Origin of the sequence: Pseudomonas sp. B3(2017) (genome assembly GCF_002113595.1) — a bacterium.
Taxonomy (GTDB): Bacteria; Pseudomonadota; Gammaproteobacteria; order Pseudomonadales; family Pseudomonadaceae; genus Aquipseudomonas; species Aquipseudomonas ekonensis.
In genome coordinates this window covers 1-57671 of record NZ_NEIU01000001.1, presented here as the reverse complement: position 1 = coordinate 57671, position 57671 = coordinate 1, and the positions used below count along the sequence as shown (strand labels likewise).

The following is a 57671-nucleotide window of genomic DNA, read 5'->3' as shown; positions in this document are numbered from 1 at the left end:
ATTTGTGTTGTGGTTGACCCAAGGCATCTGTGATGAAATGCGACCCCAATCTCTATCGCGCAGCGCCGCCGTCACTTGCCGTGAAACCCCGTCTGATCCGCCATCTGTTCCTGCCGCCGCTGGTCATCGCCCTGATGGTCGGCCTGGGCTGCCTGGGCTTTTGGACCAGCGAGCACTTCGGCATCCGCAGCCTCGGCGAGAACGGCCAGCGCCAGCTGGAACTGCACGCCCGGGCGGTCGAAAGCGAGATCAGCAAATACACCTACCTGCCGAGCCTGCTGGAGCTTGAGACCAGCGTCTCGCAGCTGCTCGACGACCCGACCCCGGAACACCGGCAGACGGTCAACGATTACCTTGAAGGCCTGAACCGGCGCAGCCGCAGCCGGGCCATCTACGTGATGGACACCACCGGCCGGGTCATGGCCACCAGCAACTGGCGCGACGTCGACAGTTACCTGGGCGAAGACCTGTCCTTCCGCGCCTACTTCCAGAACGCCGTGCGCGGCCAGCCCGGCCGTTTCTACGGCATCGGCAGCACCAACGGCGAACCCGGCTACTACCTGGCCCACGGCCTGGAGGAGCACGGCAAGATCATCGGCGTGGCCGTGGTCAAAGTGCGCCTGGAAGCCATGGAGGAACGCTGGCAACGGGCGCGGCTGGAGGCGTTCGTCAGCGACGAGAACGGCATCATCATTCTCTCCAGCGACCCGGCCCGGCGCCTCAAGTCCGTGGTGCCGCTGAGCGACGAGACCAAGGAAAAGCTCGCCCGCAGCCTGCAGTACTACTGGTTCCCGCTCAACGAACTGCAACCGCTGGCCCGCGAGACCCTGGCCGAAGGCGTGGAGAAGCTCACCTTCCCGGCCAACAGCGAACTGGGCAGCGACGAAGAGAGCATCAGCTACCTGGCGCAGACCCGGCCGCTGAGCGACACCCCGTGGAACTTCACCCTGCTCACGCCGTTGCAGGACCTGCGCCGCGAAGCCATCAACCAAGGCATCCTGGTGGCCGTCGCGTTTGCGCTGGTGGCGTTCCTGCTGATCGCCTGGAACGAACGGCGCAAGGTGATCGCCACCCGCCTCGCCGCCCGCGAAGCCTTGCAGGAAGCCAACAATCAGCTGGAGCGACGGATCGCCGAACGCACCGCCGACCTGCGCGCCAGCAACGACCGGCTCAAGGGCCAGATCCGCGAACGGCGCCAGGCCGAGGAAACCCTGCGCCGGGCCCAGGACGAACTGGTGCAGGCCGGCAAACTGGCGGCCATCGGCCAGATGTCCACCAGCATCGCCCACGAACTGAACCAGCCGCTGGCGGCGATGCGCACGCTGTCGGGCAACACCGTGCGTTTCCTTGAGCGCGGCCAGCTCGACGTGGCCAGCACCAACCTCAAGACCATCAACGACCTGATCGACCGCATGGGCCGGATCACCGCCAGCCTGCGCTCGTTCGCCCGCCGCGGCGACGACAAGGGCCGCGCCAGCCTGGGCAAGGCCGTGGACGCGGCGCTGCAGGTGCTCGGCGCCCGCCTGGAGAACACCGCCCTGCAACTGCACCGCCGGTTCGACGACGTGCAGGTGCAGATCGACCAGACCCGCCTGGAGCAGATCCTGGTCAACCTGATCGGCAACGCGCTGGACGCCATGCAGGCGCAGCCGCTGCCGGCGCTGTGGCTGGAAGGCGAAACGTTCGACGGCAAGTACCGCCTGCGGGTGCGCGACAACGGCCACGGCATCGACGCCGAGGCGCGCAAGCACCTGTTCGAGCCGTTCTTCACCACCAAACCCGGCGAACAGGGCCTGGGCCTGGGCCTGACCCTGTCCGCCAGCCTGGCCGCCGCCACCGGCGGGCACCTGGGCGTCGAACACCCGGCCGACGGCGGCACCGCCTTCGTCCTCAGCTTGCCGTTGGCAGGCACTCCACCTGACGAGCCGATATGAACAACGACCTTAGTGTGCTGATCGTCGAAGACGACCCCCATGTGCTGCTCGGCTGCCAGCAGGCCCTGGCCCTGGAGGACATTCCCTGCATCGGCGTGGGCAGCGCCGAAGAGGCGCTGGCGCGGGTCGGCGACGACTTCGCCGGGATCGTCATCAGCGACATCCGCCTGCCGGGCATCGACGGCCTGGAGCTGCTGACCCGGCTCAAGGCCCGCGACCGCAGCCTGCCGGTGGTGCTGATCACCGGCCACGGCGACATCTCCATGGCGGTGGGCGCGATGCAGAAGGGCGCCTACGACTTCATGGAGAAACCGTTCTCCCCGGAACGCCTGGTGGACGTCGCCCGCCGCGCCCTGGAGCAGCGCAGCCTGGCGCGGGAGGTCTCGTCGCTGCGCCGGCAACTGGCCGAGCGCGATTCCCTTGAGGGCCGGATCATCGGCCGCTCGCCGGCCATGCAGAACCTGCGCGAACTGATCGCCAACGTGGCCGACACCTCGGCCAACGTGCTGATCGAAGGCGAGACCGGCACCGGCAAGGAACTGGTCGCCCGCTGCCTGCACGACTTCAGCCGGCGCCACGGCAAGGCCTTCGTCGCCCTCAACTGCGGCGGCCTGCCGGAAAACCTGTTCGAAAGCGAAATCTTCGGCCACGAGGCCAACGCCTTCACCGGCGCCGGCAAGCGCCGCATCGGCAAGATCGAGCACGCCGACGGCGGCACGCTGTTCCTCGACGAAGTGGAGAGCATGCCGCTGCCGCTGCAGATCAAACTGCTGCGGGTGCTGCAGGAACGCACCCTGGAGCGGCTGGGCTCGAACCAGAGCGTGGCGGTGGATTGCCGGGTGATCGCCGCCACCAAATCGGACCTCGACGAATCGAGCAAGGCCGGGGAATTCCGCAGCGACCTGTACTACCGGCTCAACGTGGTGACCCTGGAACTGCCGCCTTTGCGCGAGCGCCGCGAAGACATCCTGCAGCTGTTCGAGCACTTCCTGCAGCAGTCGTCGCTGCGCTTCGACCGCACGGCGCCGGAGCTGGACAACCAGACGCTATCGAGCCTGATGAGCCACGACTGGCCGGGCAACGTGCGCGAACTGCGCAACGTCGCCGAACGCTTCGCCCTGGGCCTGCCGGCCTTCAAGAAGTCCGGCGCCGGCAGCGCCGGCCAGGGCTTGGCGTTCGCCGAAGCGGTGGAAGCCTTCGAGCGCAACCTGCTGGGCGATGCGCTGCAGCGCAGCGGCGGCAACCTGACCCAGGCAAGCCAGGAACTGGGCATGGCCAAGACCACGCTGTTCGACAAAGTGAAAAAGTACGGCCTGAGCCATTAAGCGAGATCACAGTGGACCTGATTCTGAAAGCGGCAATCGGCGCGGCGGTGGTGGTGATCCTCGCCGCGCTGTCCAAGACCAAGAACTATTACATCGCCGGGCTGGTGCCGCTGTTTCCCACCTTCGCCCTGATCGCCCACTACATCGTCGGCAAGGGCCGCTCGATCGACGACCTGAAGACCACCATCGTGTTCGGCATGTGGTCGATCATTCCGTACTTCGTCTACCTGGCGACGCTGTACGTGATGGTCGACCGGATGCGCCTGGAGGCCTCCCTGGCCGTGGCGGCGGTGGCGTGGCTGATGGCCGCGACAGTGCTGGTCAGCGTCTGGGTGCGCCTGCACAGCTGACCCCGGCCCAGGAGCCGGCCGGTGCGTCTCAGCGGCCGTAGGCCTGATCGAGCTGCGCCGGCGTCAGCGCATCCTCGAACGGCACCGGCACCGACTTCACCGCACCGTAGAGGTTGCGGTAGCGCCAGTAGTCGCCGCTGCGCTGCAACTGGTAACCGCGCTCCACCACCCGCTGGCCGTCGAGCACGTAGCGCAGGGTTTCCTGGGCGGCGGCCGGCGCCGGCGGCAGCGCAAGGTCGGTGGCCAGCACGCGCATGGCCTCGTCGATGCACGCGTCGAGGGCGGCGGTGACCCGGGCCAGCTCAAGGCTGCCGTCGTCGATGCACTGCTGCCCGCAGCGGCGGAACGGCTGGCTGGCCACTTCGATGCTCATGCGGTACAGCGCCGAGCCGGCGATGTCCTGGATCTGCACCTGGTTGACCAACAGAAAGCTGCCGCGGTCGGCGGTCAGCATCAGCCGGGGTTCGATCAACAGGCGCGCCGTGACCTGGCCCTCGCCCTGCTTGAGCCCCGCCGCCTGCGAAGCCTGTGTGAAGCGGCGTTGCAGGCGCTCCTGCACCGGGATGCCGGCCAGCAGGTCGGCCATCGGCCGGGACTCGTTGAACGCCGCCTTCTGCGCATCGCGCTGCAAGGTGCCGCTGCCCATCTGGGTATTGATCAGGCTGGCGACCATGATGCCGGCCAACCCCGCGCTGTTGCCGGAGCTGGCGACCAGGTTGTGGCTGGAGGACTGGGCCTTCAACGCGGCCTTGGCATCGATCACCGTGCTGGCGCCGACGAACTCCGGCGGCACCTGCACCTCGACCTTCAGCCCGTGGGCCTGCACGTAGGGCAACGCGGTCGGGTCATTGAAGCCTGCCGGCGGCAGCGGCTTCTGCGCGCATCCGGCCAGCGTCAACAGGGCCAGCGCAAGGCCCGCCGCCATGCGGTGCCTCATTGCGCGAACGGGCTGATCATTTGCTGACGGCTGTCGTCCATGGCCTGGTAGAAGGCGTTGGACAGGTTGGCGTAGTTCGGCTCGTCCCACTCGCCCTGGGCGGCCTGGGTCACGGTGAACGGCTTGAACCACAGCAGCCGGTTGTCCGAAAGGTCCACCACCATGCCCTCCCCGCTCACATGGGCCATCGGCGCGCTGGTCGGCACGATGCTGTAGTAGCTGCGGACGGCGCCGGTGGCGTACACGTTCACCAGCACCAGACGGTCGACACCGTAGGCGGCCTTGAGCGACGTCAGGTCGCGGGTCATGTAGCCCTCGCGGAACGACATTTCCTTGTAGGACGCGATGTTCAGCGGCTCTTCGATGCGCTTGGCCTTGTAGCCCTTGGCCTGCAGCTTGGCGACGATCGCCTCCGGCAGGGTGTTGAAGTCGCGCACCTGCCAGGTCTCGACGTTGTCGCTGAGCTTGCTGTTGACGCCCTTGTTGATGGCCAGGTCCAGCAGGCCCTGATTGCCGGTCAAGGCCAGCACCGGTACGGGCACGGCGTTGATCGCCACGCCGATGGTTGGCTCCTTGGCGTCCCAGAACTGGTTGTCCAGCGCCACGGGCGGTTGCACGTGGGCGCAGCCGGTGAGCGTCAGGCAGGCGAGCAGCGTCAACGCAGCCCAGGTGCGGAAAGTGCGGTACGTCATGAATCAAGTCCCTATGCGTGAAATCATCGCGGCCCTTGCGGCAGCGGACAGACGGCAATAGTGGCACATTGATACTTTTTTGACGACCGAAAATTGGCGCGCCCGCCCGATTCACGCCCTGCCGCCCGGTCAAAGCAGGTTGCTGCCCGCCGCCGGTTCGATCTGCGCCCAGTGCGAGGCGTCCTCGCGGTGCGCCTGCAGGTACGGCAGCACCGCCGCCAGCAACGGCGCCTTGAACGCCTCCTGGAAACGGTGGGCCAGGCCCGGAATCAGCCGCAATTGGCTGCCCTGGATATGCGCCGCCAGGTGCACGCCGTGCATCACCGGCAGCAGCGGGTCGGCGGTGCCGTGCACCACCAGGGTCGGCACGCGCAACCGGTTGAGCAGCGCCACCCGGCTCGGCTCCGCGAGGATCGCCATGATCTGGCGCTTGACGCCTTCGGGGTTGAACGCCCGGTCATAGGCCACCGCCGCCTGTTGCAGCAACACCTGCCGGTCGTCTTTCACCGTCGGGCTGCCGAGGGCCGCCAGCAGGTCGGCCTGCTGCTCCAGCGCCACCTCGCGGCTCGGCGCCCCGCGCCGCGACAGCAACTGCACCAGCGCCGCGCTCGGCGCCGGCAAGCCTTCGGCGCCGGAGCTGGTCATGATCAGGGTCAGGCTCTCGACCCGCTGCGGCGCCATGTCCGCCAGGTGCTGGGCGATCATCCCGCCCATGCTCGCCCCCAGCACATGGAACCGCTCGACGTGCAGCGCATCCATCAGGCCCAGCGCGTCGTCGGCCATGTCGGTCAGGCTGTAGGGCGCCGACACCGGCAGACCGAGCTTGTAGCGCAGCACCTCGAACGTCAGGTTGGCCTCGGCCGGCGCCTGCCGCCAAGCGGACAGCCCCACGTCGCGGTTGTCGTAGCGGATCACCCGAAAGCCCTGCTGACACAGGGCGACCACCACCTCGTCGGGCCAATGGATCAACTGCCCGCCCAGGCCCATCACCAGCAGCAGCGCCGGATCCGACGCCCGGCCGATGCTCTGGTAGGCCAGGCTCACCTGCGCCAGGTCGACCCGCTCGGTCGCAACGTTCACATCGCAACGCGAGGCGGCCCATGAAGGCAGGCCGAACACCAGCGCGGCCAGCAATAAAAATACACGCATGAAAAACACCGAAACGCAGAACCCCAGTAGAGCGCGAGTCTGATGAAGTTTGTTCAAGCGCGCTGCCACAGTTGCGTGACAGTTTGATGAAGGGCGCCGAACGGTCTTCCGGGCGTTATCCAGACGAGCCCCTCCACAAAGCGCCCGCGATAACCCGATACCGCCAAGGCCTCGCCGCAGGGCTTTCTAATGACGTGAAGACGGCTTGCCTGCCGCCCACCCTTCACGGAGCCCCCTCATCATGCTCGACCTGCCCGTTCCCGACCTGACCGGTTTCGATCCGTTTCATCCGCTGCCGCCGAACACCGATCAGCGCCGTTGCCTCCAGGCCACGGCACGCTGCAACGATTGCCGCCGGCAGTGGCTCGCGCTGATGGCGCAGTGTCCTGCGGCTCCTGAACCCGGCTGGTGGACCGCCCGCGCCCTCGGTACGCCGCTGTCGCGCCGGGATCACGCCTTGAGCCTGTATCGCCAGCATTTCGAGGGCGCCTGCGACCTGGCCCGTGCCGAGGGACTGATCGACACCGCGCAATGGCAGCAACTGCTGAAACGGTCGGATCCGACGGCCACCGATGATCACGCGGCATCAATCACGCAACCGCTGCTCACCGTCCGAGAAGGCGAAAGCCGGCGCCTGTTCGGCGTGATGACGATTGCGCTCCAGGCGGCGGATGCGCCGGCGCTGCTGTACTCGCCCGCCCGCTCGCCGGCGCTGAGACGCTTCGCAAACGGGCAGGCGCTGGAGCGTTGGCTGGTCGGGCAACATCCGGTGCCTGCGCAAACCACCGGGGTCGAGCTCATCGGGCTCGGACACGATCCCCTGCGGCTCAGCCTCCTGCCGCTGCTGACCGGCGCATCGCCCGCTGCCGACCACCCGGATCGGGCCACGCTTGAGGCACTGTTCGCCGAAACGCCGGATCCGGTGGCGCAGGCGACCCCGGACGACACGCAAGCCTCCCCTTTCGGCCTGATGACGCCGGACATTCCCTGGGACATGTGTCGTCAGGCGCTGGCTCGGGAACAGGCCGCCCTCGATGCGCTGCTGGGCAGCGATCCGGAGGGCGCGCAGTACGGTGAGCGCCTCACAGCACTCAAGCGCCTGTCCGATGCCCTGGCGAGCGCAGGGCAAGCCAGCCATCAGGCCGCTTCGGCGTTGCTCGGCGCACCGCAGCGACTGGACATTCCACAATGGAACCAACCCTCGAACACGCATTACCGGGCCCTGCACCTGGCCCGGCTCGAGGGGCTGCGGACAGAAGCGCAACTGCAACGGCTGCTCGGCCACCTCGATGACGACGATGTCCACCGCCTCTCGTCCGTGCTCGACACCGCTCCCGAGGACTGGCCTGCGCAGGTGACCGTCGCGCGCATCACCCTCGTCGCGCCGCAAGACGGCGTCCGACACGCGGCGGACCTTGAGGGCGTGCTGGTCATCGCGGCGCCCTCGGCCCTTGAGACCGGATCGCAAGAGCCCCTGCTGCTTCACTGGCCCGGCCGCGACGGCGGCCTGCAGCGCTTCGGCTCGCGCCAGGCGATGGAGCGGAACCTGTTCAGGCAATCGGCCGACGATCCCGAGGCGACGCTGCACCTGACGCCGCTGAGCCGCGATCCGTTCACCTGGGCCTTGCAGGAGCAGCTCTATGCCTGCGAGCAGCAAGCCTTGAAGATCCTGCGCGACTGTCCACTGCCCGGCCGTGCCGCCGAACGGGCCCAGGCGTTGGCCAAGCTGCGCGAAGAGAGCCTGGCGAAACTGACGGTGGCGATGCCGGCCGCCCGCGAGTTGGCCCTCTCGCAGCGGCTGGAACAGGAGCGCAGCGCGGCGCTGGCCGAGAAGCTGCCGCCCTGGCTCGGTCACTTGACCCAGGCGCAACGCGTACGGTTCAGGGGACTGATCCACCAGTGGCTCGATGCCGCGCACCGTTGCCAGGCGCTTATCGACCGCGAACTGCCGCCCAGGGACGTGTTCTTCCAGACCCGGATCGACGCCCGCCTGCGCAAGGACTTTGCGCTCCGGCAGCGCTTTGCGGTCACGCTGGATCTGCCGGTCGCCACGGCCTACCAAAAAAGTACGGTGGCGGCCCCCGGGCCCGGCACCCCGCATGAACTGGTCCTGGTGGCCGGCCGGGAGCGCACGCGCCTGACGCTCGTCGAACTCGCCCGCCTCAACATCGACCAGGCCATGCAGCAGCGGCTGGCGTTCCTGAACGTCATCATCGACGCCGATGACGACCAGGACCGCAGCACCCTGGAGCGCGGCATCACGTCTGCCTACCTGCGCACGCTGGTGCCGGATCTCGACCTGCCCGGACACTATGAACGCCAGTTGGTCGCCACCTTCCTCGGCCCCTCAGAAGAACCTGCGTTCAGCAGCGCCTGGCGCCGCGAATGCCTGGGCGAACCCTGGAGGCTGATGCTGCGCCTGCAAGGCGAACGTGCCCTGCTGCAAGGCCGGATCGACCACATCGGCCGAAAGGTGCTGGAGATCGCCACCGACGCGTCGGATCCTGCGGCCTACGCCGTAGACGGCAAGCGCATCGAACTGCGGCCGGCGCACTTGACCGTGGGCGGCAAGGATACGCCGGCCCAGGGGCCGAGCACGCTGACCGGCGTGACCTTTATCGTCGAGCGCGTCAGCGGGCTGACGCTGCAATACTTGCCTGACGCCCCTGACGGCGACTGCCTGCGCCAGTTCGGCTCGCTGGAGGATGCCCGCCTGGACCTGTTCAACCGCTGCGTGCCCGGCACGATGGTCGACTACCTGGCCGGGCGTGCCTTGGCGGGCGAGCCTGCACGCCATGCCGGCCGGATCAAAGAGGCGGTGCGGCGCAACTTCGACGGTCTGATCGGTGTCGGGCCGAAGTGGCCGGCCACCACCTCAATGGCCGGCCACCTGATCCACGTGCACATGGGCCGCCTGCTCGAAGCCCATCGCTGCAGCGCCCGCTCCAACGATGCCCTCGCCGCGGAGCGCCATGCGCTGGCCGACGGCTCCGTGTTCAATTACCTGAAGATGGCCCTCGGCGTGGTGCCGTTCGTGGGGACGGCCATTGCGCTTCACGAGGCGTGGGGCAACGCCAACCGGGCAACGGCGGCCTTTCTGCAAGGCAATGTCCCGGAGGGCCTTGATGGGGTCGAATCCGTGCTGCTGTCATTGATCGATGCGGCCATGGATATCCTGCCGGCCGCTGCGGCCGCCCCCTCCGCCGCCCGCTCGGCCACGCGCCTGCGTCATCAGGCCCGCGCACCGCGCTCAGCCCACCGCGCCAGGGGCCGAGGCCTGCCTGACCCGTTCAAGGGCTATGAGTACGAACACGACATCTCCCTGGCAGGCCTGCAGCCGCTCAACCACGGCGTCTACCGGAACGTGTACCGGCACGCCGACGGGGACTTCATCCTCCGCGCAGGCCGCCCGTACCGCGTCTTTTTGAGCGATGACGCCCGCCACTGGCGACTGTCCGGCACCCAGGCGCGGAGCTACAGAATGCCCGTCGCGCTGAACGAAAACGGCCACTGGGACACCCACTACGCGGTCCACGGCACCCTGATGGACGGCGGCGGCCTGGGCGGCGGCGCGGTTCTCGGGCACCTGGCCGACGGCCTCGATCCGCTGTGGCCGCAAGCGATCCGGCAATGGCTGCCGCGCTGGTGGACCGACCGGCACCTGCGCCGCCAACTGACCCTGACCCACACCGCCGACGCGCTCACCCGGCAGCTCAACAGCCAGACCCGCAGCACCAACGTCCAGCTGCAGCGCTTCTATGACAGCACGCCCGAGCAGCGCAAGACCCTGCGGCCGGCGCTGGAGAACGCCTTCATCCGCGACATCGAAACCGCCCGCGACAGCCACCAGACCCTGACCGAACTGCACCCCCTGAGCCATGGGCGAAAACGCGCGCACATCGAGGACACCCGAAGCCGCAACGCCTGGGTGGTGGTCGAACGCACCGTGCACCGGATCCGGTTCGCCCAGGACAGGCTGGTGGAGCACCTGGACAGCATCGACACGTTGTTCAGGCAGTCCGAAACCACGCCCGCCTCCGACACTCCCCGGCATCTGGCGCTGATGGATCGGCGCAAGACCGTGCGCATGGCCTTTCTCAAGGAGTACGAACAGGCCCATGCCCTCACGGAGGAGCTCAATCGCTGGCAGGCCCGCATCACCAGCCGCGAGCACCGGGCCAGGACGGCCGCCGACGTGGCCACCGTCAACAAGAAGTTCAGCCGGGCCAACCATGACTACCTCAAGACCGCCCACCTGCTGGAGCTGATCACCCGCGCCGATGCCGTCGACGACCCCGCCTGGATGTACTTTCACGTGCAGTTGAAGCGGGCCCGCACCGAAGTCGGCCGCACCCTGTACGTCCAGCACAACCTGCCGCAGGTGCAGGCCAGCCAGGCGCAGCGCCGGCAAATCCTTGAAGCGGCCCTGACGGCGTACACCGAGTTCCGCCGCCGCCTCAACGCCTGGCGCTTGGGCTACCCGCAGCACCTGGATCTGGAGCACCTCTCGGCGTTTCTCGAACAACTGACGCAGATCGAGCACAGCACCCGCAACGCGCTGCGCAACGTGACGCCCGTCGTGCCGGCGGAACGGGCGCCGGGCAAGAGACTGTTCAGGGCCGAGGACGACCGGCTGCTCATCGGCAGCGAACTGACGGATCCCGATACCCGCAGCACCCGCTTCACCATCGAAGGGATCAATGGGCACAACGAAACCTGGATCCCGCAGGCCAACGGCAAGTACCGGCTGCACGAAACGCTTGCCCCGACGCAGCCGGCGCACGAACCGCCGCTGCAACCGTTGCTGAACGAAGCCCGAAGGCGGCTCGATGCGTTGCCTGCCCATCAAGACAGGGTTCACGGCTACGCCCGCCAGGACATGCTGCCGGCGGATCTTGAGGACATGCTGCTGCGCGAGGCGCAGGAGCTGACGATCCGCGCGCAGATCATCGAGCGGCGCTCACCCCACGAACCGATGGTCCGGCGCCTCACCGACCAGGCCCGGCAACTCACCCTGGACGCCCGCTCGCTGCGCATCCGGCAATCGATGGGCAGCAAGACCCCGACCGAGGGTTACCTGGATTACCTGCTGGAGCAAAACGTGGCGGACCTCGTCAAGGAAGGCGGTCTGCGCGACCTGGGGAAACGCCCGGGCGGCACCCGGGACTTCCTGCAGGAGTACGCCGTGCGCGACCTGATCCGCCAGCCAGCGCAGACCCTGTGGTATGTGCACATCCACTTTCCTTCGGCGAAAGCGCCGTTGACCGGTTTCAGCAAGGCCCACCTGAAACTGCCGGAGCAACGCAACCTGGGCCTGCAATGGCAGCAGGCCCAGGCCAAAGGCGGCGGCAAGGTCGAACCGATCTGGCGCGGCGATCTCAGTCGAGCGACGGTGCTCAAGCACTTTTCCGCGTTGTGACCGTCGCGCTGTGCAGTCCCGGCATCAGGCCAGTTGACGGCGCAACTGCCGCGCCGCCGCCACCATGTTGACCAGCGCCGCTTCCGTCTCCGGCCAGGCGCGGGTCTTGAGGCCGCAGTCGGGGTTGACCCACAGCCGTTCGGCCGGAATACGCTTCACCGCCTTGTGCATCAGCTTGACCATCTCGGCGGTTTCCGGCACCCGCGGCGAGTGGATGTCGTAGACGCCCGGGCCGATGTCGTTGGGGTAGTCGAACGCTTCGAAGGCCTCCAGCAGTTCCATGTCCGAGCGCGAGGTCTCGATGGTGATCACGTCGGCGTCCATGGCGGCGATCGCCTGGATCACGTCGTTGAACTCGCTGTAGCACATGTGGGTGTGGATCTGCGTCTCGTCGCGCACGCCGCCGGCGCACAGGCGGAACGCCTCCACCGCCCAGTCCAGGTAGTCCTGCCACTGGGCCCGGCGCAGCGGCAGGCCTTCACGGAATGCGGCCTCGTCGATCTGCACGATGCGGATGCCGGCCTTCTCCAGATCCGCCACTTCGTCACGCAGGGCCAGGGCCAATTGCTGCGCCTGCACCTTGCGCGGCACGTCTTCGCGGGGGAACGACCACATCAGCATGGTCACCGGACCGGTCAGCATGCCTTTCATGACCTTGTCGGTGAGGCTCTGGGCGTAGGTGATCCAGTCCACGGTCATGGCGTCGGGGCGGCTCAGGTCGCCGTAGATCACCGCCGGCTTCACGCAGCGCGAACCGTAGCTCTGCACCCAGCCGAAACGGGTGAACAGGTAGCCGTCCAGTTGCTCGGCGAAGTACTCGACCATGTCGTTGCGTTCGGCCTCGCCGTGCACCAGCACGTCCAGCCCCAGGCGCTCCTGGACCTGCACCGCGTGGCGGATTTCGCTGTGCATGGCATCGGTGTAGTCGTTGGCCGACAGCTTGCCTTGCCTGAAGGCCTGCCGGGCCAGGCGGATCGAACCGGTCTGCGGGAACGAGCCGATGGTGGTGGTGGGAAACGCCGGCAATTGCAGGTGCGCCTGTTGCGCAGCGATGCGTTGGGCAAACGGCGAACGGCGCTGGCTGTCCTTGGCGCCGATCGCCTTGATCCGGGCCTGCACCTGCGGCTTGTGGATGCGCGGCGACTGCGCACGGCTTTGCGCCACCGCGCGGCTGTCGGCCAGGGCGGCCTGCACGCCGGCCGCCTGCGGATCGTTCAGCGCATCGCGCAGCACGGCGATCTCGCTGCACTTCTGCACGGCGAACGCCAGCCAGCGCTTGAGCTCAGGGTCGAGTTCGTCTTCCCGTCCGACATCCACCGGGCTGTGCAACAACGAGCAGGAACTGCTGACCCACAAGTTGTCGCCGAAACGCTCCTGGGCCGTCTGCAACTGCGCCAGCGCCTGTTCCAGCTCGCAGCGCCACACGTTGCGGCCGTTGACCAGGCCCACGGACAGGATCTTGTAGGTGGGCAGACGGTCCAGCACCTGGCCCAACTGCTCCGGCGCCCGCACCGCATCGATGTGCAGCCCCTGCACCGGCAGGCTCACGGCCAGGCCGAGGTTGTCCTCAAGCCCGCTGAAGTAGGTGGCCAGCAGCTTTTTCAGCGGCGAGTACTGAAGAATGTTGTAGGCGCGTTCGAAGGCGTTCTTCCACGCTTGCGGCAGGTCGAGGGTCAGGATCGGCTCGTCGATCTGCACCCACTCCACGCCTTGGGCGGCGAGGCGGCCGAGGATCTCGCCGTACACCGGCAACAGGCGCTCCAGCAGATCCAGCTTGTCGAAGCCCTCGCCCTTGGCCTTGCCCAGCCACAGGTAGGTCAACGGGCCGATGATCACCGGCTTGACGTTGTGACCCAGCGCCCGGGCCTCGTCGACTTCTTCGAACAGCTGTTCCCAGCTGAGCCTGAACGCCTGGTCAGCGGTGAATTCCGGGACGAGATAGTGGTAGTTGGTGTCGAACCACTTGGTCAGCTCCTGGGCATACTGCGTCTGGCCGTGCCCGCCGCCGCAGCAGCTGGCGGAAGCGCCGCGGGCCATGGCGAACAGGGTGTCGAGGGTCGGCAGGCCGCGGGCGTCCAGCGCACCGGCGAAACGCTCGGGGATCGCGCCGAAGGTCAGCGAGTGGGTCAGCACCTGGTCGTACCAGGCGAAGTCGCCCACCGGCAGCAGGTCGATGCCGGCGTCCTTCTGCAATTGCCAGTGGGCGGCGCGCAAGCTGCGCCCGACCCGTTCCAGGCTCGCCCGGTCGAGATCGCCTTTCCAGTAGGCCTCCAGGGCCTTTTTCAGTTCGCGGTCGGCGCCGATGCGCGGGAAACCAAGGATGTGGGCCACGGCCATGTCGAAGTTGCTCCATCGGTAAAAGATGGCGCCATTGTCGACAGCCCGGGCAACATGAGACAAACTCAACCTTTTCGTGTTGATTACAAATTTTACTCATGGAGCCTGCGGTGCTAGAGATCCGTCACCTGAAAACCCTGCACGCCCTGCGCGAAGCCGACAGCCTGGTCGATGCCGCCGACCGCCTGCACCTGACCCAATCGGCGCTGTCCCACCAGTTCAAGGAGCTGGAGGAACGCATGGGCATGCCGCTGTTCGTGCGCAAGACCAAACCGGTGCGCTTCACCAGCGCAGGCCTGCGCCTGCTGCAACTGGCCGACGCCACCCTGCCGCTGCTGCGCGCCGCCGAGCGCGACATCGGCCGCCTGGCCGGCGGCACCGCCGGGCGCCTGCACATGGCCATCGAATGCCACAGTTGCTTTCAATGGCTGATGCCGACCATCGACCAGTTCCGCGACGCCTGGCCGGAAGTGGAGCTCGACCTGGCCTCGGGGTTCTCCTTCGCGCCGCTGCCGGCCCTGGCCCGCGGCGACCTGGACCTGGTGGTCACCTCCGACCCGCTGGAAATCGCCGGGCTCACCTACGTGCCGCTGTTCACCTACGAAGCCATGCTCGCGGTGGCCAACCAGCATCCGCTGGCCGGCAAACCGTACATCGTCCCCGAAGACCTGCGCAGCGAAACCCTGATCACCTATCCGGTGGAGCGTGACCGGCTGGACATCTTCACCCGCTTCCTGGAACCGGCCGACATCGAGCCGGCGCAGGTGCGCACCTCTGAACTGACGGTGATGATGATGCAACTGGTGGCCAGCGGCCGGGGGGTGTGCGGCATGCCGCACTGGGCGCTGCACGAGTACAGCTCGCGGGGTTACGTGAAGGCCAAGCGGCTGGGGGAGAAAGGCCTGTTTGCCACCCTCTACGCGGCGATCCGCGCCGACATGCTGGATGCGCCGTACATGCGCGACTTCCTGCTGACGGCCAAGGACACCTCGTTCTCGACCCTGGACGGCGTCAGCGCCGTGCGCTGAAGGCGCTGCGGGCGAACTCGGCCCTGCCCTGCGGCGCCCTCACTGACGCCATCGCCAGCAGGCCGGCTCCCACAGGTTCCGGGTCGTTCCCGGAGGCAGGGTTGAGCCCAAGGGGCTTCAGAGCTCGCGCCACAGGTGGAGCTTGTCGAAGTAGTCCTCGCCCACCCGCACAGCCATGGGTTCCTGGCCGAACTGGATGAAGCCGCAGCGCCGGTAGAGGTTCAGCGCCGCGTCGTTGCCGGCGGTGACCGTCAGTTGGATGAGTTTCAGTTCCGGGCGGCTCTGCGCTTCGGCCAGGGCGGCCTGCAGCAACCCGTGGCCCGTGCCCCGGCGGCAATACGGCGCCGACACGTACAGGCCGAACAGCGTGACCTTGTGCCGGGCCTTTTCCCGGGACTCGAACGCCAGCCCGACGATGCCGGCCAGCCTTCCGGCCTCGAACGCGCCGAGCACCACATCGAACTTGCCGCTGAGCCGCGACTCCCACCAGCTCAGAGGCATCGCCGCCCGTTCGCGCACGCTGGAGGTGAAGGCCTGCGGGTGGCAGTCGTAGGCTTCAAGCATCAGTCCCCGGTAGGCCAGGGCGTGACTGGCATCGAGCCGCTCGATCCACATGCTCACGCCGTCCTGCGCTGCTCAAGCATCAGGCGCAGCGCCAGCCCGCCGAGCACGAACCCCATGAAGTAACGCTGGGCCGCCAGCCAGGTCGGGTTGTGGGCGAACCACGAGGCGATGCCCGCCGCCGACAGCGCGATCATCAGGTTGACGCTGAAACTGACGCTGATCTGGGTCAGGCCCAGCACGATGCTCTGGCTGAACACCGAGCCGTGCTCCGGGGTGATGAACTGCGGAAACACCGAGAGGTAGAACACCGCGATCTTCGGGTTCAGGGCGCTGGTGAGAAAACCCATCGTGATCAGCCTGCGCGGGGAGTCGGCCGGCAGCGCCTGCACTTCGAACGGCGAACGGGCGCCGGGCTTGACCGCCTGCCAGGCCAGCCACAGCAGGTACAGCGCACCGGCCCACTTCAGCGCCTCATAGGCCATCGGCACCGCGAGGAACACCGCCGTGAGGCCGGCCGCCGCCGCGAACAGGTGCACGAAGAACCCCGCCACCACGCCCAGCAACGACGTCACCCCGGCCCGGCGCCCCTGACAGATCGAACGGGAAATCAGGTAGATCATGTTCGGCCCCGGCGTCAGCACCATCAGCAGCGCGGCGGCGGCGAAAATCAGCAGATCGTGCAACGGGATCATGGCGGGCTCCTTGCGTGGGCGGTCAGACGGTCAGCGAGGCCCGATAGAACGGCAGGATCAGGTCCCGTGTCAATGGCGCCAGCGCCAGCCCGCCGTCAGTCTGCGGATCGATCCAGCTCACCTCTTCGATCTCCGCCGCCGGGGACACCTGGGCGGCGATGTCCAGCCGGAAGATGTCCGCCTGCACGGTGAACCCCGGCTCATTGGCGGCAGGGGCGTCGAACCGACCCAGAAAGCCGGCCTGCGCCGGATCGATGACCAGGCCCAGCTCTTCTTCCAGCTCGCGGGCCAGGGCCTGCACCGGCAACTCATGGGGCTCGATCTTGCCGCCGGGCTGCATGAACGCGATGGTGCCGCGCTTGCGCACCAGCAAGGTACGGCCGTCGGGGCCGATCAGCAGGGCGGCGGCGATGCGGATGATGCGGGACGGGACAGCAGAAGCAGAAGTCATGGGTCAGCCGGGGCCTTGGCGAAAACCGCAAGGATCCCATGCCGGCGGAACGCCGTCATCCACCCTGGGCCTCCAGCGCGGCCCCGGTTTCCTCCGGCACCTTGACGAACACCTTGTACTGCCCGCCCTCCATGGCCTCGAAAGCGATCAGCTTGTCCACCAGCGGCCCGCTCAGCACCTTGCCGGCGTTGAGCAGCAGCATGCCGTTGTCGGCATTGAGGTTGCGCGCCAGCACCATGCCCGCCGCCAGTTCGCGGGTGCTCAGCACCTTGACCGCCGGATCCGCCAGCACGACGTCGTTCATCACCTGCGCGCAGACCAGGATGAAGTCCTCGATCAGCCCCGGGTCGTACAGCCGCCCCGCGTACTGACGCAGGTACAGCAGCGCCTCGTCGCTGTTCATCTGCCGTTCGAGGATCAGGCCCCGTTGCAGCTCGACGAAGTCCACCGCCAGCTTCAGCAGGCGCGAGCCGAACGGGATCGCCTCGCCCCGGAGCCGGTCGGGAAAGCCGCCGCCGTCCCAGTGTTCCTGGTGATGCAGGATCAGGCGGGCGGCATCCTTCATCGGGTCGAGGGCCATCAGCACCGATTCGCTCTGCTTGGGGTAGGCCCGGTAACGTTCGCGCTCGACATGGTGCAGCAGGTCCGAGGGGGTCACCATCATGCTGTCCGTCCAGCTCAGCTTGCCGACGTTGTAGAGCGCCGCGGCCATGGTCAGGTCGCGGCTTGCGGCCTCGTCCAGGCCGAAGTGCCGGCAGCAGGCGCGCATCAGCTCGATGATCTGCCGGTTGGTCTGCTTGGCGGGCGGCAGGCGCAGGTTGGCCAGCAGCGAAAACACTTCCGTGCCGGTCACATAGCTGCGCTTGAGCTCCTCGTAGGCCAGGTCGAGCATGTCGGCGGTCTGCTGCAGTTCGGCGGTGCGGGCGGCGACACGCTTCTCAAGGTTGCCGTTGAGCGTCTTGAGCTTCTCGTTCTGCAGCCGGATCAACTGCTCCAGGCGCTGGCGCTCGCGCTCCAGGTGCTGATGCTCGAGGGCCTGGCGCAGGGTCAGGAGCATCTCTTCGTCGTTCCAGGGCTTGCTGATGTAGCGGTGGATCCGGCCTTCGTTGATGGCCTTGATGATCGCCGAAGGGTCGGCGTAGCCGGTCAGCATGATCCGCACCGTCGACGGATGGGCCTCGTGGATGCGGGCCAGCAGCGTGGCGCCGTCCATGTTGGGCATGCGCGCATCGCTCATCACCAGGTCCACCGGCTGCTGCGCCAGGATCTCCAGCGCCCGGGCGCCGCTGTCGGCCAGCAGCACATCGTAAGGCTGGCCGCGCAGCAGGCGGCGCAGGCTGTTGAGGATCGGTTCCTCGTCATCCACCAGCAGCACCTGGGGACGGTTCGCGGGCGTGGGGACGGTTTGCTCTTCCATGGCTGGGCCTCGAACGCAACGGCTGTCGTGGGGGGCATGCCCAGACCGCGTCGCTTGTCCATGCCTGCCCCAAAGGCTAGATGATTTTCTCCAAGGCGGCGCAAATGATCGCCCGACGGCGTCCGGGCGAATTCGCGCGGGGCAACTATGCTTGGTTCATTGATCCGCGACCGGCCCCTGCGCCGCTCTGAGACGAGGGAATAAGGATGATCCCGACAACGGCCGTGCATTCATCGGGCCTTGCGGCATGAACCGGCCGCCTGCGCAGGTCAACCGCCGCGTGCTCATCGTCGACGATACGCCGTCGATCCACGACGATTTCGCGAAGATCCTCGGCGTTCCCCCAGCCGATGACGAAGGTTTGGAGCAGGCCGAGAACCTGCTGTTCGGCACGCCTGCCCCCAGCTCTGCCCCCCGTTTCGAGCTGGATTTCGCCTTCCAGGGTCGCGAAGCCCTGGACAGGGTCGAGGCCGCGCAGGCCGGCGCCGTGCCTTATGCCGTGGCCTTCATCGACATGCGCATGCCGCCGGGCTGGGACGGCCTGGAAACCATCGAACGGCTCTGGCAGGCCGATCCCAGGCTGCAAGTGGCGCTGTGCACCGCCTACTCCGACTACTCCTGGGAAGACCTGGACCGGCGCCTGGATCTGGGCGACCGTCTGCTGATCCTGAAAAAACCCTTCGACGCGATCGAGATCCGCCAGATGGCCAGCGCCCTGACGGTCAAATGGCAAATGACCGAAGACGCCGCGCTGAAGCTCAACCAACTGGAGCAAGCGGTGCAGGCACGCACCCGGGAGCTGTCCGACGCCAACATCATCGTGCAGAACAGCCCGACCGTGCTCTACCGGCTGCGCGGCGAGCCGTCGTTCCCGTTGATGTACATCTCCCACAACATCACCCGCTACGGCCACGCCGCGGCCGACCTGGTGGAGGGCGGCGAGTGGATCGAGAAACTGATCCACCCTGACGACCGGGCCAAGGTCGATGCCGCCATGGCGCGGGTGCTGGACCGGGACGCCTCGGGCGCGTCCATCGAGTTCCGCCTGCGCACCGGGCAAGGCGACTGGCGCTGGGTGGAAAACCGCTACATCCCGGTGCGCGACGCGGCCGGGCGCCTGCTGGAAGTCGAAGGGATCATCCTCGACATCACCGAACGCCGCCAGGCCGAGGAAAAGATGGCCCTGCTGGCCCGCACGGACGGGCTCACCGGCCTGGCCAACCGGGCCACGCTGATCGAGCGCCTGCACCAGGCCTTCGCCGCCGCCCGCCGCGGCGCGATGCCGTTCGCCGTGTTCTACCTGGACCTGGATCACTTCAAGCGGATCAATGACACCCTGGGCCATCCGGTCGGCGACCTGCTGCTGCAGGAAGTCGCGCAACGCATCAAGGCTTCGGTGCGGGAGAACGACGTCATCGCCCGCCTGGGCGGGGACGAGTTCGCGATCCTGCAGCTGGAGGTCAGCGACCCCACCCAGGCCGCCGCCCTCGCCGCCAAGATCCGCGACGTCCTGCTGTTGCCCTATGACCTGGCCGGCAATGTCCTGCGCATTTCGGTCAGCATCGGCGTGTGCCTCTACAGCGCCGCCAGCACCCACGCCGACAACCTGCTGGGGCAGGCCGACATGGCGCTGTACCGCGCCAAGGAAACCGGCCGCAACCAGTTCCACTTCCATTCCGAGGAGATCAACCAGGAAGTGGCCGAGCGGCTGGCCATCGCCAACGAGCTGCAGACCGCCATCCACAAAGGCGAACTGGAGCTGCACTACACGCCGGAAACGGACCTTTCCACCGGCAAGGTCCTCGGCATGCAGGCCCAGGTCCGCTGGCACCATCCCCAGCGCGGCCTGCTGCCGGCGTCGGCCTTTCTGCCGGCGGCGGAAAAGACCGGCGCGATCATCGCCCTCGGGCGCTGGATGCTGGACCACGCCTGCTGGCAGATGCACCGCTGGCGCGACGAAGGCACCGCACCGCCGGTGATGGCGATCAAGCTGTCCCTGGCCCAGCTCAAGAGCGGCCCGGACCTGATCTACGAGGTGCTGCGCACCACCGCCCGCTGGGAGCTGTGCCCGTGGGACCTGCGCTTCGACGTGACCGAAGCGACGCTGGCCCAGACCAAATGGACCCACAACGACGTGCTGCCGCGCCTGCGGGAATTGGGGGTGCGGATCGCCATCGACGATTTCGGCACCGAATACTCGTCGTTCGAGTACCTCAAGACCTATCAGGTCAACCACCTCAAGCTCGCCCAGGCATTCATCGACAACGCCGCCCGGGATCCGGCCGGCGCCATGGCGTTGCGGGCGATCGTCAATTTCGCCCGCGACCTGGGCATCGGCATCATCGCCGAAGGCCTCGGCGAGCCCGGGCCGCAGCGGCTCGCCGCGCTGCCCGTGGAGGTCTCGTCCGGCGTGCCGGCGGTGCCGTCGAGCCTGGAACAGATCTCGCGCCTGCTCAGAGAGGCCGACCTGCTGCCGCCGGGGCCCGCCACGGAGGATGAGTGATGAAGACGCTTGTCGCCCAGACCAACCGGCGCATTCTCATCGTCGATGACACACCGGCCATCCATCAGGACTTTCGCAAGATCCTCGCCCCGGACGACACCTTCGAGCCCAGCCTGGACCAACTGGAGCACACGCTGTTCGGCACCCGGCAGCCCCCCCACGTCACCTTCGAGCTCGATTCCGCCTACCAGGGCCAGGAAGCGCTGAAACTGGTGCAGCAGGCGCTGGTCGACGGCCGCCCCTATGCGCTTGCCTTCACCGACATGCGCATGCCGCCGGGCTGGGACGGCCTGGAGACCGTCGAAAGGCTCTGGCAGGCCGACCCCAACCTGCAGATCGCCCTGTGCACCGCCTATTCGGACTACAGCTGGGAAGCCATGACCGAACGGCTGGAGTTCGGCGATCGCCTGCTGGTGCTGAAGAAGCCCTTCGACGCCCTGGAGATCCGCCAGATGGCCAACGCCCTGACCTGGAAATGGCAACTGGCCCAGGACGCGGCGATGAAGCTGCAGAGCCTGGAGAAGACCGTCGAGGCCCGGGTCCATGAACTGCTCAAGGTCTCGCACCTGCTGCAGTACGATGTGCTCACCCAGTTGCCCAACAGCACGCTGCTGGGGGATCGCCTGAGCCAGGCCCTGGCCCGCGCGCGCCGCCACGACCGGCAACTGGCCGTGCTGTTCCTGGGGCTCGACCGGTTCAAGCGGATCAACAATGCCCTGGGCCATCCGGTCGGCGACGAAATGCTCAAGCGCACGGGCCGCCAACTGGTGGCCAGCGTGCGCGAATCCGACTCGGTGTTCCGCTACGGCTCCGACGAATTCGTGGTCATCCTCAGCGACATCAACCATCCCCAGCAGACCCGCGGCATCGCCGAAAAGCTGCTGGCCGCCATCCGCAGCCCGCACACCCTGGCCGGACACGACCTGACCGTCACCGCCTGCCTGGGCATCAGCATCTACCCGGACGACGGCGGCGAAGCGATCGAACTGATCAAGAAGGCCGAGACGGCCATGCGCAACGTCAAGGACAACGGCCCGGACAGCATCGGCTTCTTCATCGAGGCCATGAACCAGAGTGCCCGCGAACGGCAGAGCATCGAGTCGGGCATCCGCCAGGCCCTGGCGCGGCAGGAATTCGAGCTGCACTACCAGCCCAAGGTCGAACTGGACAGCGGCAAGGTCATCGGCGCCGAAGCGCTGATCCGTTGGTACCGGCCGGGGCATGGCTGGGTCTTTCCCTCCGACTTCATTCCCGTGGCCGAAGACAGCGGCCTGATCGTGCCGCTGACCCGCTGGGTGCTGACCCAGGCTTGCCTTCAGGCCCAGGCCTGGCGGCAGGCGGGGCTGCCGGACGTGCGCATGTCGGTCAACGTGTCGGCCATCGACTTTCGCCAGGGCGACTTCGTCGAGACCGTCGAACAGGTGCTGCAGGCCAGCGCCCTGCCGGCCTCGCTGCTGGAGCTGGAAATCACCGAAGGGGTGATGATGCAGAGCGTCGAGGCCACCATGACCGCCCTCGACCGGATCAAGGCGTTGGGCGTGCGGCTGGCCATCGACGACTTCGGCACCGGCTATTCCAGCCTGAGTTACCTGCACCGCTTCCCGGTCGACGTGCTGAAGATCGATCAGTCGTTCACCCGCACCCTCGACAGCGAAGGCGGCGACGACGCGCTGGTCGGCGCGATCATCAGCCTGGGCAAGAGCCTGCGCCTGAACGTGATCGCCGAAGGGGTCGAGACGCAGCGGCAACTGGACGTCCTCAAGGCCCACGGCTGCGAGGAAGGCCAGGGGTATCACTTCAGCAAAGCCGTGCCGGCGGACGACTTCGCCCGGCTGCTGGCCGCCGGCCCCTTGGGCGGCAGGGCAAAGCCATGAGCCGCCGGCGGACGCTTCCCCTTCTGCTGGCCGCCCTGCTGTGCGGGCTGTGTGCAGGCGCCGGCGCGGAGCCGCTGGACGAACCGCTCAAGCCCCTGCCGGACGCGCCGCCGCTGGATCCGGCGCGGGTGGAACTGGGCCGCAGGCTGTTCAACGATCCGCGGCTGTCAGCCAACGACACGCTGTCATGCGCCAGTTGCCATCACCTGGACAAGGGCGGCGCCGACGTCCGGGCCCTCTCCATCGGGTTCGACGGCAAGCCGGTCAGCGTCAATACGCCGAGCGTGCTCAACGCCAGCCTCAACTTCCGCCAGTTCTGGGACGGCCGGGCCAAGACGCTGGAGGAACAGGTCCACGGCGTGGTCTCCAGTCCTGTCGAAATGGGCAGCGACTGGGACACCGTCGTGCGCAAGATCGGCGCGGATCCCGACTACCGCCGGGCCTTTGCCGCCGCCTACCCGGATGCGGTGACCCCGGCCAACATCCAGGGCGCCCTGGCCGACTACGAGCGCACACTGTTGAGCCCGCGCTCGCGCTTTGACCGCTACCTCTCGGGGGACACGGACATCCTGACCCTGGAAGAGAAGTACGGCTACCAGCGCTTCAAGGACTACGGCTGCATCGCCTGCCATCAGGGGGTGAACATCGGCGGCAACATGTACCAGAAGTTCGGCGTGTTCGGCGATTACGTGGCCGACCGCGGCAACCCGACCGAGGCGGACCTGGGGCGTTTCAACGTCACCGGCGACGAAAGCGACCGCGCCGTGTTCAAGGTGCCGAGCCTGCGCAACGTCGCGCTGACCGCACCGTACTTTCACGACGGTTCGGCGGCCACGCTCGAACAGGCCGTCGATGTGATGTTCCGCTATCAGCTGGGGCGCCAGCCCAGCGGCGAGGACAAGGATCTGATCATCCGCTTCCTCAAGACCCTGAGCGGACAATGGGAGGGCCAGCCATGACCGACATTTCGCGCCGCACCAGCCTGCTGCTGCTGGCCGTCATGGCGCTGGTGCTGGCGTCGATCCTGATCTTTCTGTACCTGAAGTCGAGCTCCGAGAAGACGGCGGCCTACACCGAGTCCCGGGACCTGATCCGTCAGATCAAGCAGCAGGACGCCCAATGGGAAACCGAGGTGCTCAAGGCGCGGGTGGCGATTGCCCACAACTACGACCCGCTGGTGGCGCCGATGAACGAGATGAACCGCCTGTGGGAGCGCTTCGACAGCATGGAGTCGGGCCATGGCCGCAACGACTCCGGGCTGTGGAACGATGCCCACGAGGGCTTCCTCGGGGCGATGCAGGAAAAGACCCGGCTGGTGGAGCGGTTCAAGTCGCACAATGCCCTGTTGCGCAATTCCCTGGCGTTTCTGCCCACCGCCGACGACGACATCCAGGCGCAACTGGCCAACGTGCCCCAAACCGACCCGTCGCGCCTGCTCAACATCGCCAGCGACACCTACGACCTGCTGCTCAGCAGCCTGGAGTTCGCCCAGGTCGCCTCCGACGACAAGGCCGTCGACATCCAGCTGGGGCTGAACAAGCTGGCGGTGAATGCGCAGCGGCTGCCGCAAGCGTTCCAGGATCCGATCCGGATCCTGAGCAACCATGTGGCGCTGATCCTGCGCGAGCAGCCGATCGTCAACAGCCTGCTGCAAGACATCGAAGCGGTGCCGGTGGCCGAACGGCTGGACACCATCACCGGCCTGCTCGACAGCGATCAGCAACGGGTCGAGCGGATCGATCAGCGCTACCACTTCTACCTGCTGGTGTTTTCCGGCCTGCTGGTCTTGACCCTGGTGTGGCTGACCATCCGCCTGATCCGCAGCTTCAGCGAGATCAACCGGGTCAACAAGGCCCTGCAGACCGCCAACGAAGAACTGGAGCGCCGGGTCGAGGAACGCACCCGCGAGCTCAAGGGCGCCCAGAGCGAACTGGTCGACGCCGCACGCCATGCGGGCATGGCCGAGATCGCCACCAACGTGCTGCACAACGTCGGCAACGTCCTCAACAGCGTGAACATCTCCTCCGACCTGATCTCGCGCAGGCTGCGCAGCAGCAAGGCCCAAGGCCTGGGCAAGGCGATGCAACTGATCAACGCCCACCCCGAGGATCTGGGCGAGTTCCTGACCCGGGACGAAAAGGGCAAGCTGCTGCCCGGCTACCTCAACCAGTTGGCGGAGGCCATCGCCCGGGAACAGCAGGAGATGGCCGACGAACTGACGCAGATGAGCAAGAGCGTCGATCACATCAAGGACATCGTCGCCACCCAGCAATCCTACGCCGGGGCCAACAGCCTGACCGAACCGCTGTACATCGACCGGTTGCTCGACGACGCCCTGCGCATGAACGCCGGCGCGCTGAACCGGCACCACGTCACGGTGGTCAAGGCCTATGCCGACGTGCCGCAGATCATGGGCGACAGACACCGCCTGCTGCTGATCCTGATCAACCTGATCAGCAACGCCAAGTACGCCATGGCCGACCTGAGCAACCGCCCGCGGCAGATCACCTTGGGGGTGGAGATCGTCGACGACAGCGTTGTGCAGATCAGCGTCAAGGACGACGGCGAAGGCATCGCACCGGAGAACATGACTCGGATCTTCGCCCACGGCTTCACCACCCGAAAGGACGGCCACGGCTTCGGCCTGCACAGCTGCGCCTTGGCGGCGATCGAAATGAACGGCCATCTCACCGCCCACAGCGACGGACCGGGCCAGGGTGCGCTGTTCACCTTACAGATCCCGTTGGTGCGGGTCACGGAGGACGCATGAGCGAACAGTCCAACCGGCGCATCCTGCTGATCGACGACACTCCGTCGATCCATGACGACTTTCGCAAGATCCTCACCCCGGCACGGGCCGGTTCGGCGCAGCTGGATGAAATGGAAGCGGCCCTGTTCGGCAGCGAGATCAAGGCTGCCCGGCCGGCCTTCGAGCTGGATTCGGCCTACGGCGGCCAGGAAGGCCTGGGCAGGCTCATGCAGGCCCTGCAGGAACATCGTCCCTACGCCGTGGCCTTCGTCGACATGCGCATGCCCGACGGCTGGGACGGGGCGAAGACCATCGAGCACCTGTGGCAGGAGGATCCGAAACTGCAGGTGGTGGTGTGCACCGCCTACTCCGACTACTCGTGGGACGAACTGCTGGACCGCCTCCAGGCCCATGACCGCCTGCTGATCCTGAAAAAGCCGTTCGACAACATCGAAGTGCAACAGATGGCCAACACCCTGCTGACCAAATGGGAGATGACCGAACGGGCATCGATCCAGATGCATCACCTGGAACACCTGGTGGACGAAGGCACCGCCCAGTTCCGCCAGGCCAGCGAGGCCCTGCAGCGGGAGATCGACGAGCGCCGGCAACTGGAGGGGCAGTTGGTGCAGTCGGAAAAACTGGCCTCGCTGGGGCAACTGGCGGCAGGGGTCGCCCACGAGATCAACAACCCGATCGGGTTCATTTCCTCCAACCTCGGCACTCTGGACGGCTACATCAAGCAGTTGCTGGAGATGCTCGACGCCTACGCCGCCGCCAGCCGGACGCTGGACACCGGCGCTGCGGCACAGCTTGAGCAACTGCGCGCACGGCTGGAGCTGGACTATCTGCTGGAGGACATTCCCCAGCTGATCGGCGAATCCAAGGAAGGCATCGGCCGGGTCGGCCGGATCGTCAAGGACCTGAAGGACTTTTCCCGGGTCGACACCAACCAGGAATGGCAGTGGGCCAACCTTCAGCAGGGCATCGAATCGACCCTGAACATCGTCGCCAACGAACTCAAGTACAAGGCCGACGTGGTCAAGGAGTACCAGCCGTTGCCGGACATCGAATGCCTGCCGTCGCAGATCAACCAGGTGATCATGAACCTGATCGTCAACGCGGCGCAGGCCATGGGCCCGGAACGCGGCACCATCACCTTGCGCACCGGGCAACGGGCGGACACGGCCTGGGTCGAGGTCGCCGACACCGGTTCCGGGATCGCGCCCGACACCCTGCAAAAGATCTTCGACCCGTTCTTCACCACCAAACCGGTGGGCCAGGGCACCGGGCTGGGGCTGTCCCTGTCCTATGGCATCGTGAAAAAACACGGCGGGGAGATCTCGGTGCGCAGCGAACTGGGCGCCGGCACCACCTTCCGCGTGGAGCTGCCGCTGCGCCAGAACCGGCCGGCTGCCTGAGGACAGACCGGCATTCCCACAAAACACATTCCGGACCGGACGAGCATGGCCAGCGCGACTTTCGTCGCAATGCCATGGCCGACCGAATCCCGTTCAATGGCCGCCCGATGCCCGACGGTTGCTCCACAAACGAAATCGCCCGTAAGCTGCCAATCGCCGTCGAAACCGTGCAAGCCCATAAAAAAGCCGTTCTTCAGGCGCACAACGCCTGAAAACCCTCGGCATGCAGCACCGCTCCGTGACCTGGAGATGTCTTTGCGGCGAGGGAGCTCGCTCCGTCACCGCAAGAACCTGCCTGCCGCAGACCGATACCGAGTCCGAACCCAAGGAAACCGTATGAGCCTGTCCCTCCTGAGCCGCTACGCCTTCTTTGCCGCCTGCGTGATCTTCACGCTCGCCAGCCTGCCGTTCCTCGACCATGACTGGCTGTGGCCCTTCACCGCCGTCACCGGCGTACTGAGCCTGCTGGGCCTGTTCGACCTGATGCAGAGCCCCCACGCGGTGCGCCGCAACTACCCGATCCTGGGCAACATCCGCTACCTGGTCGAAGGCATCCGCCCGGAGATCCGCCAGTACCTGCTGGAGTCCGACAGCGATGCCCTGCCCTTCTCCCGGGCCCAGCGCTCGCTGGTGTATTCCCGGGCCAAGAACGAGACCGCCGACAAGCCCTTCGGCACCCTGATCGACGTGTACCAGTCCGGCTTCGAGTTCATCGGCCATTCGATGCGCCCCGCGCCGCTGAGCGACCCGAACACGTTCCGCGTCACCGTCGGCGGCCCGCAGTGCACCCAGCCGTACTCGGCGTCAGTGTTCAACATCTCGGCCATGAGCTTCGGCTCCCTCAGCGCCAACGCCATCCGCGCCCTGAACCAGGGCGCCAAGCTGGGCAACTTCGCCCACGACACCGGCGAAGGCAGCATCAGCCCCTACCACCGCGAACACGGCGGCGACCTGACCTGGGAGCTGGGCAGCGGCTACTTCGGCTGCCGCACCGCCGACGGCCGCTTCGACCCGGAGCGCTTCGCCGCCCAGGCGCAGAACCCGCAGGTGCGGATGATCGAAATCAAGATGAGCCAAGGCGCCAAGCCCGGCCACGGCGGCATCCTGCCCAAGCACAAGGTGACCCGGGAGATCGCCGACACCCGCGGCATCTCCATGGGCGAGGACTGCATCTCGCCGTCGCGCCACAGCGCCTTCTCCACGCCGCTGGAGATGATGCAGTTCATCAAGCGGTTGCGTGAGCTGTCCGGCGGCAAACCAGTGGGCTTCAAGTTCTGCCTCGGCCATCCGTGGGAGTTCATGGGCATCGCCAAGGCCATGCTGGAGACCGGCATCCTGCCGGACTTCATCGTGGTGGACGGCAAGGAAGGCGGCACCGGCGCGGCCCCCGTGGAATTCACCGACCACATCGGCGTGCCGATGCGCGAAGGCCTGCTGTTCGTCCACAACACCCTGGTGGGCCTGAACTTGCGGGACAAGATCAAGCTCGGCGCCAGCGGCAAGATCGTCAGCGCCTTCGACATCGCCAGCGTGCTGGCCATCGGCGCCGACTGGGCCAACTCGGCGCGCGGCTTCATGTTCGCCATCGGCTGCATCCAGTCGCAGAGCTGCCACACCAACAAATGCCCGACCGGCGTCGCCACCCAGGACGCCCTGCGCCAACGCGCCCTGGTGGTGCCGGACAAGGCCCAGCGGGTCTACAACTTCCACCGCAACACGCTCAAGGCCCTGGCCGAAATGCTCGCCGCCGCCGGGCTGGAGCACCCTTCGCAACTGTCGGCCAAGCACCTGGTGCGGCGCATGTCGGCCACCGAGATCAAGCTGTTCTCGCAGTTGCATGTGTTCCTCAAGCCGGGGGAACTGCTCACCGGGGAGGTGAACGGTGAGTTCTACTCGCGGATGTGGCAGATGGCGCGGGCGGACAGCTTCGAGCCGCAGGACGCGGCCGTCGCCTGAACCCGGCGCCGGTCCGCCCGACGGGCCGGCGCATCAGCCATCGCTTGGGCGGAACAGCACGAACCGGAAGAAGCCGTAGCCCAGCAACAGGTTCAGCAGCGTGAACGCGACCGCCGTCACCAGCCCCGGCAGATCCCGCTCATCGGCGACCAGGCCGACGCCGTAACTGACCCCGCCCATCACGGCGATGAACAGCAGATAGGCCGTCAGCGACGTATTGAGCTCGAAGGTGTACAGCACGTTCATGTAGAACGAGAACGAGGCGGCCACGCCGTAGGCCGCCACGTTGCCCTGGGCTTGGGAAAGCTGGACCGCCGTGAGCAACACAAAGAACACCTGCCAATGAATCAGCGTGGCCACCGCGCCGATCGCCACCTGAGTGAGGATTCCCTTCCAGAACATGTTCATGCCGCCGCCTCTCCCGATGTCGGGCCAACGCTAGGGCATGCGCAACGCTCGGTCTACTGACAGAAATTACAGGTCGGCGCCCGCTCACCATTGCAGCGAACGGCCGTGGGGCGGCTCCTTCATGACGATGAAACCGTAGTCGCCGATCAGGTAGATCCGGTAGTACAGGCTGTCCACCAGCGGCGGATAGCCCATTTGGCCGACATGGGTGGCATTGCGCCGCTCGCGTTCGGCGATCACGTTGGTGATGCCCGCCGAGGGCAGGTTCTCGGCGAGCATGTAGAAGTCGACGTTGAGCAGGTAACGCAGCACCGGCAACGTGCGGAACGAACCGCCGGCGGCGGCCAGCCAGCGGTCGGACCAAGTCACCGACAGGTAGATCCGCTTGGCTTCGCGCAGCGCCGGGCGGGAGGCGATGTCCTGGCTGAGGCTGTGCAGGGCGCTGTCGGCGAAGGTCTTCTGCATCGTCAGCACCCGGCCGTAGGCGAACGACAGCGAGAGCGACGCCGACAGCGCAACCGCCAGCAGCAGCGGCAGCCGCCGGTGCAGCGGCGCCAGCCCCAGGTACGCCAGATAGGCCAGCAATGTCAGCAGCGCGCCGAACCCCATCAGGGTACGCGCGCCCTCGTTGAAGTCGCGGAACACCAGGGTCATGCCCGGCACCATCAGCACCGCCAGCGGCAACGTCAGCAGGCAAGCCGCACCCAACAGCGAGTCCTTCCAGGCAGGTTCCTGCCGCTGCGCCAGGCGCTGCCCCACACGGACCGCGCCGAGCAGCGCACACAGCGCCAACGCAACGGACACCCCGAGGTATCCGCCGTTGAACAGCAGCGCGACCTTCTCCGCCACCCGTCCGAGGTTGATGCCGACCTGCGACAGAGGGCTGGCGCCCCCGTTCAGCATTTCAGTGCGTGAGGCATCCGTGAACGGCAAGACCGTGACGCCGTAGATCAGCACCGCGAGCAGCAACTGCGCGAGCTTGCCGCCGATCAAGCATCCGATGTCTCGCCAGGGCAAGCGAGCCTGCACGGCGCGGATCAGCTCCACGGCGCACAGGCCGAGAAACACGTTGACGCTGATCTGGTACAGCCCGAACGCCAGCGCCAACAATGCCGCCGGCGCCAGCCAGCGCCGTATCCGGGAACCGCTGCGGTAGGTGATCGCCCAGATCACCGCCGCCAGGCTCAGCGCCGTGGCCGGCCCGTCGTACTGGTAGGACAGGTTCTGCAGCAGGAACGGGTTGTACCAGAGCGGCAACGGCACCAGGCAAGCGGCCAGGCAAGGTTGCGGGAAAAGGTGGAAGGTCAGCCGGGTCAGGGCCGCCGCCATCGCCAGCGTGGCCAGCAGCAACGGCAGCGGGAAGATGTTCGGCGCAGCGTCGCTGAACGTCAGGGCCTTGTACAGCCAGTCGACGAACAGCCGCCCTTGCCCGGCCCAGGCATTGCCGGCGGCCAGCGCCCGCCAGTTGTCGTCGATGTAGGGGTAGTCCGCGAGGATCAGCGGCAGGACATAGAGAAAGGCCGCGAACACAAAGAACCGCATGACCTGATGGCGGCTCAGCTCGCGGTCGACAAGATCGGTCATCCTCATAACCTGCGCCTCCCATCGCTGGCGGAATCGACAGCGATAGAGTTTGGAGCATGGCCCGGCACCGGAAGTCGCTGCGCACTCCCCTTTCAGACCGACGGTCGCACTGCTGCCCTCGCCAGCGCGTTGCCCAAACGCAAAAGCCCCGGCCTTGCGGGCCGGGGCTCAGGTGTTTCAGGCGTCAGGGCTTATGAAGCCGAACGCACCGCGCCCTGCTCCGCAGGGTTCGGCTGCAGCTTGAACACATAGAACAGCGCCGTCAGCAGCACCAGGAACGCAGGCCCCACGTACAGCGCCACCCGGGTGTCCGGGAAGTACGCCATCAGGCCCACCACCAGCACCAGGAACGCCAGGGCGAACCAGGAGCTGACCGGGTACAGCCACATCTTGTACTTGAGGGCGCCCCGTTCGGCGGCGCTCAGGCCTTTGCGGAACCTGAGCTGGGCCAGCAGGATCATCACCCAGGTCCAGATCGCGCCGAAGGTGGCGATGGAGGTCACCCAGACGAAGACTTTCTCCGGCACCAGGTAGTTGAGCAGCACGCCCAGCAGCAAGGCGAAGATCGACAGCAGCAAGGCGCGGCGCGGCACGCCGTTGCCGGAGGTCTTGGCGAAGCCGGCCGGGGCCTGGCCGTTCTGCGCCAGGCTGTAGAGCATGCGCCCGGTGCTGAAGATGCCGCCGTTGCACGACGACAGCGCCGCAGTGATGACCACGAAGTTGATGATGCCGGCGGCGGTCTTGATGCCCAGCCGCTCGAAGGTCATCACGAAGGGGCTGCCCTGGGTGCCGATCTCGTTCCACGGGTAGATCGACAGGATCACGAACAGCGCGCCGACGTAGAACAGCAGGATCCGCCAGAACACCGAGCCGATGGCGTCGGGAATGGTCTTCTGCGGGTTCTTCGCTTCGCCTGCGGTCAGGCCGATCATCTCCACGCCCAGGTAGGCGAACATCACCATCTGCAGGGACATCAGCACGCCCTGCACGCCGTTGGGCATGAACCCGCCGTGGCTCCACAGGTTGGAGATGCCCAAGGCCACGCCGTCGTTGCCGAAGCCGAAGGCGATGATGCCGATGCCGCCCAGCACCATGGCGATGATGGTGACGATCTTGATCAGGGCGAACCAGAACTCGAACTCACCGAAGGCCTTCACCGCGATCAGGTTGACCCCGCCCATGCTGACCAGCGCCGCCAGGGCCCAGATCCAGCGCGGCACGTCGGGGAACCAGATGCCCATGTACACCGCCACGGCGGTGATTTCCGCGACGCAAGTCACCAGCCACAGGAACCAGTAGTTCCAGCCGGTGAGAAAGCCCGCCAGCGGGCCGAGGTAATCCTGGGCGTAGCGGCTGAACGAGCCGGCCACCGGGTTGTGCACGGCCATTTCGCCGAGGGCGCGCATGATCACCAGGATCGCCAGGCCGCCGATGATGTAGGACAGCATGATGGCGGGGCCGGCCATCTCGATGGCCTTGGCCGAACCGAGAAACAGGCCGACGCCGATGCAGGCGCCGAGCGCCATCAGGCGAATGTGCCGTTCGCCGAGCTCGCGCTTGAGCGGGCCGCCTTGGGCGGTCTCGCCGTGGGGTGAGTGGTTGCCGACTGGCATGGGAGACATCCTCGTCTTGTTATTGGATAGGGCCACCGAGCGGCGAAGCCTTGGCCGATGGGCCGGGGCTTGCCGGTGCCGCGTCTGCCTCGTGGGCAAAGGCGTCCCCCAGGCATCGCCTGCGGGATCGGCGGGGCATGCAGTATAAAAAGCCCGCCACAGAGAGTTTCGCTTTAAAAACCACAGAAAACAGCCACACAACCTGCAGAACCGTCTTTCGACAGAACAGACTACCTGTTGTTTTGCAAAAAATGTCGTGAACGGGACGCCGCGGAGTATCGCACGCCCGGCGCGGGGCGGTCATGCGCACGGCAGAGAAACAATCGCCAACGCCCCATCGCGCGCACAGGCATCCTGATGCGCACAAAGGTAGTAGCCACCTACTTTTTAAATATCAGATTTAAATGTTTCCTCTTTATCCGACGCGTCGACCCCACCAACTTTTGAATTATTTTTCTTGAACACTGGCGTTAGCCTGAAGCCCCTATCCTAATTACGGGCACACGCCATGAGCGAAACAAATAGTTATTCAGGGAAACATCACGAATTGATAAAGTCGCGCATCCCTCCGGTCTTCGCCAATATGGCATTGCACCGCAGCGAAGCACTACGCAACATCCGGCCGCAACGTGCCGCCTGGATGAATCCGGAAGACGCCAGCCTCAAGCGAAACCTGGCCTACAGCAACCGCCAGGCGTGGGAGACGCAAAACGCTGTCGACACATTATTCTCCTCACTCAGGGATGTGAGGACATTCGCCGAACCCTTGCTGAAGGACAAACTTCTTCAGCAGTACAAGCTTGATGTCGACGTGAGAAACATCCACATAAGACTCTATAAAAAAGTTGAACTTGGTGGATTCAAACCCACGACCATTTCATTACTTGACGCTGCCCTGCACAACTTTCCGCAAAATGAAACATTCGACGCCGCGTCCGATTTCCTGATCTCGACCGATCCGAACAAGGGGCTCTACGACATTTATCCCATCAAGCAATTGATCAGCATCGACCAGTTCAAGCGGTTGTGCCGGGACCTGGACATCGGCGCACGCTACAAGGAGCGTCTGGAGGCGCTGCTGCTCACCACTAACCGCGTCGCCCGCACCTATCTGGAAACCAGCGTCCAGAACAACATGAGGACCGCGTTGAAGGCCGCCGCACGAATGGCCCTGGCGAGCGGAGACATCACGCCTGAAGCCTTCACCCTGATCAATGCGCTGCATTCCGGGCAGACAAACCTGGCGCTCAAAGGCCAGGCGATGCAGCTCTTCGAACTGGGCTTGCTGGAGGCAAGGCTTACCGGCATCCTGCTCATCGCTCCCACGCCCGGCGAGCCGCTGATCTCGGATACGGTCATTGCCTACGTTCCCCACGACCCTCGGCATCCGCTCAAGCAATACCGCAACGCAAACGTCTTCAGGGACGAACTGTTCTGGCAATTGCGGGAGAACCAGACGCTTGCCTCCAGCGGCCAGAGCTACCTTCAGTTCTTCAGTCAGTTCGTCGACCATGGGCAGCGCGGCCAATTCTTTGCCAGGCTGGCGCAGCACCTGGCGCCCGTTACCTTTCACGGTTGGGCTGCGGGCGACCCGCGTCCGGCCTGGCGCGAAAATCCGCCGGATCTGAGGGCGCTGCGTTTCGAGCTGTTTCCCGTCACCCAACCCCTCTGGAGATATCTCTACCGGCGCTTGGCCAACAAGGTTCTCAACGATGCGCGCACGCTCGCCGTCCCGACCGCCGACGTCGACCGTCTGCAACGTCAGGCATGGTGGGACAGAATCGAGAAAATCGCCCTGGAGATCCTCAACGTCGCCGTGATGGTCGTCGCTCCCTTCGTGCCGGGCCTGGGCGAGTTGATGCTGGCCTACACCGCCTATCAACTGGCCAATGAAACCCTCGAGGGCGTGGTCGACCTGGCCGAAGGTGTCTGGCGCGAGGGCACGGAGCACATTGTCGGTGTGGTCAGCGACATCGTTCAGCTGGGCGCGATGGGGGCCGGCATCCCGATCGCCCGGGAGTTCAAGCTCAAACTGTCACCGACAATCGAATCCATGCATGCGGTGACCTTGCCCAACGGGGAGACACGCCTGTGGTACCCGGACATCGCGCCCTACGAACACAGTCTGGCGTTGCCCGACACCCTGACGCCCGACGCCCAAGGCCTGTACCGGCATGAGGGGGACAATGTACTGCGCCTCGTAAACCGTCACCTGAAAGTGCACAAGGATCCGGCCAGCGGGCAGTACCGCATCCGCCACCCCAATCGCGCCGACGCCTACGAGCCCAGGCTGGAGCACAACGGCCGTGGCGCCTGGCGGTACGAAAGCGAAAACCCCTACGAGTGGGACAGCGCCACGCTCATGCGCCGGCTCGGCCACAGCACCGACGGGCTCAGTGCCGAGCAGCTGGAACACGTACGCCGGATCAGTGCCACGGATGTCGAGACGCTGCAACGCATGCACGCCGATAACGCTCCGCCCCCGCTCCTCCTGGACGATACCCTCAAGCGTTTCAAGGCGTTCGAGGATGTCGGTCTGGCGAAACGGCGGATTCGCACAGGCGCGGCGCTTGACCCGAGAGATACGTGGTTCCCCCAGATAGTCACCGAATTACCGGGATGGCCGCCCGAATGCGCCTTGAAAGTGTTTCACGGATCCGACTTCAACGGTGGCCACTACCGCTACGGCAATCCCAAGGCCAGTCCGCACTCCACCTTGTCCGTCAGCCAGACGCAGGTGCTGAACGGCGATCTGCCGGTGGCCGTGGTCGGGTTCCTCGATGACTCGCAGATGAAACGCCTGCTCGGACCGGACGTGCCGGTGAGCGAACGATTGCCGGCGCTGCGCAATCGTTTGGCGGACATGCTGGATTCGCGCGCCGAGTCGATTGCGGACCACACCTACGGCAGTCGCGAGCAAAGCCAGGACCCGCACGCTCGCCGCCTGCAGGGGCTGCACCCTGAACTGTCTGCAGCCATCGCCGAGCGGCTGATCGGGGAAGCACCGCCCGCTGCCCTGGAGGCGCTGGCCAGTCGACGCCGCCTGCCACACGACTTCAAGGTCAAGGCCCGTGAATGCGCGTTCGAGATCCGCCTCGCCCGAGCGTATGAAGGGTTCTACAAGAGTCGTCCGCTGACCGCCGACACCGAGCGCCTGGCCCTGGAGACGGTGATGGATCGCAAGGCGCTCAAGGATGTGCGTATCGAGATCCGTGACGACAATCTCGACAACACCTTGCGCAGCAGCGTCGGCCCCCAAGACGCCTCCCACCGCCGTGTGCTGCTGCGCCGCCAGCGGGGCGACTACGCTGTCCTCGATGGTGGCCGCAACCCGCTGTTCGACGCCCAGACCGTATACGAAGCGATCCTGCAGGCCTTGCCCGAAAAATCGGGATTCAATCTGAAGCCGGGGGACGGCCCGATCCTTCGCCAGTGGCTGACGGACAAGAATCTCTCGCCCGAGGTGCGCCGAAAGGCGATGCTGACGGCGCCTTTGCGCCCGGTGGCCGCCGAAGAAACCCACTGGATGCTGCGCGCCACCTGGAACTGGATCGTCTCCTTCTTCCACCGTCCCGGCCGAACATTCACGGTGCTGGAGAAACGCGTGCAACGCCTGTATCCGCGGCTGAGAGAGACAGAGCGCGATACGTTCATACGGTCCCTGCCCGTCGGCACCGACCCCATCGAAGTAGTGGAAAAACTGGAGATCCAGTTGCGCGAGATTGATACGGCGCTGGATAACTGGGGCGTACGGATGTCCAGCCCCCTGCCTGACGAGCCGTCGATCCCGCCCCGCAACGCCCACCACATCATCCAAAGGATGAAAGCCTGTTTCAGGCGTGAGTCCAACGTGTTCGGTGTACGCAACATCCGCTTCGACGACGGATACATCCTGGATCTGTCGAAGGAACTGCTTGGCTTTGAGCTGGAATCCTGGTGGAAAAAATTGCTTGAGATGGACATCAAGACATACCTGGATCAGATCACTGTGATGAACCTGGACAACATGAGATTCTCCGCGCGCGCCACGGGGATGCTGAAGGACTTCCCCCGACTGCGCCGGCTCAGCGCCCGCAACTGTGACCTGACCGAGGTGCCTGAAGCGGTCTACTCGATGAAGGGGTTGGAAACCCTGCGCCTGAACGATAACCGGATTGTCCTGACGGACGCCTCCGTGGAGGGCCTCAGACAGCTGACCGCACTGCAGACCCTGCAACTGGACAGTAACCCGTTGACCCTACCGCCCGATGTCTGCGACATGCCCGATCTCAGGGTGCTGTCACTGCGCAGGACCAACCTCACGGACTGGCCGGTCGGGTTGTTGAGCAGACCCCGCCCTCGTGGCCTTAATGTCGATTTGACCGGCAGTCCGATCCAGACCGTACCGAAGGTACTGAACGTCACGCGTGACTCACCCGAAGCGTGGATCTTGGCCCGCACACGGATCTCCCAGTGGAAACTGCCGGAAGATGAACGTAAACGGCTGTTCGACTACCGCGAAAAAGTAGGCAGACCTAAAGAAGTCAACGTTGAGCAGCCCACCGAAAACGACATTGAAAAGTGGCCGCTGGAGACCGACTCGCTGCTGTTCAAACCCGATCCGGGGCTGGGTGAGCAGCGCAAGGAAGCTTGGCAAAGCCTGAAGGCCGAAGAGAAAAGCAAAGGCTTTTTCAAGGTCATCAACCGGCTGACCCGATCCGCCGACTACACCGCCGCAGATGAAGAGCTACGCAAGCAGCTCGCGCGCCGGGTCTGGAATGTGATCGAGGCAATGGATCTGAATACGCAGTTGCGTGAGGACGTATTCGCAACGATAGAGAACCCGGAAACCTGCGTCGACGCCGTCACCGAGGAGTTCAACAAGATAGGGGTACTGGTGCTCGCGTCACAGGCGTATGACTACTCGACGTCCCATGAGGAACTGGAACGCCGTCTCCTGGCCTTGGCCAAGGGGGCCGCACGTCTGGAAAGCGTGAACACCATCGCCCGGGAAGAAGTCCGCAAACGCCCAAGCCGAGCGGAAGAGGTTGAAATCTATCTCGCCTACCAGATCGGTCTTAGCGCACGTCTGGGATTGCCCTGGCAATCCGAGCGCATGCTGTACCGGCAAATCGGTGGGGTCAGCCACGACATGCTCGACGCGGCTTACAGGACCGTCCTTTCGCTGGAGGCGGGCGACGGCCTGGTCAACGGGATGCTCGAACTCGAATTCTGGGAAAATTTTCTCAAGGCACAATACGGTGACACTCTTGATCAAGACGTCGCCCAATACACCCGAAAACTGGCAGAGCTTGATGATCAGTACGAACGCAAAGAACTGACGGAGAACGAGTACGAGGCAAAATCCAAGGACATCAGGTACGAGAAACAGCAATCACGTCGCAACAAGACGAAAGCGCTGCTCGAAAAGCACAACCTGCTCGGAAACGACAGCGCGCCCACACGCTGATCCCCGACGCCGCTGCTTCCGGTCACCCCCGACCGGTCGGCAGCGGCCACCGCTCGTTCCATCACAAAATTTTCACCTGTTCCAACCACCGTCTAAGCTTCAGACAAGTCCGATCAATCTGCGTGAATGGATCAATCGACTATGGGCGCTTTGCTGCAGACCGATTCGAGTGAAAACGTGATTCCGACTGACCGTGTGGATCAAGCGCCTGTCCCTGAAAAACCGCCCCGCAGCCGTACCCGGCATGGCTGGAAGGCGTTCTGGCTGCTGGTGCTGATCATTGCCGTGGTGGTGGGCCTGGCGGCGACCAAGGAAATCCGCACCTCGCGCTTTCAGTCCCGCGAGGTCAGCCAGTACGCGCAATCCTTGACCTATACGCTGGAACAGGGCCCCAGCGAGGCGATCCGCTATCCCGGCAACGGGCCGTTCGACCTGCGCCTGGGCTACAGCGCCCTCGACGAATTTCTGCCGCGCCTGCTCAAGCGTTCCTACGTGATCACCGAGCAGACCCGTTTTTCACCGGCCCTGCTCGGCTACACCGACAAGGGCCTGTTCGTGCCCTATTCCGAAAAGATCCAGGCGGGGCTGTCGATCACCGACTGCCGCGCCGCACCGCTGTACCAGTACAACTATCCACAACAGTTGTACGCCAGCTTCGACTCGATTCCACCGGTGGTGGTCAACAGCCTGCTGTTCATCGAGAACCGCTTCCTGCTCGACCCCAAACAACCGCTGGCCAACCCGGCGGTGGATTGGCCGCGCTTCGGCATGGCCGCGTGGTCGCAGGTGGCCAAGATGCTCCACCTGCCCGGCCAGTCCGCCGGCGGCAGCACACTGGCCACGCAACTGGAGAAATACCGCCATTCGCCGGACGGCCTGACGGTGTCGGGCGCCGAGAAGATCCGCCAGATGATCTCCGCCAGCGTGCGGGCCTATCAGGCAGGGCCTGAAACCCTGGCGGCGCGGCAGAACATCGTGCGCGACTACCTCAACAGCGTGCCCCTGTCGGCGGTGCCCGGCCACGGCGAAGTGCACGGCATGGCCGAGGGGTTGCGGGTGTGGTACGGCAGCGACTTCGCCGAGGCCAACGAACAGCTCAACAGCCCCGCCGCCGACGCCAAGACCATGGCCGCCAAAGGTCTGGCCCTGCGCGAGATGCTCTCGCTGATGATCGCCCAGCGCCGTCCGTCCCATTACCTGACCAAGGGCCGCGAAGAACTCGCCGACCTCACCGACAGCCACCTGCGCCTGCTGCGCCAGAACGGCGTGATCGACGCCCCGCTGGCCGAAGCCGCGCTGGCCAGCAAGGTGAGCTACCGCGACTGGCAGACCCAGCCGACCATCCAGCCGATCGAGACCAACAAAGGCATCAGCGTCGCCCGCAGCCGTCTGGCCACGATGCTCAACCGGCCGCTGTACGATCTCGACCGCCTCGACCTGTCGGCCACCAGCACCCTGCAGGGCGATCTGCAGACCCAGGCCACCGAGTACCTGAAGAAACTCGCCGACCCCGAGTTCGCCAAACAGATCGGCCTGATCGGCGAGCGCCTGCTCACGCCCACCAGCACCACCCAGGTGCGCTACAGCTTCACCCTGTTCGAGCTGACCCCGGACGGCTCGCGCGTGCGGGTGCAGACCGACAGCACCGACCAGCCTTTCGACATCAACGAAGGCAGCAAACTGGAACTGGGCTCCACGGCCAAGATGCGCGTGCTGACCACCTACCTGCAGATCATCGCCGAGCTGCACGACAAGTACGCCGGCCTGAGCGTGCCGGAGCTGAAGAAGGTCGACGTGCCCGACCAGGACCGCCTGAGCCGCTGGGCGGTCGATTACCTGATCGAGAACAAGGACCGCGACCTCTCGAAAATGCTCGGTGCCGCCCTCGACCGCAAGTACTCGGCCAGCCCCGGCGAGGCGTTCTTCACCGGCGGCGGCCTGCACGTGTTCCACAACTTCCGCAAGGAAGACAACGGCCGCATGCCGACCCTGCGCGATGCCCTGCGCGAATCCATCAACCTGCCGTTCATCCGCCTGATGCGCGACCTGGTGCGCTACACCACCTATTCCGGCCCCAACAACAGCGCCGAGCTGCTCAAGGACGACCGCGACCCCCGGCGCCAGGAATACCTGGCCTCCTTTGCCGACCGCGAAGGCACCTCGTTCCTGCTCAAGTTCTGGAAGAAATACCGCAACAAGGACACCCAGGCGCGCCTCGACACCTTCCTCGACAGCATGCGCCCGACCCCGATCCGCATGGCCGCCGTGCACCGCTACCTGCTGCCCAACGCCAGCCAGGAAGACTTCAACACCTTCGTGCGCTCGCACCTCAAGGGCGCCAAGCTCACCGAGAAACTCACCGACGAACGCCTGGAACGGCTCTACCTGGCCTACGGGCCCGGCACCTACGACCTGCCGGACCAGGGCTTCATCGCCAAGGTGCACCCGCTGGACCTGTGGATGATGGGCTACCTGCTCAACCACCCGGACGCCGACTTCAAGCAGATCGTCAAGGCCAGCCAGTTCGAGCGCCAGGAGGTCTACAGCTGGCTGTTCAAGAGCAAGCACAAGGGGGCCCGCGACAGCCGCATCCGCACCATGCTGGAGATCGAGGCGTTCCTGGAGATCCACCAGCGCTGGCAGAAGGTCGGCTACCCGTTCGACCACCTGGTGCCGTCCCTGGCCACCGCCATCGGCAGCTCCGGCGACCGTCCGGCGGCGCTGGCCGAACTGATCGGCACCATCCTCAACGACGGCGTGCGCATGCCGACCCTGCGCATCGACAGCCTGCACTTCGCCGCCGACACGCCTTACGAAACACGGCTGGTGAGTGACCCGCACGTGGGCAAACGGGTCATGCCGTCCGAGGTTGCCACCGCCATGCGCGAAGCGCTTTCCCAAGTGGTGGATTCAGGCACCGCCAAACGGGTCTCCGGCAGTTTCAAACTGGCCGACGGCAGCCCGCTGACCATGGGCGGCAAGACCGGCACCGGCGACAACCGTATCGAGGCCATCGGCTCCGGCGGGCGCATCCTCAGTTCCAAGTCGCTCAACCGCACTGCCACGTTCGTGTTCTATATAGGCAGCAACCATTTCGGCACCCTGACCGCGTTCGTGCCTGGGCGCTCGGCAGAGAGCTTCACCTTCACCTCGGCCCTCCCGGTGCAGGTACTCAAGGGCATGGCGCCGATCCTCACGCCATACCTGCAACCGGGTACCCACACCCAATGTCAGCCGCCCGCAACACCGACCGTGGCCGTGACGGGAGACCGCTAGACCTCCGAGTCCCAGATCACCGTGACGTTGCCGACGTAGCGGTTGGCCTGACCGGGTTGCAGCATGTCCTCGACGTAGCTGCGCGGCACTTCGAAATGCAGGGTGCCCATGGTGCGATCCAGGAACCGCCCCGGCTGGAAGACCGGAGCATCGGGGTTTGCCGACAGCGGCTGGCGGCGCACCGGCCGGCCGTCGCTGTCCGTGATGCTGTCGGGCAGGCTGACGCTCAGGAACACTTGGGCGGGCGCACCGCCGCCGTTCTGGCTGCGCAGTCCGCACGACTGCAGCCCGCCGTGCTGGCATTCGAAAAACATCTTGAACCGCGACGAGGAGGTGATGGTGAAGGCCTGGTCGCGGAACAGCCGCTCCGGCTTGCGACCCTGGAGCAACCAAGCGCTCCAGCCGCCCTGCGGCACCAGCGCGACCTTGTTGCCGCCCGGTGGAATATCGACCTTCAGAACATGCTGCACATCCAGCACGAAGCGAAAGGTGACCTGCGAGCTGTCGGGCAGCAGGTTGTCGCCGGTGTCGAAATCCATGCCGGGCCCCACGCCGTAGGTCAGTTCACCTGTGTAGAGGCCCGCCGACATTTTCAACGGGTCGGGCATTTGCAACTCATAAGCCACGTCGAGGTAGCTGTAGGTCATCCACGGGATCGTGAAGGCTGTCTGTTTGGCGCAAGTGCCGATGACAGGCGTGAACCAGAAGAAACGGTAATTGTCGTCGCCAGCGACCGCCGCGGCTGCGGGCAGGCACGGTGGAGGCGCCGAGCCCCAACTGCGACCTCCCCACAAGGTATCGTGGGCCCGGTTGGGAATCCCCCCATGATCGCCGGTCAAGTTGGCGGCTGTGTCGCTCAGCACATATTCAGAGCCGAGTCCGCCGATGCGCATGCCCACGGTGGCCGTCTCGCCAGTGAACACATGCCTGACTTCCAGGCTGCGCCACTGTGCCGGGAAATTAAACATGGCGCCGTCGCGCAAGGTGTGGCCCGGCTCCATCGCCTGCACCGAACTGAAACGCACAGGAATCCGCACCCCTGACATCGGCTTGCAATCGTTGGCAACGATGGCGCAGTAACCGCTCTGCGGTGTCTGGTTGACGAACCTGTTGGTCTGCGGATCAGCCGGATCGGGAATGTACACGGCACGGATTTCCTGAGTCAGCCCGTAAGCCGCCGTCGACAGCAGCCAGCCGCACAGGCCGGCCTGCCATCTCGCCTTGTTCAATGGTGAAGTCATGATTCAGCTCCCTGCTGAGTAAACGGTTCCCTGCCCATTGGCGGTCCCCCCCGAGGTTCACACCTCCGAATCCAGAATAATGGTGACGCTGCCCTGATGCGTTCCGCCGGTGTAAAGCAATTGGTCGATAGCCATGGCATCCTTGATGAAAAAACGCAGGACACCTTGTCGCCGGTCGATGTAGCGGGCAGGTTCGAAGGGCCCCAACCAAGTGTTATGCATCAATGTGCCCGACCACCCGTCGGTGTTGCCTGGGCCGACGATGCCTCCCGGAACCGTCAAGCCCACCTGAAACTCGGTAGCGCCCCCTTGGCCGTTGCCCATGCTGCAGGGGCCACCGCTGGACCAGTGGCAGACCAGCATCACCTTGAAGGGTGACGAGGCAGACAGGAAAAACTTCTGCTCGCGGAAAACCTCCACCGGTTTTTTGCCCGACTCCAGCCAGCGCTGCCACCCTCCCGCCGGCTCCATCACGATCTTGTTGCCGCCCGGCGGCAGCTCGACCTTGAGGGTGTGCTGCACGTCCAGCACGAAGTCGAGGGTCAGCGTGGTGTCGACCGGATGCATCGTCGAACCCATCTGGAAATCGCCCGCAGGCCCCAGGGTGTAGGTCAGGGAGCCGGTGTACTGCCCCGACGACATGCCCAGAGGATTGGGCGTACGCAGTTCATAAGCGAAATCGAGGTTATCGAACGCCATCGCCGGAATCCGGTAGGCGGCCACCTTCGTGCAGGCGCTTTCGACAGGGACTTTCCAGAAGAACCGGTAGGTCTCGGGCGAATAGTACGCGACACCGCTGTAGGTGCACGGCGAGGGAGCGTAGACCCAACTGCTGGACCAGAGTTTCTCGTGCCCCTCAAGCGGATCGGTCACACCCACCAGGCTGGCGGCCGACTGGTACAGCCTGTAGGTCGAGCCAATGCCGATGATGCGCACCTCCACAGTTTCGCTGTCGCCCGTGATGGCGTTGGTCACCGTCAACCGCCGCCAATTGGCCGGTGCCTGTATCCCGACGCCCTCACCCGGCACGATCGCGCGCCCGACATGGAAGCGGGTGGGTATCTCAATGCTGAACATACCGTTGTTCGCACATTCGACCGGGTTAATCACACAGTAGCCACTGTTCGGCGTCTGGTTGACGAACAGGTTTTTACTCGGCTGTGACGGATCAGGCCGAAACAGCGCCCGGATCTCCAGATTGAGCGCCTGGGCCGGCGACAGGAACAGCACCGCCAGCAGTCCCAGCCAGCAACTCGATCGTTTCATGGGTCAGCCTGCCTCCTGCTCGGTAGCAGTCATATCGGCCGGGGTCTGCGGCGCATGGATCATGGGGGGCAACCCGCAAGCCACCTCCGGTGGCGGTCCGTCGCATGGACCGGCTTGCCGGTTCGCCTTGTTCAAGGGTGAAGTCATGGTTCAGCTCCTGGTGAGCAAATGGTTTCGTGCGTCCCGGTGGTCAACCCGCCGGCGCCGCTATGTTGAAAATGATGTTGACGCTGCCGTGGTAGTCGCCCGGCTTGTAGCCGTCGGCATTCATCCTGGGGACGATTTCAAGCAGCACGCGCTTGCCCGCCACCGCTTCCTCGCGGGACACCACTTGGCGGGGAACCGGGTTGTTGCTCAACTCCGTACCGTTGAAGGTGACGTGCAGGCTGATGTCATCCCGGGCGTCCTGTCCGCCGGACAAGACGGGAAAACTCTCCAGCCGCGCTTCGATGGCGCTGCTGTCGGTCTTGACATCGAACTGTTTGCGCAAGCCGCCCAGCGTCGATGTGGCCGGACGCCATGGCAGGTGCTGCGCAAGGTGGATCCAGTCCGACTCGCTGGGGATCACGTAGAACTCCAGGGCCGGAATGTCGATGGACACTTCGAAGAGGCGTTTCTCCTGCGCCGCGAATGCCGCGCAGGCCAGCAATGCCGAAACGCCTACGGACACGGCAACGGTCACTTGCTTGATCATGTCAATTCCCTCGCATCGATACGCACGCCGTCTCCCCGACGGCACCCACGGCCGGTCGGCCCTGCTCAGCCTGCCGGTGCATTGGCGTTGAACAGCAGCAGCACATTGCCGCTGTACTCGCCAGACTTGTAGCCGCCGGCCGGCATGATCGGGTCGATCTCCAACGGCACCCGCTTGCCCGCCGCCGCTTCGTCCTTGGTCAGCACCTGGCGAAAGCCCGGATCGGCGCTCAGCTCGACGCTGTTGAAGCGCACGCGCAGGCCGATCTCCTCGCCCGCCCTGCCCGTCGACAGGTACGGCACGCTTTCCAGGCGCGCCTCGATCGCGCTGGTGTCGTGCCGGACATCAAAGTTCTTGCTCAAGCCACCCAGCGTCGAGTCCGGGTAGTTCCATTGCAGGATCTGCTGGCGATGGATCCAGTCGGGCTCCGCCGGCAGGATGTAGAACCCACGGGTAGGGACGGTCACCGACACGTCGATGTCGAGCGTTTCCCGAGCCGCCCAAGCGTGGGTGGCGAACGCTCCGGCGATAGCCGCCAGGAGGGCGAAAGCGCAGGGTTTGTTCATGTTGCTCCCTGTTGCGTCATGCGCCGAGGTCATCGGCTGACAACCTTCATGTCTTGCCGGCGCTCGCCCTCGACCAGTTTGAAGCGGTACTCGCGCCCCTTTTCCTTGTCGAAGCCGAAAGTACGCCCGGCCATCACATGGTGTTTGACGGTGGCGCCGCAATCGGCCTCGTCGCTCAGCGAGCAGCTCTTGAACTCATCGACCACCACTACCGTGTTGCCGTTGTTGCGCACTTCATAGCGGGTGTCCGTATCGTTGAGCACCGTGTCATACCGTGTGCTGGCCGGTCGCACGAAAAACACCGTACCGAACCCGGTCATCACGTTGACGCCCGCCGACAGGCTCTTCTTGTAGTCTTCGCGCTCCTCGCTGGAGACCACGAAATCATCTTCCTTCTCCGGCACCACCGGCACGAAGCGCACCCGGAAATAGCGCTCACGGTCACGCTCGCCCATGTACAGCAAACGGGTGCCCTGCATGCCCTCCGCCGGGATGATCAGCCGCGCCGGGCTGGCCATCAGCCCGTTGCGCAGGCTGCCGCCGGAGGCGGCCTCGACCGGGATTTCCCTGGGCGTGCCGTCGCTGTCGTAGACGATCTCCAGCACATTGACCTTGACGAACGCGGTGCTGTCGCCACTGTTGAACACACGCTTGAGGTAGGTGCTCTGGGCGCCGTCCAGATAGTCGTACACCGTGCCGACATTGATCTGCGGGCCGGCGCTTGCCGTTGCGCAGAATCCGCCGAACACCCACAGCAAACACAGACGTTTCATCGTCTTCGATCCTTTGAGAATGAGAGGGAAGAACCCGGATTCACACTTCCGAATCCAGAATGATGGTGACGCCGCCCTGGAACGTGCCGCCGTAACCGATCAGTGCCGGAATGGCCTGGGGAACGACGAAAAAACGCAGGGCTGCAGGCTTCCGGTCGATGTAGCGGGCAGGCTCGAAGGGGCCTGTCCATTGATTGTGCGCCAGCGGACCGCTCCACCGGTCGCCGCCGCCCGGGCCGCCAATGCCTGCCGGCAGCGTGAGCGAGACCTGAAAACTGGAATAGGCGCCGTCGCGGTTCGAGAACAGGCACGGCCCCTGGAAAACAGGCTGGATGTCGCAGACCAGCATGACCTTGAACCGCGACGAGGCGGACAGGAAAAACGCTTGGTCGCGGTAGATCTCGGTCGGACGCTGCCCGGACTCCAGCCAGCGCTGCCATCCTCCCACCGGCTCCATCACGACCTTGTTGCCGCCCGGCGGCAATTCGGCCTTGAGGGTGTGCTGCACGTCCAGCACGAAGTCCAGGGCCAACGTATCGTCGTCCGGAACCAGCGCCCCCATTTCGAAACCGTCGCCTGCGGCTGAAGGCCCCATTCTGTAGGCCAGCGAACCGGTGTATTCGCCGGACGACATGCCAAGCGGGTTCGGCGTGCGCAGTTCGTAGGCGATATCGAGCATACTGAAATACATGTGCGGGATCGGGTAAGCCGGCTGCTTGATGCACGCCTCCTGAACCGGAGTCCGCCAAAAAAACCGATAGGTGGTGGGCGTATAGGCGCCCACGCCAGTGACAACGCACGGCGCCGGCGCATTGACCCAGGTGCCGCTCCACAGTTTCCAGTGCCCCAGAATCGGCGTGCCGCTTTCCCCCACCAGACTCTCGGCCGACTCGCTCAGGACATACGTCGATCCGACACCGCTGATGCGTATCTCAACGGTTTCGGTTTGCCCCGTGTCCCGATGGGTGACCGTCAAACGCCGCCAGTCGGCGGGCACCTTCACCCCCACGGTTTCACCGACAGGAAGCGGCCGGGCGGAATCGAAACGAACCGGCATCTGAATACTGAATATGCCGTCACGCTTGCAAATGTCCGGGTAGGTGGCGCAGTACCCGCTGTTCGGCGTCTGGTTGACGAACTCATTCTTGTTCGGCTGCGACGAGTCGGGCTGAAACCTTGCCCTGATTTCGTGGTTGGCCGCCTGCGCCGACGACGTCCACAGCACCGCCATCAGGCACAGCCTCTCCCTCAATCGTCTCATGGGTCAGCCCGCTTTCTGCTCGGTGGAGGAAAGATCGGCCAGGGTGTCCGGCGTGCAGCGCAGATCCCCGATCATCAGCACGTTGTTCTCGCTGCGATGATCCTTCTCGTTCAGCCGGAACTGGCACAGCAAATTGTTCTCCCGCCGCACCTCAAGGGTCGGCGACCCGGCGTTCATCTCCATCGAGAAAAACCCGTCGACTTCCGTGACGCCGCGGCTGGCGTGGTTGATCACGTGATGGCCCTTGAGCGGCCGGCCTTGCCCGTCCACCAAGCGACCGAGCACGGTCAGGGTCTTCATCACCCGGACCTGGCGGTAATCCACACCCCCCTTGTTCAAGTGGTAACGGGTGCGCGCCGGGGCGATGGTGGCGGCCGGCACGTGGTTGCCCTCGAAATCGAAGCTCACGGAACTGTTGCGGTACGCGGTCAACGGGATGAAATTGCGCCCCGGCTTCAGCGCCGCGCCGCCTCCGCTGAGGTCATCGGCGCGCAGGACGATGCCTTCGATGTCCGATTCCACATCGACGATCATCCCGGCCCCGCGCATTTCGTATTCACTGGTCATCATCAGTGTCTGTCCGCCCACCACCAGCGTGCTGTCGAGGTTGAGGCCGCCGGTGAAGTTGTCGTTGTACGAGGAGCGCTGGATGAAACCGTCGCCGTTGACGGTGTCGGTGCGAAAATTGGCCAGGCTCGTCAGGCCCAGGCCATAGGTGTCGCTCAGCGCCGTCACCGAAACGTTCTGCAGGACGTGATCCTTGAAGTCTTTGCGCCAGCCGAACGAAGCGTTGTTGTCCCGCCCGCCGTCACGGGCGGTGCGCGAACCGAGGCTGCCGGTCAACTGCTGGCCCGGTGCGCCGATCGCAAGGTTCAGGCTCAGGTCCACGCCCCGGTTGCGATCCTGGCCGCTGCTGTAGCTGCCCGGCCGGTCGAACAGCGACAGGCGCCAGTTGGCGTCGTTGCCGAACAGCACCGCACGCCGGCTCCAGCCCAGATCCAGCCCCATGCCCTCGACGTTGCCTTCGCTGTGCGACACCCGTGCGTTCAGCGAATTGCGCTGGTCGAGCCGGTGGTTGACCGCCAGCGACGAGTTGCTGGTCTGGCCGACGAACACGTTGCGTTGGCGCACCCGCGTGCCGTCGGGCAAGGTTTCGTACAGGTCGGTGGTGTCCAGCCAACTGCGGGTGTGGCTGAAGATCACACTGCCGGCCCCGTAGTTGAACAGGCTCTGCAGATCCAGGCCGGTGCCGTGGTCCTGGGTCCGGTAGGCGTTGGCGTACAGGCTGATGCGGTCGGCCAGCGTCCAGTCGATGGACGTGCCGTACTGCAGCTTCTCGCGGATCTGGCGTGCCGACAGCCCGAGAATCACGCGCGGGTGCGCCAGGTAGTTGACCGATGCGCCTGCCGTGACGTCGCCGCTGGCCTGCCGATCCCAGTTGCTCAGCAGTTTGCTTTCCTCGCCGGCGAACAGGTTGTAGCGCCAGCGCTCGTCGAGGTTGCGCCAGTTGCTCGGCTTGTAGACCAGTTCCTGGGTGCTGGAGGTGATCTGGCCGTCTTCGACCAGGCGCACTTCCACTTCATAGATACCGCCGGGCAAAGGCCGGGTGTCGAGGGTCTGCAGGCCGGCAGGCACCGATTGGGTGTTGATCAGCAAGCCGTCGCGGTAGATCTCCACCGATCCCTGACGGTTGGCCGTGACGTAGATCGGGTAGACGCTGGGCATCGCACTGTTGATGGCCAGACTGTCGGAGCTGCCGTACATCACACCGACCGCCGTGTCGGGGCTGGTGCCGAACGTACGGGGCTGGCGGGTCAGGCCTTCGGAGTTTGGGGTGAAATAGCCCAGGCGAAAGAAACTGCCTTGCAGTTCGCGCTGGGTGTAAAGCTCATGCACGGCGTGGTACAGCTTGTCGTCCGGGCCGCCCATGCGGGCCATCTGCATGTTGAACGTCTGGCTCCAGTTGCCCAGGCTGCCGCTGGCCTCCAGGCCCAGACGACCGCCCGTGTCCTGGCCCTGGCCGCCGTTGAGGTTGAGCTGGTTGCGCAACATCAGGCCGCTGCTGCCTTCCTCGGGCTGATCGTGGTAGCGCTTGGCTTCGAGATCGCGCTCGGCGTTGCGGGTCAGGATCGAGACCAGCGAGCTTTGCAGGTTGTAGTGCACCGCCAGCACCTGATCCGGACAAGACCCGGTGCAATCCCCCAGCGACACGCCGCCCTTGAGGTAGGCCGCCCACTTCTCCCGCTCGGCGGGGCCGTAGCGGTTCTCGCTGGTGTCGGTGAATTCAAGGAGCGTGATGCGGTCGTCGCGCGACAGCACCACCAGCGCCTCGCCCAGGGGTTGCTGATCGAGTTCGACCCTGACCGCCAGCGGCACATCAAAAAAATGCTGCTCGAAATCCGCCGGCAAACCCTTGGCTTGCGCCAGCAGACCGCGAGGTGTCGTACCCAAGGAAACGGGGGCTGCCGCCGCGCTACCGCAAAACAACAACGCAAGTGCAACCGCGATGGGTGTCATCGGGAACATGAACGCTTACTCTGATTTCGAACGGGTTGGAGTCCGGCGGGACAAACCGGTCGGTTCGTCCCGCCGAAAACGTTACTGAGCCGTCAGCGCAGATCGCCCGATCAAGGCGTGATCACAGGAGGGACAGCGTCAAACGTCATGGCGACGACACCGGTGTAATCGCCCGGCTGGAAGTTGTTGCCTTTGGCACTGATTTTCAGCGGCGCGCGGTAGTTGACATCGGATTCGGACTCACCGACCACCATTTGCGGGGTCTGGTTGAGCTCTTTATTGTTGAACTCAACTTTAAGGTCGATGACTTCGTTTCCGTAGATCAGTTGCGGAACACTTTCAAGGCTCGCATGAACCGAACCGTTGTTATTGCGTACGTCGAAGAAACCATTGACTTCGCGCATCTTGCCAGTGCTCGGCTGATAGCTCATGTCCTGATCCTTGTTGACCAAGTCGAAGTCGGTCGGAACCACATAGAAACCGTTGGTGGGAACATGGGCGACCAGACTGATCGAATGACGGGCCTCACCCGCGGCGAACGCCATGGAGGAACCCAGCGCGAGAACGGCCAGTGGAGCGGCGATTGCGAATTTCTTGAACATCATTTCAGTACCTGTCTCTATAAGGTTTTCGGTTCATTGAAAGTTGCAAAAGAACAAAAACCGTCACGAGCAGTTTTATGTTCCGCAGAACTTCCAACGCCGAACAATGTTCAAGCAATTCATCTTTGAAGTAAGCAGGCAAGTTCCCACAGTGGCGTAGCCCGTGTGCCACGGAAGCAGAAAGAAAAATACTGGAAAATTCAGAAAAACACTGAGCAACTGTAAGAGCCAGACTACACGAAGCCACTTCACAAATTAAAACCTGCGCAAACGCCTCAGGAACTTCTGTCAGACGGATACGACACTTTCAATAAATAAAGGCGAAAACGGATGTTTTAGAGAGTTAACACTAATCTCGGTTTTTTTGCCTCCGCATCCGGCTTTTTATAGAGAGACGAAAGCGCCATTTCAAACGACATTTTCGCCACCCCTCCTTGATCGACAGCCACGCCTTCGGTCGGTCGCGCTTGCAGAACCTCAAAGATATATCTTAAGTTGTATCTAAACACGACGAGAGAAAGCCCAATGAGAGACCATCATTCCCCCCACCGCGAACACGGCAACGGCCACGACGGCTTCGAAAGGCGACCCGGCCGCGAACGCGGCGGCCGCGGCCCGCGGGTGTTCGCCCCCGGCGACCTGAAACTGCTGCTGCTGGCGCTGATCGCCGACCAGCCCTGCCACGGCTATGACCTGATCCGACAGATCGAAGGCATGTTCGACGGGGCTTACAGCCCCAGCCCTGGCGTGATCTATCCGACCCTGACCTTCCTGGAGGAAAGCGAACTGATCCTGGGCGACGCCGAAGGCGGGAAAAAACGCTACAGCGTGACCGACGCCGGCCGTCAGTCCCTGAGCGATCAGGCCGTCGCCCTTGAAGGCGTGCGGGTGCGCATCGATGTCAGCAAACGCTCGCTGCGCGGCCATGACCGCCCGGCGCAGATCCACGAAGCGGTGCACAACCTGCGCCATGCCCTGCAAATGCACCACGGACGCTGGAGCCCGGAAGAGATCCACCGCGTCGCCGCCCTGCTCAACGACACCGCCAAGGCCATCGTCGACGGCCCGGCCGTTCAACCCGTCCAGGAGAAAACCGAATGACTGAAGTGACCGCGCCCGCCATCCACCGGGTCATGCACGAAATCAAACGCCGCCGCCTGCAAGTGCTGCGGGTGGTCGACCTGACCCCGCGCATGCGCCGCATCACCCTCGGTGGCCCGGAACTGGCCGGGTTCGTCAGCCTCGGCACCGACGACCATGTCAAGCTGCTGTTCCCGCAGAACGCCGAACAGGCGGCCGCGCTGGAGACCCTGGTGCTCGGCGCCGGCAAGGACGGCCCGATGCCGGAAATGCGCGACTACACCCCGCGCCGCTACGACCTCGACTCGCTGGAACTGGACATCGACTTCGTCCTGCACGGCGACGGCCCCGCCTCGACCTGGGCCGAGCAGGCCAAGCCCGGCCAGTTCCTGCACATCGGCGGCCCGCGCGGCTCGATGATCGTGCCGGACATCTTCGACAGCTACCTGTTGATCGGCGACGAAACCGCCCTGCCCGCCATCGCCCGGCGCCTGGAAGGCCTGGCCGCCAACCGCAAGGCCCTGGTGGTGGTCGAGGTGGAGAACGGCAAGGAACAGCAGACGCTGGAAAGCCCGGCGCAGGTCAACGTGATCTGGGTGCTGCGCGAAGGCGGCAAGGACAACCTGCTGGCCACCGTGCGTCAGTTGCAGGTGCCCAAGGACAATCTGTACGCCTGGGTCGCGACGGAAACCAAAGTCTCACGGCAGATCCGCCGGGTGCTGCTCGACGATCACGGGCTGGACGAGCAGTTCGTCAAGGCCGTCGGCTACTGGCGCGCCGAAGGCTCCGAAGCGGAGTGACGCCCAACGGCTGGCGATGGCGGTCTGCCTGACACATCGATGCCGGATGTGCCGTCGTCATCGCCAGCAGGCTGGCTCCCGCAGGGAGCTCGGTTGGACGCAGCATTTGCGGTCACCGCAGAACAAATGTGGGAGCCAGCCTGCTGGCGATGGCGTCAGTCCAGGCCCCGCAAGCCCCGCCCCTTCCAGCGGTCGATCCCGATCACCGCCAACGCGATCAGCACAAACCCCGCCAGAATCTCCCCGGCATTGATGAACACCTGTGGATAACCCAGCGTCGCCACATCGATGAACGGATACGCATACGCCCCCAGCAGATGCCCGCGCCACAGCGCATAGGCGAAGTACCCCAGCGGGTAGATCAGCCACAGCGGCAGGTGCTTCAGACGCAGCGTCCCCTTGGGCACGCAAAACCACCAGTACGCCAGAAACACCAAAGGCATGACGTCATGCAACAGTTCATCGGCGATGAACTGCCAACCCTGCGGATGCCACAGGTGACGCAGCAGAAGGCTGTAGGCGAGCCCCACCACCGCGATGCTCACCGCCACCGCACCGCACACGGACGGTTGCAGGAACCAGCGCCGGGCGGCGGACTCGCGGCGGGTCACCGCGCAGGTCAGCACCGTCGCCGCCAGGGTGTTGGTGAGGATCGTGAAGTAACTGAAGTAGCTCACCATACCGCCCAGCAGGCTGGCGCCGACGCTCCAGCGCGCGAACAGGATCAGGTACAGCTGAATGCCCAGGCCGCCCCAGCCGAGCACGGCCGCCAGGGTGACCCACCGTCGCCGCAGCACGGCGTCCATGTCAGAGCGGGCGCTTGGTGCGCATCAGCTTCACGTACAGGCGCTCGACCTTTTCCCGGGCCCACGGGGTCTTGCGCAGGAAGGTCAGGCTCGACTTGATGCTCGGATCGCTCTTGAAGCAGCGGATGTCGATGCGCTCGGCCAGCCCCGACCATTCGTAATGGGCCACCAGCGCGGTGAGGATCTGTTCGAGGGTCACGCCGTGCAGCGGATCGGGGTTGTGTTCGTTCATGCCGGGCCTTTGGGCGAAGTGAAGACGCAGAAGCCGCGCACCTTAGCCGAGGGCTCGGGCTGGGGGAAGCGCGGCTTCCTTAAATGTAGGTGATGCGCCACCGGCCGGGCGCCCTTAGCGGACTGTTACCGAATCCGAAATGATCCATGTCAGCAAAAGCGCTTTGTGTTTTTGTAACAGGACATTATCCTGCCGCCCGGCCGCTGAATCGCTTCACTGCCTGCGACATATCGTAGCGGCCCCTCCAATCCCCAAAAACGATCAAGAAAGACCTCTTCATGCCTGATTTTCCGCCCCTCAGAGACAGCGCTGTCCCAACCCTCCGCCTGCTCGGCGGCTGCACCGCCCTGGGCCTTGCCACCTGCGCCCAGGCCGCTCCGGCCTTCGACAGTGACTCGCCGTGGATGCTCGGCGACTGGAACGGCACCCGCAGCGAACTCGCGCAGAAGGGCTACGACTTCAAGCTCGACTACACCGGGGAGATGGGCAGCAACCTGCACGGCGGCTACGACCACGACCGCACTGCGCGCTACAGCGACCAGTTCGCCCTCGGCACCCACCTGGACCTACAAAAGATCCTCGGCTGGGACGACGCGGAATTTCAGCTGACGATCACCAAGCGCAGCGGCAACAACATCAGCAACGACCGCATCAACGACCCGCGCGTGGGCGGCTTCACCTCGGCCCAGGAAGTCTGGGGCCGGGGCCAGACCACCCGCCTGACGCAGATGTGGTATCAGCAGAAGTTCTTCGACCGCAAGCTCGACATCAAGGTCGGCCGCTTCGGCGAGGGCGAAGACTTCAACAGCTTCCCCTGCGACTTCCAGAACCTGGCGTTCTGCGGCTCCCAGGTCGGCAACTGGGTGGGCGGCATCTGGTACAACTGGCCGGTCAGCCAGTGGGCGCTGCGGGTCAAGTATCACCTGACGCCGGAGCTGTACGCCCAGGTGGGTGCCTATGAGCAGAACCCGTCGAACCTGGACCGCGGCAACGGCTTCAAGCTCAGCGGCAGCGGCACCCAGGGCGCCGTGCTGCCGGTGGAACTGGTGTGGACGCCGAAGCTGGCGGGCCTGCCGGGCGAATACCGCGCCGGCTACTACTACAGCAGCGCCAACGCCACCGACGCCTACAAGGACCGCAACGGCCAGCCGGCGGCCCTGAGCGGCGAGGCCTACCGCAGCGCCTCCAGCAAGCACGGCGTGTGGTTCGGCGCGCAGCAGCAGGTCACCAGCGTCGCCAGCGACAACAGCCGTGGCCTGAGCCTGTTCGCCAACGCCACGATGCACGACAAGAAAACCAACGCCATCGACAACTACGTGCAGGCCGGCCTGGTCTACAAAGGCTTGTTCGACGCCCGCGCCAAGGACGACATCGGCTTCGCCCTGGCCCGCGTGCACGTCAACCCGGCCTACCGCAAGAACGCCGAGGCCAGCAACCAGGCCCGCGCCGTCTACGACTACGACGACCCGTCGTTCCTGCCGCCCCAGGACACCGAATACAGCGCCGAACTCTATTACGGCGTGCACCTGGCGAACTGGCTGACCGTGCGCCCGAACCTGCAGTACATCCGCCACCCCGGTGGCGTGGACAAGGTCGACGACGCGCTGATCGGCGGGATCAAGATCCAGTCGTCGTTCTGAGGAACACGCAAAGAACCTGTGGAAGCCGTCCTCGCTGACGCCATCGCCAGCAGGCCGATCCCTGCAGGAACAGGCATCACCCCGACAGATTTATCTGAACCATGCCCGCGCCGGATCGTCATCTACAGTGACTACAGCGCGGGTCTCTTTGAAACGTCACGGAGAATCACACTATGAGCACTGAAGGTGCCTCGAGTCGAAGCCGTCTGCTGCCGAGCCTGCTCGGCATTCTGCTTCTGTTGATGGGCCTGGCCATGCTGGCCGGGGGGATCAAGCTGAGCCTGCTCGGCGGTTCGCTGTACTACCTGCTGGCGGGCCTCGGCATCGCGGTCACCGGCATCCTGCTGCTGCGCGCCCGCCGCGCGGCGCTGGGCCTGTACGCCGTGGTGCTGCTGGCCAGCACCGCGTGGGCCCTGTGGGAAGTCGGCCTGGACTGGTGGCAACTGGTGCCGCGCCTGGCGCTGTGGTTCGCCCTCGGCGTGGTCATGCTGCTGCCGTGGTTCCGCCGTCCGCTGCTGCTGGATGGCCCTGCTCCGCTGGGCACCGGTGCCCTGAGCGTGGCCGTCGTCCTGGCCGGCGCCAGCGCCGTGGCCAGCCAGTTCACCCACCCGGGCGAAACCTTGGGCGAGCTGGGCCGCGACACCGCCGACATGACCAGCACCGCGCCGCAGATGCCTGAAGGCGACTGGCAGGCCTACGGCCGCAGCGAGTTCGGCGACCGCTATTCGCCGCTCAAGCAGATCACCCCGGCCAACGTCGGCAAGCTGCAGGAAGCCTGGCGCATCCGCACCGGCGACCTGCCGACCGCCGACGATCCGGTGGAACTGACCAACGAAAACACCCCGCTCAAGGCCAACGGCATGCTCTATGCCTGCACCGCCCACAGCAAGGTGCTGGCGCTGGATCCGGACACCGGCAAGGAAATCTGGCGTTTCGACCCGCAGATCAAGAGCCCGGTGGGCTTCAAAGGCTTCGCCCACATGACTTGCCGCGGCGTGTCGTACTACGACGAAGCCGCCTACGCCAAGGCTGACGGCGCAGCGTCCGCCGTCATCTCCGAGGCCGGCAAGGCCGTTGCCCAGGCCTGCCCGCGCCGCCTGTACCTGCCGACCGCCGACGCCCGCCTGATCGCCCTCAACGCCGACACCGGCAAGGTCTGCGAAGGCTTCGGCAAAAACGGCGTGGTCGACCTGACCCAGGGCATCGGCCCGTTCACCCCGGGCGGCTACTACGCCACCTCGCCGGCCGCGATCTCTCGCGATCTGGTGATCATGGGCGGTCACGTCACCGACAACGAATCGACCAACGAGCCGTCCGGCGTGATCCGCGCCTACGACGTGCGCGACGGCCACCTGGTGTGGAACTGGGACAGCAACAACCCGGACGCCACCGAACCGCTGGCGCCGGGCCAGACCTACAGCCGCAACTCGGCCAACATGTGGTCGCTGGCCAGCGTCGACGAGAAGCTCGGCATGGTCTACCTGCCGCTGGGCAACCAGACCCCTGACCAGTGGGGCGCCGACCGCACCCCGGGCGCCGAGAAGTTCAGTGCCGGCGTCGTCGCGCTGGACCTGGCCACCGGCAAGGTGCGCTGGAACTACCAGTTCACCCACCACGACCTGTGGGACATGGACGTCGGCAGCCAGCCGACCCTGCTGGACATGAAAACCGCCGACGGCGTGAAACCTGCGCTGATCGCCCCGACCAAGCAAGGCAGCCTGTACGTCCTCGACCGCCGCGACGGCACGCCGATCATCCCGATCCGCGAAATCCCGGTGCCGCAGGGCGCCGTGAAGGGTGACCGCACCGCGCCGACCCAGGCCCGTTCGGACCTGAACCTGCTGGCCCCGGAACTCACCGAAAAAGCCATGTGGGGCGCCAGCCCGTTCGACCAGATGCTGTGCCGCATCCAGTTCAAGGAACTGCGCTACGAAGGCCAGTACACCCCGCCGTCCGAGCAAGGCAGCCTGGTGTATCCGGGCAACGTGGGCGTGTTCAACTGGGGCGGCGTCTCGGTGGATCCGGTTCGCCAGATGCTGTTCACCAGCCCGAACTACATGGCCTTCGTCTCGAAGATGGTGCCGCGCGCCCAAGTCGCCGCCGGCAGCAAGCGCGAAAGCGAGACCGCCGGCGTGCAGCCGAACACCGGCGCACCGTACGCCGTGATCATGCACCCGTTCATGTCGCCGTTCGGCGTACCGTGCCAGGCCCCGGCCTGGGGCTACGTGGCCGGCATCGACCTGACCACCGGCAAAGTCGTGTGGAAACGCAAGAACGGCACCAGCCGCGACAGCTCGCCGCTGCCGATCGGCCTGACCCTGGGCGTGCCGAGCATGGGCGGCTCGATCGTCACCGCCGGCGGCGTCGGCTTCCTCAGCGGCACCCTGGACCAGTACCTGCGCGCCTACGACGTCAACACCGGCAAGGAACTGTGGAAATCCCGCCTGCCGGCCGGCGGCCAGGCCACCCCGATGACCTACACCGGCAAGGACGGCAAGCAATACGTCCTGCTGGTGGTCGGCGGCCACGGCTCGCTGGGCACCAAGATGGGTGACTATGTGATTGCCTACAAACTGTCCGAATAAGCGTCAGCGGCAATAAGGAAAAGGCGATGCCCGGTGTGGGCATCGCCTTTTTTGTTGGCGGCGGAACACTGCAAGCCTTTTGGGAGTGGGTGTGCCAGGTAGGGATTGGTCGGCTGCCAGGCCGTCATCGCCAGCAGGCTGGCTCCCACAGAAGATTGAGGTGGTCTGGGAGGGATTGGTCGGCTGGTAGGCCGTCATCGCTGGCAAGGCGAGTCGTCGCACCGCAGCTCCCACAGGGAATTGTGTCGGGCAGTCAGAAACAGGTCGGCTGTCAGGCCGCCATCGCGCGCCTCTCAAAAGGCCGAGTGTCAGCTCGCCTAGCGTTTGATCTTGATCTGCCGGCCCCTTCGGAAGGCTGAGCGGAGGGGTTCATCCGGGGGTGGGCGCGCAGCGCCGTTTGGCGCAGCCAAACACATCGCAAGGAGGTGCAGCGAAGCAAACCGTAGCCGATGCCCCCGGATGAATCTCGGAGCGAGGGGA

Annotated in this window: 38 protein-coding genes and 1 pseudogene; 18 read left to right on the top strand and 21 right to left on the bottom strand. The window is 65.3% G+C overall.

Features of this window, described 5'->3' with window-relative positions; all coding sequences use genetic code 11:
* Nucleotides 1–32: 32 nt before the first annotated feature.
* Genes CAG33_RS00190 through CAG33_RS00180 form a run of 3 tightly spaced genes read left to right on the top strand, consistent with a single transcriptional unit; the run spans nt 33 to nt 3609 of the window.
* The gene (locus tag CAG33_RS00190) at nt 33–1934 is read left to right on the top strand and encodes a sensor histidine kinase (protein WP_085580187.1); all 1902 of its coding nucleotides are present in this window, start codon (nt 33–35) and stop codon (nt 1932–1934) included.
* Nucleotides 1931–3259 (top strand): sigma-54 dependent transcriptional regulator, encoded by a 1329-nt coding sequence (locus CAG33_RS00185; protein ID WP_085580185.1) that lies wholly within the window; start codon nt 1931–1933, stop codon nt 3257–3259. Before CAG33_RS00190 ends, CAG33_RS00185 begins: the two co-directional genes overlap by 4 nt.
* Before the next feature lie 20 nt (nt 3260–3279).
* Nucleotides 3280–3609: a GlpM family protein gene (locus CAG33_RS00180; protein ID WP_170929942.1), complete on the top strand. Its 330-nt coding sequence runs from the start codon at nt 3280–3282 to the stop codon at nt 3607–3609.
* 28 nt (nt 3610–3637) lie between these two features.
* Here the strand turns inward: CAG33_RS00180 and CAG33_RS00175 are convergent, their stop codons facing one another.
* The 3 genes from CAG33_RS00175 to CAG33_RS00165 form a co-directional block, all read right to left on the bottom strand.
* A complete protein-coding gene (locus tag CAG33_RS00175) occupies nt 3638–4534 on the bottom strand; it encodes a hypothetical protein (RefSeq protein ID WP_256575640.1) in 897 nt (298 codons plus the stop codon).
* 8 nt (nt 4535–4542) lie between these two features.
* Nucleotides 4543–5238, bottom strand: a complete 696-nt coding sequence (locus tag CAG33_RS00170; RefSeq protein ID WP_085580179.1) for a hypothetical protein — start codon at nt 5236–5238, stop codon at nt 4543–4545.
* Nucleotides 5239–5367: 129 nt separating this feature from the next.
* Nucleotides 5368–6387: an alpha/beta fold hydrolase gene (locus tag CAG33_RS00165; protein WP_085580177.1), complete on the bottom strand. Its 1020-nt coding sequence runs from the start codon at nt 6385–6387 to the stop codon at nt 5368–5370.
* Nucleotides 6388–6628: 241 nt separating this feature from the next.
* Here CAG33_RS00165 and CAG33_RS00160 point away from each other — a divergent pair, with 241 nt between their 5' ends.
* Entirely contained in the window at nt 6629–11806 is a 5178-nt protein-coding gene (locus CAG33_RS00160) for a dermonecrotic toxin domain-containing protein (RefSeq protein WP_085636528.1), read from the top strand.
* A 24-nt stretch (nt 11807–11830) separates the two neighbouring features.
* Here the strand turns inward: CAG33_RS00160 and metE are convergent, their stop codons facing one another.
* On the bottom strand, nt 11831–14143 hold the full coding sequence (gene metE, locus CAG33_RS00155) for a 5-methyltetrahydropteroyltriglutamate--homocysteine S-methyltransferase (protein WP_085580173.1): 2313 nt from the start codon (nt 14141–14143) through the stop codon (nt 11831–11833).
* A 110-nt stretch (nt 14144–14253) separates the two neighbouring features.
* Between metE and metR the strand changes: the two genes are divergently transcribed.
* On the top strand, nt 14254–15171 hold the full coding sequence (gene metR / locus CAG33_RS00150) for a transcriptional regulator MetR (RefSeq protein WP_085580171.1): 918 nt from the start codon (nt 14254–14256) through the stop codon (nt 15169–15171).
* Nucleotides 15172–15288: 117 nt separating this feature from the next.
* Here metR and CAG33_RS00145 read toward each other — a convergent pair whose 3' ends face one another.
* From CAG33_RS00145 to CAG33_RS00130, 4 genes are read right to left on the bottom strand one after another with little or no spacing between them, the layout of a single operon-like run.
* The gene (locus CAG33_RS00145) at nt 15289–15786 is read right to left on the bottom strand and encodes a GNAT family N-acetyltransferase (protein WP_085636526.1); all 498 of its coding nucleotides are present in this window, start codon (nt 15784–15786) and stop codon (nt 15289–15291) included.
* Nucleotides 15787–15788: 2 nt separating this feature from the next.
* Nucleotides 15789–16427: a LysE family translocator gene (locus CAG33_RS00140; RefSeq protein WP_085580167.1), complete on the bottom strand. Its 639-nt coding sequence runs from the start codon at nt 16425–16427 to the stop codon at nt 15789–15791.
* Between the two features lie 22 nt (nt 16428–16449).
* Entirely contained in the window at nt 16450–16878 is a 429-nt protein-coding gene (locus CAG33_RS00135; protein ID WP_085580165.1) for an NUDIX domain-containing protein, read from the bottom strand.
* A gap of 55 nt (nt 16879–16933) precedes the next feature.
* Complete coding sequence (locus CAG33_RS00130; protein ID WP_085580163.1) at nt 16934–18295, bottom strand: HD domain-containing phosphohydrolase; 1362 nt, start codon at nt 18293–18295, stop codon at nt 16934–16936.
* Nucleotides 18296–18542: 247 nt separating this feature from the next.
* Between CAG33_RS00130 and CAG33_RS00125 the strand changes: the two genes are divergently transcribed.
* The 7 genes and pseudogenes from CAG33_RS00125 (at nt 18543) to CAG33_RS00100 (ending at nt 28798) form a co-directional block, all read left to right on the top strand.
* Nucleotides 18543–20798, top strand: coding sequence for an EAL domain-containing protein (locus CAG33_RS00125; RefSeq protein ID WP_085580161.1), 2256 nt, complete (start codon nt 18543–18545; stop codon nt 20796–20798).
* The gene (locus CAG33_RS00120; RefSeq protein ID WP_085636524.1) at nt 20798–22672 is read left to right on the top strand and encodes a bifunctional diguanylate cyclase/phosphodiesterase; all 1875 of its coding nucleotides are present in this window, start codon (nt 20798–20800) and stop codon (nt 22670–22672) included. Before CAG33_RS00125 ends, CAG33_RS00120 begins: the two co-directional genes overlap by 1 nt.
* Complete coding sequence (locus CAG33_RS00115; protein ID WP_085580157.1) at nt 22669–23631, top strand: cytochrome-c peroxidase; 963 nt, start codon at nt 22669–22671, stop codon at nt 23629–23631. Before CAG33_RS00120 ends, CAG33_RS00115 begins: the two co-directional genes overlap by 4 nt.
* Nucleotides 23628–25442, top strand: coding sequence for a DAHL domain-containing protein (locus tag CAG33_RS00110; RefSeq protein WP_085580155.1), 1815 nt, complete (start codon nt 23628–23630; stop codon nt 25440–25442). Before CAG33_RS00115 ends, CAG33_RS00110 begins: the two co-directional genes overlap by 4 nt.
* Nucleotides 25439–26842 (top strand): ATP-binding protein, encoded by a 1404-nt coding sequence (locus tag CAG33_RS00105; RefSeq protein ID WP_085629437.1) that lies wholly within the window; start codon nt 25439–25441, stop codon nt 26840–26842. Before CAG33_RS00110 ends, CAG33_RS00105 begins: the two co-directional genes overlap by 4 nt.
* Before the next feature lie 98 nt (nt 26843–26940).
* Nucleotides 26941–27027, top strand: a pseudogene (locus CAG33_RS28700) (helix-turn-helix transcriptional regulator); the annotation flags it as partial.
* A gap of 151 nt (nt 27028–27178) precedes the next feature.
* Nucleotides 27179–28798: an FMN-binding glutamate synthase family protein gene (locus tag CAG33_RS00100; protein ID WP_085580152.1), complete on the top strand. Its 1620-nt coding sequence runs from the start codon at nt 27179–27181 to the stop codon at nt 28796–28798.
* 33 nt (nt 28799–28831) lie between these two features.
* Here the strand turns inward: CAG33_RS00100 and CAG33_RS00095 are convergent, their stop codons facing one another.
* The 3 genes from CAG33_RS00095 to CAG33_RS00085 all read right to left on the bottom strand — a co-directional run bounded on the left by CAG33_RS00095 (nt 28832) and on the right by CAG33_RS00085 (nt 32403).
* Entirely contained in the window at nt 28832–29206 is a 375-nt protein-coding gene (locus CAG33_RS00095) for a GtrA family protein (protein ID WP_085629435.1), read from the bottom strand.
* Between the two features lie 84 nt (nt 29207–29290).
* The gene (locus CAG33_RS00090) at nt 29291–30796 is read right to left on the bottom strand and encodes a glucosyltransferase domain-containing protein (RefSeq protein ID WP_085629433.1); all 1506 of its coding nucleotides are present in this window, start codon (nt 30794–30796) and stop codon (nt 29291–29293) included.
* Nucleotides 30797–30981: 185 nt separating this feature from the next.
* Nucleotides 30982–32403, bottom strand: a complete 1422-nt coding sequence (locus CAG33_RS00085) for an amino acid permease (protein WP_085629431.1) — start codon at nt 32401–32403, stop codon at nt 30982–30984.
* A gap of 508 nt (nt 32404–32911) precedes the next feature.
* On the opposite strand from CAG33_RS00085, the gene CAG33_RS00080 reads away from it, so the two are divergent.
* Nucleotides 32912–37852, top strand: a complete 4941-nt coding sequence (locus CAG33_RS00080) for an NEL-type E3 ubiquitin ligase domain-containing protein (RefSeq protein ID WP_085636522.1) — start codon at nt 32912–32914, stop codon at nt 37850–37852.
* A 141-nt stretch (nt 37853–37993) separates the two neighbouring features.
* Nucleotides 37994–41128 carry a transglycosylase domain-containing protein gene (locus CAG33_RS00075; RefSeq protein WP_085580141.1) on the top strand — a complete coding sequence of 1045 codons (3135 nt, stop codon included), beginning with the start codon at nt 37994–37996 and terminating at the stop codon, nt 41126–41128.
* Here CAG33_RS00075 and CAG33_RS00070 read toward each other — a convergent pair.
* The 8 genes from CAG33_RS00070 to CAG33_RS00035 all read right to left on the bottom strand — a co-directional run bounded on the left by CAG33_RS00070 (nt 41125) and on the right by CAG33_RS00035 (nt 50048).
* Nucleotides 41125–42369, bottom strand: a complete 1245-nt coding sequence (locus CAG33_RS00070; RefSeq protein WP_085636520.1) for a hypothetical protein — start codon at nt 42367–42369, stop codon at nt 41125–41127. The two genes, CAG33_RS00075 and CAG33_RS00070, sit on opposite strands and share 4 nt — an antisense overlap.
* 57 nt (nt 42370–42426) lie before the next feature.
* On the bottom strand, nt 42427–43635 hold the full coding sequence (locus CAG33_RS00065; RefSeq protein WP_085636518.1) for a hypothetical protein: 1209 nt from the start codon (nt 43633–43635) through the stop codon (nt 42427–42429).
* 190 nt (nt 43636–43825) lie between these two features.
* On the bottom strand, nt 43826–44329 hold the full coding sequence (locus tag CAG33_RS00060) for a CS1 type fimbrial major subunit (protein WP_085580135.1): 504 nt from the start codon (nt 44327–44329) through the stop codon (nt 43826–43828).
* A gap of 65 nt (nt 44330–44394) precedes the next feature.
* Nucleotides 44395–44895, bottom strand: coding sequence for a CS1 type fimbrial major subunit (locus CAG33_RS00055; protein ID WP_085636516.1), 501 nt, complete (start codon nt 44893–44895; stop codon nt 44395–44397).
* 29 nt (nt 44896–44924) lie between these two features.
* Complete coding sequence (locus CAG33_RS00050; protein ID WP_085629425.1) at nt 44925–45668, bottom strand: pilus assembly protein; 744 nt, start codon at nt 45666–45668, stop codon at nt 44925–44927.
* A gap of 40 nt (nt 45669–45708) precedes the next feature.
* Nucleotides 45709–46899 (bottom strand): hypothetical protein, encoded by a 1191-nt coding sequence (locus CAG33_RS00045; RefSeq protein WP_256575639.1) that lies wholly within the window; start codon nt 46897–46899, stop codon nt 45709–45711.
* Between the two features lie 33 nt (nt 46900–46932).
* Nucleotides 46933–49455: a TcfC E-set like domain-containing protein gene (locus tag CAG33_RS00040; RefSeq protein WP_085636514.1), complete on the bottom strand. Its 2523-nt coding sequence runs from the start codon at nt 49453–49455 to the stop codon at nt 46933–46935.
* A 101-nt stretch (nt 49456–49556) separates the two neighbouring features.
* On the bottom strand, nt 49557–50048 hold the full coding sequence (locus CAG33_RS00035) for a CS1 type fimbrial major subunit (protein ID WP_085580638.1): 492 nt from the start codon (nt 50046–50048) through the stop codon (nt 49557–49559).
* 525 nt (nt 50049–50573) lie between these two features.
* Here CAG33_RS00035 and CAG33_RS00030 point away from each other — a divergent pair.
* A complete protein-coding gene (locus CAG33_RS00030; RefSeq protein ID WP_085580124.1) occupies nt 50574–51149 on the top strand; it encodes a PadR family transcriptional regulator in 576 nt (191 codons plus the stop codon).
* Entirely contained in the window at nt 51146–51928 is a 783-nt protein-coding gene (locus CAG33_RS00025; RefSeq protein WP_085636512.1) for a siderophore-interacting protein, read from the top strand. Before CAG33_RS00030 ends, CAG33_RS00025 begins: the two co-directional genes overlap by 4 nt.
* A 155-nt stretch (nt 51929–52083) precedes the next feature.
* On the opposite strand, the gene CAG33_RS00020 is transcribed toward CAG33_RS00025, so the two are convergent.
* Nucleotides 52084–52734: a Pr6Pr family membrane protein gene (locus tag CAG33_RS00020; RefSeq protein ID WP_085580120.1), complete on the bottom strand. Its 651-nt coding sequence runs from the start codon at nt 52732–52734 to the stop codon at nt 52084–52086.
* Nucleotide 52735: 1 nt separating this feature from the next.
* Nucleotides 52736–52966, bottom strand: coding sequence for a VF530 family DNA-binding protein (locus CAG33_RS00015; RefSeq protein ID WP_085580118.1), 231 nt, complete (start codon nt 52964–52966; stop codon nt 52736–52738).
* A 278-nt stretch (nt 52967–53244) separates the two neighbouring features.
* On the opposite strand from CAG33_RS00015, the gene CAG33_RS00010 reads away from it, so the two are divergent.
* Both CAG33_RS00010 and CAG33_RS00005 read left to right on the top strand, forming a co-directional pair.
* Nucleotides 53245–54606: a carbohydrate porin gene (locus CAG33_RS00010; protein WP_085636510.1), complete on the top strand. Its 1362-nt coding sequence runs from the start codon at nt 53245–53247 to the stop codon at nt 54604–54606.
* 173 nt (nt 54607–54779) lie between these two features.
* Nucleotides 54780–57191 (top strand): glucose/quinate/shikimate family membrane-bound PQQ-dependent dehydrogenase, encoded by a 2412-nt coding sequence (locus tag CAG33_RS00005; RefSeq protein WP_085636508.1) that lies wholly within the window; start codon nt 54780–54782, stop codon nt 57189–57191.
* Nucleotides 57192–57671: the final 480 nt, after the last annotated feature.

Excerpts from the sequence above, each read along its gene's own strand:
- CAG33_RS00070 (WP_085636520.1), bottom strand. The coding sequence starts at position 42,369 with ATGACTTCACCATTGAACAAGGCGAGATGGCAGGCCGGCCTGTGCGGC.
- CAG33_RS00175 (WP_256575640.1), bottom strand. The coding sequence starts at position 4,534 with ATGGCGGCGGGCCTTGCGCTGGCCCTGTTGACGCTGGCCGGATGCGCG.
- CAG33_RS00015 (WP_085580118.1), bottom strand. The coding sequence starts at position 52,966 with ATGAACGAACACAACCCCGATCCGCTGCACGGCGTGACCCTCGAACAG.
- CAG33_RS00185 (WP_085580185.1), top strand. The coding sequence starts at position 1,931 with ATGAACAACGACCTTAGTGTGCTGATCGTCGAAGACGACCCCCATGTG.
- CAG33_RS00135 (WP_085580165.1), bottom strand. The coding sequence starts at position 16,878 with ATGACTTCTGCTTCTGCTGTCCCGTCCCGCATCATCCGCATCGCCGCC.
- CAG33_RS00075 (WP_085580141.1), top strand. The coding sequence starts at position 37,994 with ATGGGCGCTTTGCTGCAGACCGATTCGAGTGAAAACGTGATTCCGACT.
- CAG33_RS00170 (WP_085580179.1), bottom strand. The coding sequence starts at position 5,238 with ATGACGTACCGCACTTTCCGCACCTGGGCTGCGTTGACGCTGCTCGCC.
- CAG33_RS00145 (WP_085636526.1), bottom strand. The coding sequence starts at position 15,786 with ATGTGGATCGAGCGGCTCGATGCCAGTCACGCCCTGGCCTACCGGGGA.
- CAG33_RS00010 (WP_085636510.1), top strand. The coding sequence starts at position 53,245 with ATGCCTGATTTTCCGCCCCTCAGAGACAGCGCTGTCCCAACCCTCCGC.
- CAG33_RS00105 (WP_085629437.1), top strand. The coding sequence starts at position 25,439 with ATGAGCGAACAGTCCAACCGGCGCATCCTGCTGATCGACGACACTCCG.
- CAG33_RS00065 (WP_085636518.1), bottom strand. The coding sequence starts at position 43,635 with ATGAAACGATCGAGTTGCTGGCTGGGACTGCTGGCGGTGCTGTTCCTG.
- CAG33_RS00005 (WP_085636508.1), top strand. The coding sequence starts at position 54,780 with ATGAGCACTGAAGGTGCCTCGAGTCGAAGCCGTCTGCTGCCGAGCCTG.
- metE (WP_085580173.1), bottom strand. The coding sequence starts at position 14,143 with ATGGCCGTGGCCCACATCCTTGGTTTCCCGCGCATCGGCGCCGACCGC.
- CAG33_RS00140 (WP_085580167.1), bottom strand. The coding sequence starts at position 16,427 with ATGATCCCGTTGCACGATCTGCTGATTTTCGCCGCCGCCGCGCTGCTG.
- CAG33_RS00160 (WP_085636528.1), top strand. The coding sequence starts at position 6,629 with ATGCTCGACCTGCCCGTTCCCGACCTGACCGGTTTCGATCCGTTTCAT.
- CAG33_RS00125 (WP_085580161.1), top strand. The coding sequence starts at position 18,543 with ATGAACCGGCCGCCTGCGCAGGTCAACCGCCGCGTGCTCATCGTCGAC.
- CAG33_RS00045 (WP_256575639.1), bottom strand. The coding sequence starts at position 46,899 with ATGGCGGTGCTGTGGACGTCGTCGGCGCAGGCGGCCAACCACGAAATC.
- CAG33_RS00190 (WP_085580187.1), top strand. The coding sequence starts at position 33 with ATGAAATGCGACCCCAATCTCTATCGCGCAGCGCCGCCGTCACTTGCC.
- CAG33_RS00120 (WP_085636524.1), top strand. The coding sequence starts at position 20,798 with ATGAAGACGCTTGTCGCCCAGACCAACCGGCGCATTCTCATCGTCGAT.
- CAG33_RS00090 (WP_085629433.1), bottom strand. The coding sequence starts at position 30,796 with ATGAGGATGACCGATCTTGTCGACCGCGAGCTGAGCCGCCATCAGGTC.
- CAG33_RS00030 (WP_085580124.1), top strand. The coding sequence starts at position 50,574 with ATGAGAGACCATCATTCCCCCCACCGCGAACACGGCAACGGCCACGAC.
- CAG33_RS00130 (WP_085580163.1), bottom strand. The coding sequence starts at position 18,295 with ATGGAAGAGCAAACCGTCCCCACGCCCGCGAACCGTCCCCAGGTGCTG.
- CAG33_RS00060 (WP_085580135.1), bottom strand. The coding sequence starts at position 44,329 with ATGATCAAGCAAGTGACCGTTGCCGTGTCCGTAGGCGTTTCGGCATTG.
- CAG33_RS00050 (WP_085629425.1), bottom strand. The coding sequence starts at position 45,668 with ATGAAACGTCTGTGTTTGCTGTGGGTGTTCGGCGGATTCTGCGCAACG.
- CAG33_RS00035 (WP_085580638.1), bottom strand. The coding sequence starts at position 50,048 with ATGTTCAAGAAATTCGCAATCGCCGCTCCACTGGCCGTTCTCGCGCTG.
- CAG33_RS00165 (WP_085580177.1), bottom strand. The coding sequence starts at position 6,387 with ATGCGTGTATTTTTATTGCTGGCCGCGCTGGTGTTCGGCCTGCCTTCA.
- CAG33_RS00020 (WP_085580120.1), bottom strand. The coding sequence starts at position 52,734 with ATGGACGCCGTGCTGCGGCGACGGTGGGTCACCCTGGCGGCCGTGCTC.
- CAG33_RS00040 (WP_085636514.1), bottom strand. The coding sequence starts at position 49,455 with ATGTTCCCGATGACACCCATCGCGGTTGCACTTGCGTTGTTGTTTTGC.
- CAG33_RS00085 (WP_085629431.1), bottom strand. The coding sequence starts at position 32,403 with ATGCCAGTCGGCAACCACTCACCCCACGGCGAGACCGCCCAAGGCGGC.
- CAG33_RS00115 (WP_085580157.1), top strand. The coding sequence starts at position 22,669 with ATGAGCCGCCGGCGGACGCTTCCCCTTCTGCTGGCCGCCCTGCTGTGC.
- CAG33_RS00100 (WP_085580152.1), top strand. The coding sequence starts at position 27,179 with ATGAGCCTGTCCCTCCTGAGCCGCTACGCCTTCTTTGCCGCCTGCGTG.
- CAG33_RS00080 (WP_085636522.1), top strand. The coding sequence starts at position 32,912 with ATGAGCGAAACAAATAGTTATTCAGGGAAACATCACGAATTGATAAAG.
- CAG33_RS00025 (WP_085636512.1), top strand. The coding sequence starts at position 51,146 with ATGACTGAAGTGACCGCGCCCGCCATCCACCGGGTCATGCACGAAATC.
- CAG33_RS00110 (WP_085580155.1), top strand. The coding sequence starts at position 23,628 with ATGACCGACATTTCGCGCCGCACCAGCCTGCTGCTGCTGGCCGTCATG.
- CAG33_RS00095 (WP_085629435.1), bottom strand. The coding sequence starts at position 29,206 with ATGAACATGTTCTGGAAGGGAATCCTCACTCAGGTGGCGATCGGCGCG.
- CAG33_RS00055 (WP_085636516.1), bottom strand. The coding sequence starts at position 44,895 with ATGAACAAACCCTGCGCTTTCGCCCTCCTGGCGGCTATCGCCGGAGCG.